Origin of the sequence: Brevundimonas sp. UBA2416, assembly GCF_002343105.1 — a bacterium.
GTDB lineage: Bacteria > Pseudomonadota > Alphaproteobacteria > Caulobacterales > Caulobacteraceae > Brevundimonas.
The window spans coordinates 1-46388 of the sequence record NZ_DDRM01000024.1 but is presented as its reverse complement, the minus strand read 5'-3'; the positions used below and the strand labels follow the sequence as shown (position 1 = coordinate 46388).

Genomic DNA, 46388 nt, shown 5'->3' with positions numbered 1-46388 from the left:
TCTGGAACCTCGTCTTCATGCAGTACGAGCAATTGCCCGGCGGCGAGCGCGTCCCCCTGCCCAAGCCGTCGATCGACACCGGCATGGGGCTGGAGCGGATCGCCTCGGTGCTGCAGGGCAAGAATTCGGTGTTCGACACCGACCTGTTCCAGACCCTGATCGCGGCCTCGGCCGACGCCACCTCGACCGATCCGAACGGCGAAATGGCCGCCAGCCACCGGGTCATCGCCGACCATCTGCGCAGCTCGTCCTTCCTGATTGCCGACGGCGTCACCCCCTCGAACGAAGGCCGCGGCTACGTCCTGCGCCGGATCATGCGCCGCGCCATGCGCCACGCCCACCTGCTCGGCGCCGCCGACCCCCTGATGCACCGGCTGGTGCCGACCCTCGTCTCGGAGATGGGCGAGGCCTTCCCCGAGCTGAAGCGCGCCCAGGCCTTCGTCGAGGACACGCTGAAGCAGGAAGAGATCCGCTTCCGCACCACCCTCGGCCGCGGCATGGGCCTGCTGGAGGACGCCTCGCGCGACCTCGGCGAGGGCGGCGTGCTGTCGGGCCAGACGGCCTTCACCCTCTATGACACCTACGGCTTCCCCCTCGACCTGACCCAGGACGAGGCCCGCCGCCGCGGTTTCACCGTCGACACCGACGCCTTCGACGCCGCCATGAACGAACAGAAGGCCCGCAGCCGCGAGCACTGGACCGGTTCGGGCCAGACCGCCTCGACGGGCGAATGGCTGGCCCTGCGCGACCGTCTCGGCCCCACCGTCTTCACCGGCTATGACGCGGTCGAGGGATCGGGTGAGGTTCTCGCCATCGTGCGCGACGGCGCGTCGGTCGACGACCTGTCTGCCGGCCAGACCGCCGAGGTTCTGTTCGACCAGACCCCCTTCTATGGCGAAGGCGGCGGCCAGGCCGGCGACAAGGGCGAAATCGAATGGACCGACGCCTCGGGCCAGCAGGGTTCGGCCACGGTCCTCGACGTCCAGAAACATGCCGGCGACCTGTTCGCCCACCGTATCGAGGTGACTACAGGCACGCTTGGCATCGGCGCCCGTGCGCAGCTGCGCTCCAGCGCCCAGGCCCGCCTCACCACCCGCGCCAACCACTCGGCCGCCCACCTGCTGCACAAGGCGCTGGCCAATGTCCTCGGTGGCCACGTCGCCCAGAAGGGCCAGATGGTCGACGCCGAGCGGCTCCGCTTCGACTTCAGCCACAACGCCCCCGTCACCGAGGACGAACTGGCCCGGATGGAGGATGAAGTGAATGCCGTCATCCGCCAGAACCTGCCCGCTGAGACGAAGATGATGGGCCCGCAGGAGGCCATCGCCGCCGGCGCTGTCGCCCTGTTCGGCGAGAAATACGGCGACGAGGTCCGGGTACTGACGCTCGGCCGCGATCTGGCCGAGGCGGACAAGCCCTATTCCGTCGAACTGTGCGGTGGCACCCACGTCGCCCGCACCGGCGACATCGCCCTGTTCAAGATCGTCTCCGAAAGCGGCATCGCCGCCGGCGTGCGCCGTATCGAGGCCCTGACCGGCGAGGCCGCGCGCCAGTTCCTGCTGGCCCAGGCCGGGGTGGCGAAATCGCTGGCCCAGTCGTTCAAGGTCCAGGTCGCCGACGTCCCGGCCCGGGTCGAGGCCCTGACCGCCGATCGCCGCGCGCTGGAGAAACAGGTCGCCGAGCTGAAGAAGCAGCTGGCCCTTGGTGGCGGCGGTTCCGCCAATGCCGCGCCGGAAGAGATCAACGGCGTCAAACTGATCGCCCGCGTCCTCGACGGCGTCGACGGCAAGGGTCTGCGCGGCGTGGCCGAGGACTTCCGCAAGCAGGTCGGTTCGGGCGTCGTGGCCCTGATCGGCGTGACCGAAGGCAAGGCCGCCATCACCGTCGCCGTGACCTCGGACATGGCCGGAAAGGTCAATGCAGCCGACCTGGCCCGCGTCGCCGTGATCGCCATGGGCGGACAGGGCGCCGGCGGCAAGCCGGACTTCGCCCAGGGCGGCGCGCCGGATGGGTCGAAGGCGGAAGACGGCCTCGCGGCGGTTCGGGCGGCGCTCGCCGACTAGGCTGCCGGCGACGTCTGCAGGTCCACCGCCGCCAGCTTCCAGTCGAACAGGCCGCGCCGCTCCAGGATCAGGGCCAGGTGGTCGTCCGGCTGGTCCCGGTCGGTCAGGGTGACGGCGAACTCATTCAGACTGCGGTACCCCCAGGCCTGATGGATGTCGTCGCCGTCAGCCTCGTCGCCGGCCGGCTCCGGCGGCGGCCGGCGCGTCGGGTCGGGGGCCTCGGCCGTCGTGACCATCCGGGCGACCACCTCGGGCGTGACCACCGCATCGACCGCCCCGGACAGGATCATCGGCGCCAGCATCATGCCCAGTCCGCCCAGACCACTGTCGGCGACGCGCGGGTCGCGGCTCATGCGCGCCATCAGTTCGGCGTTGAGCTCGGACTTCAGGCTTTCGCGCAACGACGGGAAGTCGACCAGCTGCTCAATCCTGTTCTCATCCCCGGCCTTGGCCGCGCGGATCAGGGCCTGCGCCGCCAGCACGGGCGCGGCGGCCCATGCGATCCCGAACAGGGCTAAGGCCCCGACGGCAATGCCGACGATCAGTGACTTTTTCATGCAACCCTCTGGCGTCGTAACGCCTCCCTACCGCTACGGTTGCCCGAGTCGCGCAGGGTCGCCAAGAGGCGGCGGCGTCAGCCGGCCTTACGCCCGCTCTGCTCGACCTCGGGTGCGGCTTGAGGCGCGGGAGCAGGCGCGACGCCATCGGGCAGGCCGATATGGACCAGCTCCCACGCGAACGGCCCCTTGCGCTCAAAGGTGAAGACCGTCTCGGACCCGCCCTCGTCGGCGACGCTCATCCGGGCCCGGTTCATGCCCCAGTAGACCGGCTGCGGCATCGGACCGCCGGTGTTCGTATTGTCCGGCGACGGCAGGCCGCCCTCAACGCGCTGCGAGGCGTACCGGCCCTCTCCCCGGGTCAGGGCTGCAAGGGCAGCGGGAGTCAGATAGGCGTCGACATCCGGCGTCCGCGGCGCCGTCGCCTGTTCGATCTGGCGGCGCACGGCGCCGATGGGGTCTTCCAGGAAGGTGGGCGCCGGGGCGGAAGCCGCGGGATTGCCGTCAAGCTGCGGCCGCAGCGACTGGCGCACGGCGGGATAGTCGATCAGCCGCTCAAGACCGGCGGCGTCGCTGGCCTCGGCGGCGGAACGGATGCCGAGGAAGGCCACGTACGGCGCAACGACGAAGACGACGGCCGCCATCAGAAGGAGGAACAGGACCAGCTTTCCGAACAGCCCACCGCCCCCGCGCCGCCGCTTCCGGTTGCGGGCCCATACCGGCTGATGGTGCTCGTCGGATGGCGCGTTCAAGATCGTCTTTCCCTCGTGAGGGGACATCAATGCACAGGAAAAGCCGCGCTCCAACGTTCCTTCTCCCCTTGCGGGAGAAGGTGAGCCGCGCAGCGGGCCCATGAGGGGTCGCGCCGGCCTGGCCGACAGGTGTGAAACCCCTCACCCGACCGCACCAGAACGACTGCTTCGCAGTCGTGCGCGGTCTCCCTCTCCCGCAGGGGGAGAGGGCTCGGATCAGGCCTTCATCGCGACGGTCAGGTTCTCGGCCACCTTGTCGAGGAAGCCCTCGGTGGTCAGCCAGCCCTGCTGATCGCCGACCAGCAGCGCCAGGTCCTTGGTCATGTAGCCGGCCTCGACGGTCTCGACGACGACGCGCTCCAGCGTCTCGGCGAAGCGCGCCAGTTCGGCGTTGTCGTCCAGCTTGGCCCGGTGCGAGAAGCCGCGCGTCCAGGCGTAGATCGAGGCGATCGAGTTGGTCGAGGTCGCCTCACCCTTCTGATGCTGGCGATAGTGGCGGGTGACGGTGCCGTGGGCGGCCTCCGACTCCAGGATCTTGCCGTCCGGCGTCATCAGCACCGAGGTCATCAGGCCCAGCGATCCGAAGCCCTGGGCCACCACGTCGGACTGCACGTCGCCGTCGTAGTTCTTGCAGGCCCAGACGAAGCCGCCCGACCATTTGATGGCCGCGGCCACCATGTCGTCGATCAGACGGTGCTCATAGATCAGGCCGGCCGCCTTGAACTGGTCAGCGTATTCCTCGTCGAACACCTTCTGGAAGATGTCCTTGAAGCGCCCGTCATAGGCCTTGAGGATGGTGTTCTTGGTCGAGAGATAGACCGGGAAATTGCGACCCAGACCGAAGGCGAAGCTGGCGCGGGCGAACTCGGTGATCGAGTCATCGAGGTTGTACATTCCCATGGCCACGCCGGCCGACGGGAACTGGAATACCTCATGCTCGATGACCTGACCGTCGTCGCCGGTGAAGGTCATCATCAGCTTGCCGGGGCCGGGAACGAGGAAGTCGGTGGCCTTGTACTGGTCACCGAAGGCGTGACGGCCAACCACGATCGGCTGGGTCCAGCCGGGCACCAGACGGGGCACATTCGAGCAGATGATCGGCTCGCGGAAGACCACGCCGCCCAAGATGTTGCGGATCGTGCCGTTGGGCGACTTCCACATCTTCTTCAGGCCGAACTCGGCCACGCGGGCCTCGTCAGGCGTGATGGTGGCGCATTTCACACCGACGCCGTGCTTCTGGATCGCCCTGGCAGCATCGATCGTCACCTGATCGTCGGTGGCGTCGCGGTGCTCCATGCCCAGGTCGTAGTAGTCGAGTTCGACGTCCAGGAAGGGGAAGACCAGCTTGTCCTTGATCATCTGCCAGATGATGCGGGTCATCTCGTCGCCGTCGATGTCCACGATGGGATTGGCGACCTTGATCCTGGTCATGCGGGTTCGCGCCTCTGATTGGGAATGGGGAGTGTGGCGGGCGGTATAGCGGGGCGCGCGGGCGGGTGCAAAGGGCGGCGTCCCGGAGGTTAACCCTGCCTCGAAAAAGTCTTCCACAGCCAAGGTGAACCGCCCGGCTGCGCGGCGGTTCTGATGACCGGAAGCATGTGTGGGGGCGTCTCTCTTGGATAGCGAAACAAGGGCGCTGGTTCAGCGCTGGATCATCGCATTCTGTGAAGCGCCGGTGCTGATCGACGCCGAGCTCATGCGGCGTGTACTGGACGACACGGAGGCCGCGAAGGGACGCGAACGCCCGCAAGCGGCCCTGACGGATTGCATCCGCGCGGAGGGAAAGTGATCGTGGCTCCCATGAGCGATGAACCCGAAGTCCTGATTGTCGGCTCGGGTCCGGCAGGTCTGACGGCGGCGACCTATCTGGCGCGGTTCAGACGGCGGGTGCTGGTGGCCGACGGCGGAGCGCCGCGGGCCTGCTGGATCCCGGTCAGCCACAACATGCCCGGCTTCCCGCAGGGGATCACCGGCGACGCCATTCTGAAACGGATGACCGAACAGGCCGAGGAATACGGGGCGGTTATCGAGGCGGGGCGGATCGAGCAGCTGACGCGCGACGGCGCCGGCTTCGTGGCCCGTCTGAACGGCCGGGAGATGAGGGTGCGGGCGGTCCTGCTGGCTACCGGGGTGGTCGATCATCACCCTGACCTTCCGGGCGTGGAGCGGGCCATCGAGCGGTCCCTGGTCCGCATCTGTCCGATCTGCGACGGCTTTGAAGCCATCGACAAGGCGGTGGCCGTGATCGGCAATGATGACAAGGGCGTGCGCGAAGCGGCGTTCCTGCGCACCTACTCCGACCGGGTCACCCTGATCCATGTCGGGCCGGACGAAGCTTCGATCGCGACCGATGAGCTGGGGCGGCTGGGGATCGAATTGATCCGCGCGCCAATCGACAATGTCCGGCTGGAAGGCGACCGGGTGACGGCGCTGAGCTGGGGCGGGGCCTTTCGCACCTTTGATCTGGTCTATTCGGCGCTTGGAACATCGCCGAACGCTGGACTGGCCGAGGGGTTGGACGCCCGGACCGGCGAGGACGGCCGACTGATCGTCGATCCGCATCAGGCCACCAGCGTCAAGGGTCTCTACGCTGCCGGGGACGTTGTGCGGGGCCTGAACCAGATCGCTGTCGCCTCGGCCGAAGCGGCGGTGGCGGCTACGGCCATTCACAATGCCCTGCGCGAGGCGGACGGCTGGACCGTCAGTTGAGGATCAGCCGCAGGAAGGCCGCGTCTGACCAGTCCGTGCCGCCGCCGGCCAGCCTCGCCAGAATGCCGTCAGCCTGACGCACGACGACCAGATCGCGATCCGGGATCAGGTACAGTCGCTGATCGCCCGCGCCGGCCGCCATTCTCACAGTCGGCAGACCCGCGAGGGCGGCGGCCGAGGAATCGATGGGGGAGCGCGGGCTGGGCGGAACCAGACCCGGACGGAGCAGCCACCAGGTCAGGCCGTAGCCGGGGTTGGCGGGAGTCGGGCGGAAGCAATCGGCCAGCGCCTGCGCATCAACGATCGCCCGGCCCTCGACGCGGCACCCGCCCTGCACAAAGGCGCCGAAGCGGGCCCAGTTGCGGGCGTTGAACTGAGCGCCGGATGGCAGATTGGCCTGACCGGCCTGACGCCGCCAAGACCCATGCGTCACCCCGGCGGGCCGCAACAACCGCTCGTCGATGAAGGCCAGCACGTCGTCGGGCCGCCCGGCCGCTGACAGCTTGCGGCGGACGATCTCGCCGAACACCTGAAACGGGGTGGGCCCATAGCGGAACACGCCCGGCGCCCCGGCGAAGGGCTGGGCGACCGACGCAGCATAGGTCGAAGGCCGCCCGATGGAGCCGCCGCCCACGCCGGAGGACAGACTCAACAGGGTGCGGATCGTCGCCGAGCGCTTGACCGGGTCGTCGCCCCATTCGGTCAGGGTGTCCGCGCAGGCCTCATCCAGGGTCAGCAGGCCGTCCTGGACCATGGCGGCGGCCAGCACGCCGCTGAAGCTCTTGGTGCCGCTGGCCAGTTCATGCGTGTCGCCGGCGCTCGAGCGAGGATAGTCCTCGAACAGGACGCGACCGCCCTGCATGACAAGGAAGGACACGCCGCGCCTCTGTGCCGAATAGTCGGCGGCTGCTGCATAGTCGCGGCTTTGGGCCCAGCCCTGTTCAGGCGCAATGGCGACAGCCGCTGCACCGAAAAACACGCCGCGTCTGTCGATCTGCATGGCCTGCTCCTGCCGCCGGTCAGGACTGGAACGGTAGGCTTCCAGCGCTTCCGTCGCCAGACATAGCTCGACCCGAACCCCGGGAGCAGGAGACTCCGGAGTTCGGGCCACGACCCCGAGGGGGCCGAAGGTCACGGGCGGGGGAAGGGTGGTCTCCTGCGGCGGACCGGATTCAGGGAACCGTCAGCGGCTCGGCGGCGGCACAATACGGAGCGGCATGCGCAGGAGCTGACGGGTTCGGCTAGTGCGCCAGTCGTGACGATTCCGCGCCCAGTCCCATGCAATTTCCTTATGGGTGCGGTGAACGTCTTCCATCCTGGCTTCCCTCGGCCTGGTTTCGGTATTTTGTCAGGCCGACCAGCCGACGGGCGAGCGCCCACTCCAGGGCGTCACGACCAGTCCGCGCGGCCGCGGCGCTTTGGACCGGCGCTTCATGCTTGCCAATGCTTCGACGATGGCGCTGAGCAATCCCGAGTAATCTTCCTTGTGGGCGGCGTGGACGTTTTCCATCACGGCCTCCTCTGTTGTTGTTGCGATGACGAATATCTAGGCTTGACGAGACGACCCCACAAACCAGATGATCGCGTCAAACCACAAGGATACCTTATGGCTGACCCGCTCGCCGGCATCCCCCTCGCCTCCATTCGGGTGTTCGAGGCAGCCGCCCGTCTGAAGAGCTTCACCCGCGCAGCCGAGGAACTGGGCATGACCCAGGCCGCCGTCAGCTGGCAGATCAAGGCGCTGGAGGGCCGGCTGGGCCAGAGCCTGTTCCGTCGCCTGCCCCGCGAGGTCCAGCCGACCGAGGGCGGCGAACGGTTGTCCCGCGCCGCGACCGAGGCCATGACCCTGCTCCGCCGGGCCGTCAGCGACCTGACCGAGGCCGACGAGCACATCCTGTCGATCACCACCCTCGCCTCACTGGCGGCCCAGTGGCTGGCACCGCGGCTGGGCGGCTTCCAGGTTGCCAATCCGGGTCTGGCGGTGCGGCTGGACACCAACCCCAACCTGCTCGACATCTCCCGCGAAGGGTTTGACGTCGGCATCCGCTCCGGCTCCGGCGACTGGCCCGGGATGGAGAGCCAGCTGCTGATGCCCAGCGTCTTCACCCCGGTGTGCAGCCCGGCGATGGCCGAGCGGCTGAAACTGGTCGAGCCCGCCGATCTGCTGGATGCGCCGCGCATCGGCATGGAGAAGGAATGGGCCGCATGGTTTGCGGCGGCGGGCGTCAGCGGCGGGACGCAGCCCATGAGCCGTCTGACCGCCGACTATCAGGTGCTGGAGGTCGCGGCCGCGCTCGGCGACCAGGGCGTGGCCCTCGCCTCGCCCATCCTGTTCGCGCGCGAGCTTCGCAACGGTCTGCTGGTGCGCCCCTTCAGCCAGACGGTGTCGTTCCACACCGGCTATTATCTGGTCTGGCCCGAGGGTCGACGCCGGTCGCCCAAGATCGCCCGCTTCCGCGACTGGTTGGCGGCCCAAGCCGACGCCGATCCCACCATCGTGGAGGCGCGGGCGATCAGGCCCGCATGAGGCCTTCCAGCACCGCCAGCGGCACGGAACCGTTCAGCAGCACCCGGTCGTGGAAGGCCTTCAGGTCAAAGCCGGGACGTGCCTCCGCCTCGGCCCGCAGGCGCGCGATCACCGTCTGGCCCAGCTTGTAGGAACAGGCCTGGCCGATCGAGACGCAGTAGCGGTCGATCTCCTTCTCGGCCGACTCCGGCGGCTCGCCGCACTCCTCGATCATGTAGCGAATGGCCTGATCGCGGCTCCAGCGCTTGTGGTGCAGGCCGGTATCGACCACCAGCCGGACCGCCCGGAACAGATAGGACTGCAGATATCCCACCCGCCCCAGCGGATTGCCGGCATAGACATCCAGATCATCCGCAGCGACGCGCTCGGCATACAGCGCCCAACCCTCGTTGAAGGCCGAGTTGCCGGCGACGCGGCGATAGATCGGCAGGCTGCCCGCCTCGCGCGCGACCGTGATCTGGAAATGGTGACCCGGCGAGGCCTCGTGGTAGGTCAGGGTCGGCAGACCCCATTTGGGCCAGTTCGCCGTGTTCGACAGGTTGATATAGTAGGCGCCCGGCCGCGTCCCATCCAGCGAGGCGGCCTGGTAGTAGCCGCCCGGCGCGCCCAGCTCGATAGACGGCGGCACGCGACGGATTTCGACCCGTGCGCCGGGCAGGGTGTTGAACACCCGCGGCAGCAACGGCTCCAGCGCCTCCATCTGACGGTTCAGTGACCCGATCAGCTCGATCTTGGCCTCGTCGGTGTTGGGCCAGAGGTGCTGCGGGTCCTCGCTGAGGGTTTTGATCCGGCTGCCGACCGAACCCTCGGTCATACCCATGCCCTTGAGGATCGTATCGATCTCGCCCTGGATGGCGGCGACCTGCTCAAGGCCGATGTCATGGATGTCCTGGGCGCTGTAATCGGTCGTGGTGAAGGCGCGCAGCGCCAGGGCATAGGCCCTGGCGCCCTGCGGCAACTTCCAGGCCCCCGCATCGTCGGTCGCATGCGGGCGCTGGGCCTCGAAGACAGCGATCTGGCGGGTCAGGGCCGGCTTGATCTCGCCGTCGATCACACTGGCGGCCTGGGCGCCCCAGTCGCCCATCATGTTGCGCTCGTCCGTCTTGCGGATCAGCGCCTGCAGCATGGCCATGTCATAGGCCGGCGTGTCGCGCAGGGTCCGCAGCTGGGTCAGGGTCTTGTCCATCAGGAACGACGGCAACATGACGCCGAGCGCGGCGTCGGCTGTGATCCGCTCGCTTTCCTGATCCAGCAGTCGCGCGAAGGCGGACAGCCGCGAAATGAAGGCCTCGGCGTCGGCCTCGGTCTCGAGCCGGTGCTGGTTGGCCATGAAGTCCGGCACCGAGAAATAGGCCCCCGACCGCTGGGTCACGACATAGGGTCCGCCCCCGCCATAGGGGATGTCCGCCGCCAGGGCCGCGCCCTCGGCGGTGAAGCGATAGACGGCCAGCGACACCTTGGCCTGATCCGACAACCCTTCCTCCGACACCGTCCGGATTTCGGCCCAGCGGGCGCGGGCGCGGACGCGGTCGGCTTCGGCGTCGGCGATCCCGGCCTGACGCAGCTGACCCGACAGGGCGGCGCGCGTGCCCCGGTCGAGGCCGAGGTTGGTCGCATACTCGGGCGACAGGTCGACATTCTCCTCGAACCAGCGGGTCAGCATGGCGTCGAGGCGGGCGTCAGCGGGCGACATCACCGGGGCCTGTGCGGCGACCGGCAGGGCCGCCATCAGGCCGAGGCCGGCGGAGGACAGCATCAGGCGGCGGCGGTCGATCATGCTCTGGCTCCGGAGACTGGTCAGGCCATCGCCGCGCGGACACGCCGTTCGAGGATGGTCAGCGGGATGTTGCCGCCGTCGATCACGGCGGCGTGGAAGCGTTTCAGGTCGAAGCCCGGCCGATCCTTCAGACTGCCCCGCAGGGCGGTGATGAAGGTCTCGCCGATCTTGTAGCTGCAGGCCTGCCCCGGGGCGACGCAGTAGCGTTCGACCTCGGACTCGTTCGGATCGCTCACATTCTCGGCGAAATACCGGATGGCCCGCTCGCGGCTCCAGTCCTGGGCGTGCAGGCCGGTGTCGACGACCAGACGGCAGGCGCGGAACAGGAAGCTCTCCAGATAGCCGATGCGGCCGAAGGGGTCCCCGTCATAGACGCCCAGCTCATCGGCCAGCCGCTCGGAATACAGGCCCCAGCCCTCGCCATAGGCGGAGAAGCCCCCGACCCGCCGGTAGATCGGCAGTTCGCCCGCCTCGCGCGCCAGGGCGCCCTGGAACAGGTGGCCGGGCGCCGCCTCGTGATAGGTCAGGGTCTTCAGCGTCCAGCGCGGCCACTCCGCCGTGTCGCGCAGGTTGATGTAGTAGATCCCGGGCCGCGACCCATCCAGACTGCCGCCCTGGGCATAGCCGCCCGGCGCCCCGGCCTCGATCGCCGGCGGGACGCGGCGCACCACAAAGTCGTTGCGCGGAATGCGCGGGAAGACTTCGGGCATGCGGGCGCGGATCGACGCCATCTCGGCGTTCACAAAGGCCAGCAGCTCCTCGCGCCCGGCGTCCGTATTGGCGAAGCGGAAGCGCGCCTCGGTGCGCAGTCCGGCCAGCCGCTCGGCGACGGTCCCCTGCGTATACCCCTCGCCCTTCAGCAGGACGTCGATCTGGCTCTGGAGGTCCGCGACCTGTTCCAGACCGATGCGGTGGATGTCGACGGGCGAGTAGTCGGTGGTGGTGAAATTGCGCAGATTGAGGGCGTAATAGGCCTCGCCGTCCGGTATGCGCAGGACGCCGGCCTGATGGCTGGAACGAAGCCGCAGGGCCTCGACCGCCTCAATCTGGCGGGTCAGTGCATTCCGCACCCGACCGTCGAACAGTCGGGCAGCGCCTTCGCCGAAATTCGGCAGGCCCTTCTCGGTGCTCCGGCGAACCAGCGATCGTACCATGGCCTGATCTTCGCCGGGCTGGTCGCGCAGGGCGATCAGCTGCAGCCGGGTCTTGTCGAGCACGAAGTCGGGCGCGATGACGCCCATCTCCGCATTGGCCAGCATCCGCTCCGTGTCCTGGTCGAGCGCGGTCGGGAAGGCATCGAGTCGGTTCAGGAAGCCCACAACGTCGTCGAGGGTCTCGATCGGATGGGTGCTGTCCAGAAAGTCCGGCACGGCGGCGTAGGCGCCGCCCAGCTGCGACACGCCATAGGGAGTCTGCCGCCAGCCGTCGGGCGTGTGCCAGGGGAAGCGGGCGTAGTCGACGGCCAGTTCCCGCTGGAACAGGGCGACGTCATAGCTCAGCCGCCCTTCAGGCGAGAGGGCCTCGGCGTTGATGCCGCGAAGCCGGTCCAGCCGCTCGCGGTTGCGCGGTGCTTCCGCCTGGAAGGCCGCGACCGAGCGGTTATTCAGCTGGCCCCGCTGCGCCGCGCGCGAGCCGACGTCGAGCCCGAGAGAGGTGGCGCTCTCGGGACTGCGATTCAGCCCGTCCTCGAATTGGACCAGCAACAGGGCATGCAGCCGGGCGTCTTCGCTCGCCGCGGGCGTCTGGGCCATGGCGGGCATGACCGCCGTCAGGCCGAGGCCGGCGGAGGTCAGCATCAGGCGGCGGCGGTCGATCATGGAGACTCCTTTGGCTGCAAGGTCCGGCTCCCCGCTCCGCTCAGGCGGAGCAGGGAGTATCGGCTCCGGCTCAGGTCCGTTGCGACGCGATCCAGTCGGTCATGATCTTGTCCAGTACGGTCAGCGGCACGCCGCCGGCATTCATGCCCGCGTCGTGGAAGGCCCTGATGTCGAACCGGTCGCCGAGAGCCGCCTGGGCCCGGGCGCGCAGCTCGACCCATTTGTTGTGACCGACCTTGTAGCTGGAGGCCTGACCCGGCCAGACGCAGTAGCGTTCGACCTCGGTGGTGACCGCGGTTTCGGAATCGCCGAGGGTCTCGACCATGTAGCGGATGGTCTGTTCGCGGCTCCAACGCTTGTGGTGCAGGCCGGAATCGGCGACCAGCCGGGTGGCGCGGAACAGCAGCGACTGAAGATAGCCGATCTGGCCGATCGGATTGCCCTCATAGACGCCCATCTCGTCGGCCAGCTGTTCCGAATACAGGGCCCAACCTTCCGAATAGGCCGAGAAGCCCAGAACCTGCATCAGCAGAGGCCGACCCGGCTGTTCCTGCTGCAGGGCGATCTGGTGGTGATGGCCCGGTGAGGCTTCGTGATAGGTCAGGGTCGGCAGCTGCATGCGCGGCCATTCCGACGTGTCGCGCAGATTGATGTAGTAGGCGCCCGGCCGCGATCCATCGAGCGCCGGCGAGTTGTAATAGCCGCCCGGCGCGCCCGCCTCGATGAAGGTCGGCACCCGCCGGATCTCGACCGGCGCGACCGGGATGCGGCCGAAATACTCGGGCAGCCGAACGGCCATCTCGGCCATCTGGGCGTTGAGGTCAGCCAGCAGCTGCTCCTTGCCGGCGTCGGTGTTGGGATAGAGCTGGCTGGGGTCCTTGCCGAGGGCGGAGATGCGCTCGCCGACCGTACCCTGGCTCAGCCCCTGGGCCTTCAGCAACACATCGGCGCGGGCCGAAAGCTCGGCCACCTGCTCAAGACCGAGGGCGTGGATCTCGGCGCCCGACAGGGTTGAGGTGGTGTAGCTGCGGATGCCCCAGTCGTAATAGGCCTCGCCGTCCGGCAGCCGCCAGACGCCGGCGTCGTGAGTGGCCCCGGCGCGGCGCGCGCGCATGGCCTCGGCCTGACGGCGCAGGGCCGGATAGACCTCGCCCTCGACGATCCGCTGCGCGCGGGCGCCCCAGTCGCCGGTCAGGTTCTTCTCGCCCGCGCGGCGCACGATGGAGGTGGTCAGGACCGACTGACCCGCCGGGGTGTCATAGAGGTTGGCGAGCTGCAGCAGGGTCTTGTCGATGACGAAGTCAGGCGGCACCGCCCCGGCGGCGAAGTCCGCCTGCATCCGCGCGGTTTCCTGGTCCAGGGCGGTCGGGAAGGCAGCGACGCGCGCCAGATAGGCTTCGGCGTCCTCAGCGGTCTCGATCGCATGCTGGGTGTCGAGGAAGTCCGGAAGGCTCTGATAGGACCCCGTCAGCTGGGAGATGGTGTAGGGTGCGGGGCCGAACCCGCCGCCGCCATAGGGGAACCGCTCACCCATCATCTGGGTCTCGCCGAAGAAGCTCAGGGCGTCGTGGTAGACGCCTTCGGTCGCCGGCAGGGCGGCGCGGTCGATGGCCCGGAGCTGGTCCATCTGGCGACGGAACACGACCCGGTCGGCGTCGATCTTCGCCTGGGAACGGTCGTCGAGGCGCGACTTCATCGCCGCCATCGGCCCCTTGTCCATGCCCAGGGAGGTCAGGGTCTCGGGCGATTCCAGCAGGAAGCTCTGAACGATCCCGTTCATCAGGGCGGTCAGGGCGGCGGAGGCCGAGGCGGCCGCGGCCGGCGTCTGCGCCCGGGCCTGGCCGCAGGCCGCGAGGCCCGCTCCGGCGGCAGCGGTGAACATCAGGCGGCGGCGATCGATCATCATGGCGGCAGGCTCCCTTGGCGCGACGCGGCAGAGGACGCCGCCCGGCAACGAATGGCAAGTTACGGATGCTTCAGCCGGCGTGGAGCTCCTGCTTCACGCGTTCGGCGAGGGTCTTGATGTCCAGCGGCTTGGGCAGGAAGGAGACCCCGACCTCGTCCTGCAACAGGTCCGAGAAGTCGCTTTCGGCATAGCCGGAGATGAAAAGAACCGGGGCGTCGCCGAGGTACTGACGGGCCTTCTTCAGCAGGGCCGGTCCGTCGAGGCCGGGCATGATGACGTCGGAGATCATCATGTCGATGGTCCCGGCGTGTTGCTCCGCCAGTTCCAGCGCCTGTTCCCCGTCCTCGGCCTCGATGACCTCATAGCCGCGCTGGCGCAGCAGGCGGGCGGCGATGCCTCGCACGGCGGCCTCGTCCTCGACGAACAGGATACGGCCGGCGCCCGACAGGTCGCGCGGCGCCTTGGCGACCTTTTCGATCACCGGGGTCTCGGCCAGTTCGGCTTCGGCCGCCTCGGGCAGGAAGATGCGGAAGACCGCCCCACCCTCGGCCGCGTTCGACACATTGATATGGCCGCCGGCCTGTTCGACGATGCCGTAGACAGTGGCGAGGCCCATGCCTGTGCCCTCGTTCACCGCCTTGGTGGTGAAGAAGGGTTCGAAGATCTTGTCGAGCAGTTCAGGCGGCACGCCCGGTCCACTGTCGGCCACCTCGATCAGGGCGACGGCGGCGGTAGGGGCCGCGCTCCAGCCCATCAGTCGCGCCTCGTCGGCGGTCAGGCGTGCGGTGCGGATGGTGACGACGCCCGCCCCCGGTTCGACCACGCCGCGCATGGCGTCGCGCGCGTTGACGGCCAGGTTCATCACCGCCGTCTCCAGCTGGCTCTTGTCGGCCAGCACCACCGGCAGGTCGCGGCCGTAGTCGGTCTCCAGCCGCACGTCCTCGCGCAGCAGGCGGCGTAGCAGGACCGCGAATTCGCCGACCAGTTCGCCGAGGTCCAGCCGTTCGCGACGCACCGTAGACTTGCGCGAGAAGGCCAGCAGCTTGCGAACCAGATCGGCGGCGCGGATGGCGGTCTGGCGGATCTCGTTGAGTCCCTCATACGAAGGATCGCCGACCGGATGGCGTTCCAGCAGGCCCGACAGCTGCAGCTGGATGGCGGTCAGCAGGTTGTTGAAATCGTGCGCCACGCCGCCGGCCAGCTGGCCCACGGCCTGCATCTTCTGGGCCTGCGACAGCTGCAGCTCCATCGACTTCTGGGCCGACACGTCGAACAGCCAGATACGGCGGCGGTCGCCTTCGGGGGCGACATACAGGTGCAGCATGCGGTCCGGATGGGCGCGGGCGACCAATTCGATCGGGCCCGACGAGCCGCCGTCCAGCTTCAGCCGCGCCTCGGCCACGCCTGCCGGATCGAACAGATGGCCGAAGGCGGCGTCGCGGGCGGCGGCGGGGCCGGTCAGAACAGACAAGGCGGCGTTGGGCTCATCCACCTTGCCCGAGAACAGGTCTTCGGCGGCGATCACCGCCGAGCCGAACGGCGCGCCTGCGGCCATGGCCCGGCTTTCGACAGCGTTGGAGGTCGCGGCGTGGCGCGGAGAGACGGCGGCGGCGACCGGCAGCACAGCCTCGGGCGCGGCGCGGACGAGGAACCGCCCCTCCCCGGCCTGGCCGATCAGGACCTCCTGTTCGCGCTCGCCGATGACCACGATGGCGCGGCCCTGTTCGCCGGCCCGGGCCTGGGCGAAGGCCATGTAGAGGGCCGAGGCGGACTTGCCTTTCGGCAGGGCCACGGTCGCGCCGTTGGCCTCGGCCCAGGCGGCGTTGAACGCCAGCACCTGGCCGGTCGACCAGACCAGGGCCGCCGGCTCGGCCATGGCGTCCAGCAGATCGATGGTGGCGTCGCCGATCGGCTTGCGCGTCTCACTGCGGGCGAAGGCGAACAGACCGATCAGGGCCACGGCGCCGACCGTGAAGATCAGCACCAGCCCCGGCGCACTGGTCGGATCGGCGCGGAACGCCGGATAGGCCAGGGCCGCGACGGCGACCACGAAGCCGACCGCCATGACGATCAGCAGCGGATCGAACGGACGGCCCTTGGTCGAGGTCAACGCGGTTGCGGTCATGGCGCCTCAGCCCGAATCAGCACGGGAAGCATGCGCCATAGTGTTCCGTATGCGCCCGGTGCGCGAATCCGGCTGTCAGGCCGCCTTGCGCTGCTCGGCCTTCAGGTCGCGCGCGGCGTTGATGCGGGCCTCGGCGATGGCGTCGGCGATCTGGTGCGTCGGCCGCTTTTCGACCGCCGAACGCTCCAGCACCTCTTCCAGCGTGTCCATCAGGCGTGACAGCTTGGTCTCGACCCAGGCCGGATCATAGGCGCCGCCGCTCTGACGGGCGCGCAGTTCGGAAGCCACATTGATGATGCCGCCGCCGTTGACGACATAGTCGGGCGCGTACAGCACGCCGCGCTCGAACAGGATCTGGCCGATGTCCGGGGTGGCCAGCTGGTTGTTCGCGGCGCCGACCACCGCCTTGACCGTCAGCCGGTCCAGCGTCTGCGGGTTCAGCGTCGCGCCGAGGGCGCAGGGGGCGTAGATGTCGGCCTTGACGTCATAGATGGCGTCGGGGGCCACGATCTCGGCATTGGTGCGGGCGGCGACCTCGGCCAGCAGGGCGGTGTTGACGTCGGTCATGATCAGCTTGGCGCCGGCGGCGTACAGCTTGTCGGCCAGATAGCCGCCGACGTGGCCGATGCCCTGGACCGAGACGGTCAGGCCGGTCAGGTCGTCCTGGTTCCACAGGCGTTTCGCCGCCAGCAGGGTCGAGCGATAGACGCCCTCGGCGGTGACCGGGCTGGGGTCGCCCGAGGCCTCCGGACCGTCGTTCAGGCCCAGCACATAGGGGGTAACCTTGCGGGCTTCGGCGATGTCCTCGACCGAGACGCCGACGTCCTCCGCCGCATAATAGAGGCCGCCGAGCGTATCGACCGCCCGGCCGAAGGCGCGGAACAGTTCGGGCGTCTTCTGGGTGCGGCTGTCGCCGATGATGACCGACTTGCCGCCGCCCATCTCCAGGTCCGCGACGGCGTTCTTGTAGCTCATGCCGCGCGACAGGCGCAGCACGTCCTCCAGGGCCTCGGCGCTCGACGCATAGTTCCACATCCGGGTTCCGCCGCAGGCAGGGCCGCGAGCGGATGAGTGAACAGCGATAATGGCGCGGAGGCCGGTCTTTTCATCAAAAACCGCGTGCACGCCTTCGTGGTTCGCGAAGGACGGGGAATCAAACAGCGTCATGCTCACTTGGGCGTCTCCCGGGGTATTTTTTGTTTGGGCGGCTGATACGCCGGGACGCTTAACAGGGCAAGCATGGCGGTTTCGCGACGTTGGGGCCGAGGGTCGAGGGGCAAAGCTGATCCGCGCTGATCCCGTCTTCCCTAGTCCCTCGCCTCTCGTCCCTCGTCCCTGAGTTCAGGCAGCACAGCCCCCGCCCCCGACGGCAGCGGTGCGGCGGCGTCCCGCAGCCAGGCCTCGACGTCGCGGTACATGACCTCGGCCTGGAGATCGCGGTTCAGGATGTGCCAGCCGTCCGGATAGAAGCCGGTGCGGAAACCGGGCCGGTCTCCCGCCCGCTCAAGCGCGCGGCGCATCGGGTCCGGCCGGATCACATTGTCGTTCGCCCCGTACAGCAGCAGGGTCGGGGCGCGAATGTCGCCGAGTCTCACTGACGCCGTTTCCATCAGATCGACCAGGCCGTACAGGGCGTCGAACCGGGTGGAGATGAGGCTGTTCGGGTCGCGATAGTTGCGGAACAGCTCCATCCGGTTGTCGGACGCCGGAAGCGCCCGGACTGCCCATTCGGGCGCATCGACGGCGCGGTCTCCCATGGCGCGGGCGGCGATCCACAGACCGGCGGAGTTGACCGGTCCCTGCGCCGACCAACCCCAGACGGCGGGGGCCAGAAGAATGACGCGGTCGGCGGCCGGCGGTCGGTCCGAGGCGAAGGCGGCGATCGTCACGGCCCCGCCCATGCTCTCGCCTGCAACGGCGATGACCGCGCGCGGATGGCGGGCGCGGGCCAGGCTGACGGCCGTGCGTACATCCTCGACCATTCGCGCCTCTCCGGCCCAGATGCCGCGCCCCGGCGCCTCGCCGAAGCCGCGCTGGTCGATCACCCAGGTCTCGATGCCGCGCTCGGCCCACCACGGGCCGGCCAGGCGGAATGAGGCCCGCGAGTCGTTCATCCCGTGCAGGGCGACGATAACGGCCCAAGGCTCGCCGCTCTCCGGCGCCCAGCGCGCCAGCGGCAGGCGGGCGCCGTCGTCCATCAGCAGGGCCCGCGCCTCGAGGGCCGGGCCGGCGAAGCCAGCCGGCGGCGTAAGGGGCGGCTGGATCGCGGGCGTGGCGCAGGCGGCGACCGCAAGGACTGTGAACAGAACTGCCAACCAGCGCATCATGGCGTCAGGATGCCATGGGGGCTGATCAGGCGAAGTCGTCATCGTCCTCAACGACGGGCGGCAGGGCCGCCAGCGCTGCGGCCGTCTCGGCCTCGGTCGGCAGGCGCAGGCGGATAACGCCCTTGAAGGCGTTCGGATCGATCGCCTTGCCCTTCTTGGTGATGGTCAGCCTGCCCTGACGCATCAGGGCGAGGGCGCAGTGCCGCACCTTGGGCAGCATCCGCTGCCACTGCTCGGGCTGCAGTTCCTTGGCCACGTCGGCCGGTTCAATGCTCTTGCCGCCGACGCCCTTGGGGTCGGCCTTCGCCAGTTTTTCGAAGATGGCGGTTTCGATGGGGTCGCTCATAGCGCCTGTATGGTGCATTGCGGGAGCAAGAAGAAGGCTGGAGTTTCCCATGGTCGAGAAAGTCACGGTGTCAGAGGGCGAGTTCGCCGGCTGGCAGATGTACGACCTGCACGGCACCTTCGATCAGGTCGTGGGGCCGTTCTACTTCCGGCCGGACCCGGACGGCGGCATGCGCTGCGCCTTCCGCGCCGAGCCCAAGCATATGAACGCGGGCGACCGGATGCACGGCGGCTGCCTGATGACCTTCGCCGACATAGCCCTGTTCCAGACCGCCTATCAGGAGATGGAGGGGGCGTCAGGTGTGACGGTGTCGCTGGATTCGACCTTCATCGACGGCGCCTATGTGGGCGAACTGGTCGAGGCGACGGGCGAGGTGGTGCGGGCAGGCAAGAGCCTGATCTTCGTGCGCGGCCAGATCCATGCCGGCGAACGGGTGCTGATGACGTATTCGGGCGTGATCCGGAAATTTCAGCCGCGCCGCTGAGCCGATACCGCCGCTACCGATGTCAGCCGTCGATGATGCTCTGGAGGATTGAGGCCATCCGGTCGCGCATCCGGTTGCATTCGGCCGAGGTCAGATCGTAGCCGCCGGTGATCTCGCGGCTGACGGTCATACCCATGATGAAGCCTGAAGCGAGGCGGGCGCGGATGGCGGCGTCGGGGCCGCCGACCCACTCCGCGAAGGGGCCGAAGAACCGCTCATTGCCCGCGCGCTGGACCAGTTCCATCGCCTTGGTCGAGCCGATCGAGCGGAGCAGGATCAGCAGGCCGCGCAGCTTGCTCTCGCTCTTGGCCTCAAAGATCGCCTCGTGCGCAATCCGCTGGCCGAAGTCGTGGCGGTCGCCGGTCATCAGGTCCGCGCCGTTTTCACAACTGTCGAGAACCGAGACGAACAGCTCCTCCTTGGAGCCGAAATAGCGGGACACCAGGGCGGCGTCGACGCCGACGTCCCCGGCAACGTCGCGCATGCCGACATCGTCATAGCTCTCGCGCGCGAAGCGCTCGCGGGCGGCGATCAGGATGGCGGCGCGGGTCGCCTCGGCATTCCGGGGCCGAGGCGCGACGTGGCAAAACAATTCGTGATCTCCGCAATAGCCCCAAGAACCCTATGGCTTTGTCATCGCCCGCCGACAAGCGAAAGCGCATCGAACCCGGGCTGGCGACAGGGGCCGAACGCCTCCGGTTTTGCACTGCAACAGGGGGGATTGACGTCGCGGGAAGTGTTCGTCACCGTAACAACACTCATCAAGACCGGCGGAGGGATAGGCCCTTTGATGCCGGGGCAACCTTCCGGGACTTCCCAGTCCCGGAGATGGTGCCAACTCCTGCGAGGCCTCCCCGGAAGCCGCGAGAGATGAGTGAAGCGACGGCCCCCTCACGTCCGGGGACCGGCTGACTTCACGGGTCTGTCACGCATGAATTGGTTCGCCCCACCGGTTTCGCTGAGCGAAAGCGGAGCGGGCCGTGGCGTCCATTGAAACCCCTGAAGAGACCGTCGGACGCGACGTCCACGCGGCCATTCCCGAGGACTTCCGGCTGGAGTCCGGCCAGCGTTTGGCGACGACGGACGTCGTCGGCCGCCTGCATGGCCCCGACCATGCGCCGCTCGTCGTCGTCGCCGGCGGCATCTCCAGCGGCCGGTTCGCGGCGCGCTGGTGGCCCTCGGTGGTCAAGGCCGGCGGCCCGATCAACCTGCACCACCTCCGCGTCCTGGCGTTCGACCTGCTGCCCGGCCGTGGCGCGCCCGGCGTCACCATCACTACCACGGATCAGGCGCGCCTGCTGGCTCTGCTGCTCGACGCCCTCGACGAGCGGCGCATCGACGCCTTCGTGGGCGCGTCGTACGGCGGCTGCATCGGCCTGGCTTTCGCCGCCGTCTTCCCGGATCGGATCGGCGAGCTGGCGGTCATCTCCGCCGCCCACCGCGCCCATCCCGCGGCGACAGCCTGGCGCGGGGTGCAGCGCCGCCTGCTGGCCTTCGCCCGCGACTGCGGCCGCGAAGCCGAGGGGATCGCCCTCGCCCGCCAGCTCGCCATGACCACCTATCGCACCGCCGAAGAGTTCGACCTGCGCTTCAGCCAGACGCCGCCTCCGGCCGCCGGCGACGCCTGGCCCGTCTGCGACTATCTGATCGCCAGGGGCGCCGCCTATGCCGAGGCGACCAGCGCCGACCGCTGGATCAGTCTGTCGGACTCGCTGGACCGGCACAGTGTCGATCCACGCGCGGTCCGCTGCCCCCTGACGGTGGTCGGCTTCTCCTCCGACACCCTGGTTCCGATCGAGGACCTCCGCGACCTGGCCGCCCGCGCCCCGAACCTTCGCCGTCTGATCGAGGCTCCCTCGATCTTCGGCCACGACGCCTTCCTCAAGGAACGCGAGCGGGTCAGCCACGCCCTGCACGACGTCCTGAACACCCTTTCCCTTCCGTCCCGTGAGATCGCCGCATGACCTGTCCGTCCAACCCCCACCCCTGTACGACCGCCGCGCGTCATGGCGTGAACAGCGACCCGGCGCACGGCGCGGTGATGCCGCCGCTCTATATGTCGTCGAACTACAGCTTCGACGGCCTCGACGGAAAACGGCGCTATGATTACACGCGGTCGGGCAATCCGACCCGCGACGTCCTCGGCGAAACCCTCGCCAAACTCGAAGGCGGCGGCGGCGCGGTGGTGACGGCGACCGGCATGGCGGCGGTCGATCTGGCCCTGTTTTCGCTGGAGCCCGGTGACCTGCTGATCGCCCCGCACGACCTCTACGGCGGCACCCACCGCCTGCTCTGCGCCCGCGCGAAGCGCGGCCATTTCGACGTTCAGTTCGTCGATCAGAACGACCGCGCTGCGCTCGACGCTGCCCTTGCCCTGAAGCCGAAACTCATCCTGATCGAGACCCCTTCCAATCCGCTGATGCGGGTGGTGGACGTGGCAGACATCTGCGCCCGGGCGCGGGCTGTCGGCTGCAAGTCTGCGGTGGACAACACCTTCCTGTCGCCGGCCCTGCAGCAGCCGATCGCGCTCGGCGCCGACCTGGTGATCCATTCGACCACCAAATACATCAACGGCCATTCCGACGTGGTCGGCGGCTGTGTGGTGGCGAAGGATCCGGCCGATCTGCAGCAGCTGACCTGGTGGGCCAACTGTCTCGGCGTCACCGGGTCGCCGTTCGACGCCTATTTGACCTTGCGTGGCGTGCGCACCCTGTTCGCCCGTATCGAGCGGCAGCAGGCGACCGCGCACCGGGTGGCCGAATGGCTGGCCGCCCAGCCGTCGGTGAAGGCGATCCACTATCCGGGCCTGGCGTCCCACCCCGGCCATGCCATCGCGGCGCGCCAGCAGGCAGGCTTCGGCGCCATGCTCAGCTTTGAACTCCACGACATCGCCGCCGTCCGCGCCTTCGTGGATCAGCTCGAGGTCTTCACCCTGGCCGAGTCCCTGGGCGGGGTCGAAAGCCTGATCGCCCACCCGGCCCTGATGACCCATGCCGCCATGACGCCCGAGGCGCGGCGGACGGCCGGCATCACCGACGGCCTGCTGCGCCTTTCCATCGGCCTGGAGCATGCCGACGACCTGCTGGCGGATCTGTCGGCGGCGCTCCGCTTCGTGGCGCTCCCGCTCGCCATTCAAGCCGCCTGAGGGACACAGCCATGACCGCCCTGCCCCTTCCCCTGCCCGGCCCCTCCGCCGCGAACCCCGCCGTCGTTCCGCATACCGATGAACCGGTCGCCCTGCTCCAACTGGACAGCTCCAACCCCGCCGAAGCCGCCTCCGCCGTTTATCGCGAGGTCCGGCGCGGTCGCCGGGTCGTCGCCGTCGCCTGTGGCGATGCGGACGCCGCCGGACGCCTGTCCCGAACCCTGGACGCCATCGGCGTCGTCGCAGTCCGACCCGCGTCGGGCGAGGGCGTGCTCGGGGCCGGCGTCACGATCGTAGCCGGACCAGCAACCCTGCCCGGTCGATCGCGGCCTCACCCCGGCCGTGCCCTTCGCGTGGCCCTGGCCGGCTGCGGCGTGGTCGGAGGCGGCGTCCTTCCGCGGCTATTGGCCGATGCCCGGTTCGAGGTCGTCGGCGTCCTGGTGCGCGACCCGGCCAAGACCCGCGACACCGCCATCCCCGCTGATCTCGCCGTATCTGACCCGGCGGCCCTGCTGGCGCGCGAACCGGACATTCTGGTCGAGGCGATCTCGGACGCGTCTACCGGTCTGGCCCTGATCCGGGCCGCGCTGGCGCGCGGGGTGGACGTGGTCAGCGCCAACAAACAGGCGGTCGGCGCCGACCTGCCCGCGCTGATCGATCTGGCGGCGGCGGGCGGAGCGCGCCTGCTCTATTCCGCCAGCGTCGGCGGCGGCGCGCCTCTGATCGAGACCGTTCGAAGAGCCCGCGCCCACGGCGCCGTCGTGCGGATAGAGGCGGTGCTGAACGGCACCTGCAACTTCATCCTCAACCGCCTCGCCGAGGGCCGGCCGTTCGAGGAGGCGCTGACCGCCGCGCGCGAGGCGGGGTTCGCCGAGGCGGACCCGTCCGCCGACCTGGAGGGGCTGGACGCCGCCGCCAAACTTGCCATCCTCGGCCATGAGGCCCTGCGGGGAAGACTGACCGTGGGGGCCGTAGCCCGCCAGCCCCTGGGCCGTGACAGCGTGCTTCCCGCAGGTCGGGTGCGTCAGCTGGCGCGACTGGACGTCCGCACCGGCGAGGTCGGCGTCGCCCTTCGCGCCGTCGATGGCGACCCGTTGTTCGCGGACCTGGCGGATGAGTGGAACGCCTTGCGGGTCACAACCGGGGACGGACGGGTCTTCACCGCACGCGGCCGCGGCGCCGGACGGACGCCGACCGCCGAAAGCGTCTGGGCCGACCTGACGGACCTTGCCGATTTCGGTCCTTCGACCAAAGAAAACGCCGCCGGTTCCTGAGAACCGGCGGCGCTGGAGTCGCCTTGATCAGGAGACGATCAGAAGCGGTAGCGGGCGCCGACGAAATACTGCCGGCCAGTGTGGTGGTAGACGGAGGTGCTCTGGCGCTCGAGGCCGTCGCCAACGAACTGATGGTTGAACTCGTCCGTCAGGTTCAGGGCTTCAAACGTCACCTCGACCTGGTCGCTGATCTGGTACGAGGCGGAGGCGTCGATGTTTAGCGTCTCCTGTTTGCCTTCGATCGAGTTGCCGTTCCGACCGGGCACGTTCTGGGTATAGCTGTCGCGGGCGGCCGCCGAGACGCGCGCCGAGAAGCGGTCGTCTTCATAGTAGAGGGTGGCGTTCCACGAGACCGGCGACAGGTTGACCAGGTCCTCGGTCTGGAAGGCCGTGCACAGGGCATTGGCGCAGTAGTCGATCTCCGATTCCACGAACGTGTAGTTCAGCTGGACCCCGAGGTTGGAGAACGGCCCCGGCAGGAAGCGGAAGGGTTGCTGATAGCTGACCTCAAATCCGCTCAGCGGGCCGCCCTCGGTGTTCACCGCCGCCGTAAGCTGGAAGATGGTGGTCGGCGTACAGACGCCCGTGCAGAAGCCGGGGGCGAAGGCCGAAGGGTTCAGCGTCGTCAGGCTGGCGTAGGGCAGGTCCTGGCGCAGGATCTGGATGTAGCTGTCGATGTCCTTGTAGAAATACGAGAAGGACAACAGGCTTTCCGGCGCGAAATACCACTCGACGCTCATGTCGTAGGTGGTGGCCCGGAACGGCTCCAGCTTCACGTTGCCGATGGTTGCGGTGAAGTTCGGCCCGGTCGCCGCCAGCGAAGTGACGGGCACCAGATAGTTGGTGCCGGCGAAGGTGTTGCCGATCTGGGGCCGCGCCATGACCTTGGCCACGCCGAAGCGCAGGATCAGGTTCTCGACGGGCTCCAGCGCCAGGTTCATGGACGGCAGGGTGTCCATGTATTCGTTTTCACCGGTCACGAGCGTGCCGCCGCCGGTCGAGCTGTAGCCCTGGGCGTTGAGCACGGTCTGGACCTGGCGGACCCCGACGTTGCCGCGGAAAGGCATGTCCCACAGCAGGGTGTTGAAATCAGCCTGCAGATAGACCGCGAAGTCTTCCTCATTGATGACGCGGTTGCTGCCGCGGGCGTTGCCGTTGGTGATGCCCGTCAGGCGGAAGTCGCCCCCCGGAACGCCGGTGTCGCAGTTACAATAGATGTTGAACAGCGAGGCGATGGCGTCGAGGTCCGGCCGCACCCAGTTGGTCGGCGTGCCGGTCGGAACCAGATTCACGCCGAAGCCGGTCAGCAAGTTCGAAATGTTGGCCACGGTCGTGCCGCCCGGCAGGGCGGGAACGACCGTCTCGTCGGTCCGGCGCATTTCGGCTGAGCGGGAATCGTAGCTCTTCCAGTTGATGCCGGCCTTGAAGGTCAGCCAGTCCGAGGCGTCGTATTCGATATCGCCCTGAACGGACTCGAACAGGGTGTCGACGCTATTGGGCCGGAGGCGGACTTCCGACCTCGGCACAGCCAGGCCCGTCTGGCGCCACTGCCACTGGGTCGGATCGGCGACGTCGAAGCCGTAGCTGAGAACCGGGGCGTTGGGGTTGCCCCGGAAGTCCCAGGAATAGCCGGCGACGTTCGAGCGATCGAGCGTGACCGTGGTCTGGATCGGGTTGTCGAAATTCGACTCCGCCCGGCCGTAGTACCAGCTGCCGCGCAGACGATCGCTGAAGTCATGCTCGGCCGTCAGGCTCCATTGCAGGAACTCGGTCGACAGGACGTCGAAGCGGCTTTCCGAACGGATGTCGACGTTGTCGAACAGGCCGTAGACCAGCATGCCGTTCTGGACCTCGGCCTCGCGGACGTGGATCTGGGTCTGGCCGCCGGCCGCCGCGTTGCGGCTGAACGACAGGGACTCAAGGAAGTCTTCCGCACGGGTCGCGTCCAGTTTGGAATAGAGCACGTCGACCGAGAACAGGGTGCTGTCCGCGGGCCGCCACTGGAAGGCGCCGGTGACACCCAGACGTTCCTGGGTGTGGCTCAGCCGGCCGTAGCGCGGCAGGCGAGGAATGAACACGTTGGCCTGGTTCGCGGTGTTGTAGGCGGCGACGTTGGCGGCGGTGTTGGCCGGGCGCGCCACGCCGGTGGCGCAGTTGGCGGCGGTTGAGCCGTTGGCTCCGCTATTGCCGGGGTTCTGGGGTGCGACACCGACGGGGGAGCAGAAGCCGCCGCTGTTGGTGGCGCCCGGAGCTGCGGCAGGGGCCCAGCGCACCGAACTGAAGCCTTCTTCGAGCGAGTCACGCTCGCTGTAGGCCACCGAGAACAGGGCGCCGAACTGATCGTTCTCGCCGAACCGGTCGCTGATCAGGAACGCCGTGCGCGGGCTCCAGGCTTCGGACAGGTCGTTGTATCCGGCCTGGAACGAGGCGGCCATGGTGAAGCCGTCGTAGTCGAACGGCCGGGTCGCCTGCAGATCGACCGTGGCGCCCAGCGACCCTTCTTCGGTCTCGGCGGCGGCGGTCTTGCGCACCGTGATGCGGCTGAACAGTTCCGAGGCGAAAACGTTGAAGTCGAAGCCGCGACCGCGGTTGGCGCCGCCCGACGAATCGGTGCCGCCGGCGGTGGCCTGGGCCTCCATGCCGTTGATACGGGTGCGGGTGAAGTCCGAGCCGAGACCGCGGACGGTGATCGAACGGCCCTCGCCGGCGTCACGGTCGATGGCGACGCCGGGGACGCGCTGGATCGACTCGGCCAGGTTCAGGTCGGGGAAGTCGGCGATGTCCTCGGCGACGATGACGTCGATGACGTTGGTGTCGCGCCGCTTGGCGTCGAGGCCGGCGGTCAGGCTGGCGCGGAAACCCGTGACGATGATTTCGTCGATCTCGGTCGGATCGTCCTGGGGCGGGGCGGTCTGGGCCGCAGCGGCCCCGGCTCCCAGGCCAAGCGACAGGGCGACGGCCAGGCCGGATGCTCCGGCGAACAGGCTACGACGAAGAGTGCGGGTCATCCCCGGCTGAATGGCTTGCATCATATGCTCCCTCCCAATGGGCATACAGAACGCCGAGGTAGCCCCGGTCTATGTGTTTTTGCGACCTGGCGTCTTTGGCCCAATCGTTTGACACCGGTGTCATCTTGGCGTGGAATGGTCTCTGACACCGGTATCAATCATGAGCCTAACCCGATGATCCCTGTTTTCGCAACCCTGCTTCGACGCCTCCTTGTCATGAGCTTTGCGGGAACCGTGATTTCCGTGTCGTCGGGGGCACACCTCGCATCGGCACAGATCCCGGATGGGATCATCGCCTTTCCGGGCGCGGAGGGCGCGGGCCGGTTCGCGCTCGGCGGCCGCGGCGGGCGGGTTCTACGCGTGACCCATCTGGGGGACTCAGGCCCCGGCAGCCTGCGCGCGGCGGTCGAGGCCGACGGCCCGCGCACGGTGATCTTCGACATCGGCGGCGTGATCCGCCTGACCTCGCCCCTGACCGTCCGCCGCGGGCGTATCACGATCGCCGGCCAGACCGCGCCCGGCGGCGGAATCACCCTGCGCGACTATCCGCTTGTCGTGGCCGCGGACGACGTCGTGATCCGGCATATCCGCTCACGCCTCGGCGACGAGAGCGGGATTGAGGCCGACGCCGTATCGGTCGAACGCGGCCGCCGGATCATCCTCGATCACATATCCGCCTCGTGGTCCGTCGATGAAACCCTGTCGGTCGGCAGCCGCTACGCCCCGCCCGAGCGGGGCATCTATGACGTCACCGTGCAGTGGTCCCTGATTGCGGAATCGCTGAACGCTTCCGGCCATGCCAAGGGGGACCACGGCTACGGGACGCTGGCGCGCGGCGGACACGGCGCGCGCATGACCTTCCACCACAATCTGTGGGCCACGCACCGGGCGCGCATGCCTCGCCCGGGCAACTACAATCCGCCGTCGGTCGATCCGGAGGGTCCGCGCTTCGAGTTCCGGTCCAATGTCTTCTACGACTGGGGCGGTGGGCACGCCGGCTACAACGCCGACACCGAAAGCCTGTCCGTCTACGCCTTCATCGGCAACGCCTACATCCCCGGCCCGGACTCGGTCGGGCGATGGGCGTTTGAGGAATCCAGTCCGCTGGCCCGCGCCTGGTTCGACGGCAATGCGATGGACGGAGTCATCCCTGCCGACCCCTGGAGCCTGGTGAAGGATTCGAGCCGCCCGGACTACCGGCTGGCGACCCGACCGGACTGGGCGGACGCCGCCAACGAAACGGCGACGGATGCCGAGGCGCGCGTTCTGGCCCAGGTCGGCGCGGGCCGGACCCGCGACGCCGTCGACGCCCGCATCATCGAGGGTGTCCGCGCCCGCACCGGCCGCATCATCGACAGCCAGTCCGAAGTCGGAGGGTGGCCTGAACTCGAGCCGGGATCCCCGTGGACCGACAGTGACAACGACGGCATGCCGGACGAATGGGAAGCGATGCATGGGCTCAATCCGGCCAATGCGGCCGATGGCGTGGCAGACGGTAACGGAGACGGGTTCACCAATCTCGAGGACTGGCTGAACAGCCTCTGATCAGCGTGCCAGCCAGCCGCCGTCGACGGCCAGCACCGTGCCGTGGACATAGGCCGCCGCGTCCGAGGCCAGGAACACCGCCGCGCCGCTGATGTCGGACGGATCGCCCCACCGGCCTGCGGGGATGCGGGCGAGAATGTCACGGTTGCGGGTCTCGTCGGCGCGCAGGGCCTCGGTGTTGTTGGTCGAGAAATAGCCCGGCGCGATGGCGTTGACGTTGATGCCCTTAGACGCCCACTCGCAGGCCAGCAACTTTGTCAGCCCGGCCAGGCCGCTCTTGGACGCGGTGTAGGACGGCACCCGGATGCCGCCCTGGAAGCTCAACATCGAACAGATGTTGATGATCTTCCCGCCCCGCCCCGTATCCGCCCAGGTCCGGGCCACGGCCTGGCTGAGGAAGAAGGCGGTCTTCAGATTGGTGTCCATCACCGCGTCCCAGTCCTCTTCCGTGAAGTCGAGGCTGTCGTTGCGGCGGATGATGCCCGCGTTGTTGACCAGAATATCGATGGCTCCGACCGCGGCGACGGCCTGCGCCACGACGTCAGCAATCGGCGCAACCGAGGACAGGTCGGCGGGGATGGCGTGCAGCGCCCGCCCCGTCTCCGCCACCATGGCCGCCGTTTCGGTCGGCGCCGACCGCCCCACGGCGATGATGTCGGCCCCGGCCTGGGCCAGTCCGACCGCGATCGCCTGGCCAAGGCCGGTGTTGGCGCCGGTGACCATGGCCGTCTTGCCCGTCAGGTCGAAAGAGACGCTCATTTCAGCTTGCCTGTATTCTGCGGGTTTGGAGCGGATTGTGTGGATAGGTAACCGGTGTCATAAGCTTATGCAAACATCGGCCGGCGGCCCGCCTCACCATCAAGCCTCGAGAAAAACCCATGAAAATCGCCCTCATCATCGAGAACAGCCAGGCCGCCAAGAGCGAGACCGTCCACGCCGCCTTGACCGCAGTCGCCGGACCCCTCGGCCATCAGGTCTTCCACTACGGCATGTACACGCCCGAGGATAAGGCGTCGCTGACCTATGTGATGAACGGCCTGCTGACGGGGATCCTGATCAACTCGGGCGCCGCCGATTTCGTGGTCACCGGATGCGGCACCGGCACGGGCTCCATGCTGGCCGCCAACGCCATGCCGGGCGTGTTCTGCGGCCTGATCATCGACCCCACGGACGCCTTCCTGTTCGGCCAGATCAATGACGGCAACGCCATCGCCATGCCCTACGCCAAGGGCTTCGGCTGGGCGGCCGAGCTGAACCTGCAGGACGTCTATCGCAAGCTGTTCGAGGGCGAGCGCGGTCTGGGCTATCCCAGGGAACGCGCCGAGATCATGCGCAGGAACCGCGGCATCCTGAAGGATCTGAAGGCCGTCACCTGCCACGACATGCTGACCGTCCTGAAGACCGTGGACCAGGACCTGCTGAAGGCCGCCGTCGCCGGCGAACGCTTCCAGGAATACTTCTTCGCCAACGCCACGGATGAAGCGATCCGCGACCATGTGAAGGGCCTCGTCAGCCACTGATGCCCGCGATCCGCCTGCGGAGCTGTGGTCCGCTGCGACGTCCCGTCGCCGGCCGGACCGACCGACCGTCAGACAGTCGCCGGAGCCAGCGCCTTGCGGACCGCCATGCCGAGTTCTGACAACCGGAAGGGTTTGCGCAGCACGCTTTCCATCGGCATCACCCGGTCCACCGCCTCCATATCGGCATAGCCCGTCGCCAGGAGGATCGGCACGCCGGGAGCCACCACCCGCGCTTTCAGGACCACATCAACCCCGGTCATGCCGGGCATGGCGTAGTCCACGATCAGCAGGTCGGGCCGGGATCCCTGCAGGACGCGCAGCCCCGCCTCCCCGTCGGCGGCCTCATCGACGCTGTAGCCGAGAGACTGCAGACACTCGACGATGAAGCGCCGTACGGCGTCGTCGTCGTCGACGACCAGAATGCGCTGGTGCGGCCCCTCGGCGTCGGCCTCTGCGCGGAAGACGTCCTCGGGCGCCGAGACCACGGCGGCCGCCGTCGGCAGCCAGATCTCCACGGTCGTGCCGCGCCCTTCGACGCTGGACAGACGCACCGTGCCGCCGGACTGCTGAGCGATGCCGTAGACTTGGCTCAGGCCGAGCCCCGTGCCCTTACCGATCGGCTTGGTCGTGAAGAAGGGATCGAACACCTTGGCCATCAGTTCGGGCGGTATGCCGGAGCCGGTATCCGTAACGCTGATCACCGCATAGTCGCCGGGAGCCAGATCACTGCCCTGCGCCATCTGACGTGTGCTCGAGATTGTCAGGACGCCGCCCTCGGTCATGGAATCCCGGGCATTGATCGACAGGTTCAGAATCGCCAGTTCGAGCTGGTTGGCGTCGGCCAGCGCCCAGGGCTCAGCGGCGTCCAGGACCATCTCGATCCGCACCATCGGACCGATGGTGCGGTCCAGAAGGTCATGCATCCCTGTCACCAGCCCATTCAGGTCGACCGCCTTCAAGGTCAGGTTCTGGGTCCGCGAGAACGCCAGCAACTGATGGGTCAACTTGGCCGCGCGCTCCGCCGCCTGGCGAGCGAAGTCGGCCAGTTTCGCCGTCTTTTCATCCTCGGTCCGGCGCTGGATGAGTTCGAGGTTCCCGAAGATGACGGTCAGCAGATTGTTGAAGTCATGGGCGATGCCGCCTGTCAGCTGGCCCACCGCCTCCATCTTCTGGGACTGCGCCAGCGCCGCCTGGGCGCGCTCGCGCACAGCGACTTCCTGCATCAGCTGGTTGTTGGCCGACGACAGTTCCTCGGTCCGCTCGGCGATTCTGGCTTCGAGTGAGCCGTTCAGATTGGTCAGCCGGCCCTCGGCCAGTTGAAGCTCTTCCAGGCGACGACGCGCCTCGTACTGTCGGCTTCGACCGCGCATCGCCGAGTTGACCGCACTGGCGAGGGTGTCGCTGTGCACTGGCCGTTCAAGCACGACAACGTTGCCGAGTTGCTCAAGCATCCTCAGCGCATCGCGCGGGCGCCGCCCGGCGCGCTTTGTGGCGAGCAAGACGAACGGAAAGTCCGACCAGGAGGGCTGGTCGTCCAACCATGCGCCGAGGCCGCTCAGATCAGCATCCAGCAGGGACTCCTCGGTCACCACCGCGATCGCCGCACCACGTCGCGCTTCACGGGCGAGGGCCTCGCCGCTTTCGCAGATCACACTCTCATGCCCGACACGTGTGAGTAGTTGATCGATCACGTCAGCGTCGCGGCCCTTTATGGCCAGCAACAGGATACGCTGCTCCACCCGCCTATCCTTCGCCGACGGCGGGCTCGGCCGACATCAGGGGCGTGGAGCCGCGATAGTTGGGCAACCCCGTCAGGACACCCTCGAAATCCTTCAGCGGATCGCCGATCTGGATGCCGCCGCGTGCGAGGCGGAACTCGCGGATGCTGGACTGGTGCTCGGTGGTGCGACTCTTGGCGACCGAGACGGCCTTCAGGACATTGCCGCGCGACTCGAAATACCGGAACAGGACGATGGTGTCGGACAGATAGCTCAGGTCGATCTCGGACCGCACGTCGCCCACGATGCCGTGCTGGCCGAGGATCAGCACCGTTATGACCCCCTGCTGGTTCAGGTAGCTGAGCATTTCGTGCATCTGCAGCAGCAGATATTTTTCGCCCGGCATGGCCTGCAGGAAGGCGTTGAGACTGTCGATGGCGATGAAGCCCACGCCGTCCTGCTCAACCGCCCGCCGGATCCAGCTGGCGAACTCGCCCGGAGTCAGTTCCGCCGGGTCAATCTGGAAAACCTGCAGCATGCCGCTGTCGATGTGTGGCTGGAGGTCCATGCCCATGGCCCTGGAGCGCGCCAGCATGGTCGTGACGCCCTCATCGAACAGGTAGTAGGCGGCCTTCTCGCCCCGCTGTATCGCTTCAAGGCCGCAGCACACCGCCGTGGTGGTCTTGCCCACGCCCGACGGGCCGTTCAGCAGGGTGTTGGTTCCGGGCGAGAGACCGCCGCCGAGCATTTCGTCCAGATGATCAATTCCGGTCGAGACCAGCGCGTCGGAGAACTCGGCATGATGATCCGCCGCGACCAGGCGCGGGAACACCGCGACGCCGCCCGTCTCGATGGCGAAGTCGTGGAAGCCGCCGCGATATTTGACGCCCCGCATCTTCACCACCCGCAAACGCCGGCGCTCCGAGCCGTACTCCTGCGCCGCCTGTTCGAGGGTAATCACGCCGTGGGCGATGCTGTGGAGCTGCAGGTCGCCGGGGTCTGAGCTGCGGTCGTCAAGCAGCAGGACGGTGCACTGGCGGGTCGAGAAATACTGCTTCAAGGCCAGTATCTGACGCCGGTAGCGGAGCGAATTCTGTGCGAGGAGGCGCATCTCCGACAGGCTGTCGAACACGACCCGCGCTGGCCTCAGGCGATCGACGCACTCCATCACGCCGGCAATCGTTTCGCCAAGCTCTACCTCGGACGGATCCAGGATCGACTGTTCGCTTTCAGGGTGCAGCCCGTCCTCGCTGACGAGTTCGAAAAGCTCGATCCCGTCCAGCGCCCAGCCATGACTGCGGCCCACTTCGCGCAACTCCGCCGCCGTCTCGGACAGGGTTATATACAGCCCCGGCTCTCCGGCCCGCACACCCTCCAGCAGAAACTGCAGCGCAATCGTCGTCTTGCCGCTGCCGGGGGTGCCCTCAAGCAGATACGAACGGTTGGCCGTCAGTCCTCCTCCGAGGATGGTGTCCAGCTCAGGAACGCCCGTCGAAACTCGAGGCGAGGCGGAATTGGACGTGGCGGGCATTGGCCTTCTCGGCAATCGCTCGGGATTGTGAGCCGGGAAGGAACGAGCTTAGCCGGGAAAGGCTCCCTGAAATGCGTGTTTCAGGGCCGGTACGGGCCTGTATCAGCGGTTCGGCGGCGCCGTCGAATCCCTGACCACGAGAGACGGATCGACCTCCGGCTGGACGAGGGTCGCGGGATCGAGGCCGCGCAGACCGGCGGTCAGTTTCTCCGCCGCCATCCGGCCCATGTCGCGGATCGGCAAGCGGACTGTGGTCAGGTTGGGCCAGACGCGCGACGCCATCGGCAGGTCGTCAAAACCGACGATCGACAGGTCGCGGGGTACATCCAGACCGGCGTCGCGGGCGGCCTTCATCACCCCGATCGCCATCTCATCATTGCCGGCGAAGATCGCCGTCGGGCGCTGCGGCAGGGCCAGCAGTTCCGTCGCGGCCTCGACGCCGGATTCGAACGTATAGGCCGCGCGGCGGACGTAGGCGGGATCCAGCACCAGCCCGTGCTCGGCCAGCCCCTCGGCGAATCCCCTGCCCCGCTCGTGCGACGAACGGAAGGTGTCCGGACCCGAAATGAACGCGATCCGCTGATGCCCCAGTTCAGCCAGATGCCGCGCCGCCTGGGCCGCGCCCCGGCTGTCGTGCGTCACCACCATACAGGCCGGTTCGTCCAGCGAGACCGAGGCGATCCGCACATAGGGACAGTCCGCCTCCTTCAGAATGGCCACCACCCGGTCGTCCTCTGACACCGACGGCGGCATGACCACGCCGAACAGCTTCTGCCGCACGATGAAGTTCCGCACGTCGCCCAGAAAGGCGTCACTCGCCCTGTTGCAGGGATGGACGACCAGTTCCAGGCCGGAACCCCGCACGGCGTCGAGCACGCCCTGCTGCATGTTGACGACATAGTTCGGGCTTGGGTTGTCATAGATCATCCCGACCAGGAACGACCGCCGGAAAGCCAGCCCCCGGGCCTGGGGGTCGGGGGTGAAGCCATGTTCGGCGATGACCGCCTCGACCCGCTTGCGTGTCTCTTCCTTGACGAAGGGCGAGTTGTTGATGACCCGTGAGACGGTCTTCTTCGACACCTCGGCGAGCCGGGCGATGTCATTGATGGTGGCGGGCTTGCCGCCGGTCCGTCTGGGCTCGTTCACTGAGGGATTCTCTCTGGCCGAACGGTGTCCTTAGACCTTGCCGCGCGCCCTGTCAGCGGTCACGTCCCGCGGCGGGTCGCGGGGCGATCCAGCACATCGTCACGCAGCGGAGTCATGAAGCGCAGGTCCCAGTCGTCGGGGTTGAACGGCTTGCGCGTCGCTTCGACCACAGCCGGATAGCCGCCGACCTCGCGCTCGTGGTCGATGATCTCCCCGCGGCCCTCCGCGACCTCGGCGATCAGCAGCACGTCCCGCATGTCGCGGTCCCAGGGTCGGGCGCCGACCTGCGACAGGACCGCCCGCTGCACGTCCACGGCGGGCATCGGCGTCAGCCCTTCCCACCAGACCGGCGGACGACGCGTCTGGATGATCCGGGCAGGACTGGTGGTGTAGCGGCCGAACATGCGGATGGGCTCGCCGACCTGATCCACGGCGATGTTGTCCCGGCCATAGTATTCCACGTCTCCCGCCCCGCCGATCATCATGAAGGCGAGTTGGTCGACCGGCGTCGACGGGCCCGCGCGCAACACGTTTCCGATCACGGTCATCTTGCCGACCTCGAACGGGACGGTCCCCCACTCCTCCGGCGCGAGGTTGTAGTGGATGGCGCGCGGACCCGGATTGTAGATCAGGTTGTTGACGATCACCCCGTGAACCCCGCCCTTGAACAGGGGGCTGCGCTCATAGTTGTGGGCATAGAGATTGCCGACGATCAGCAGGCCGGTGACATTGTCGTGGATCAGCGAGCCCTTGGAATGCTCGCCCTTGGAATGGGTCGAATAGGCCAGGCTCTCGCCGTTCAGATTGTTCGAGAAGGTGATGTTGTGGCTGGTGCCACGGCGCCATTCCTCAGGCGTCGAGCCGGTGAAGCGCGGGCCCGAGGCCGACAGGTTCTCGTCGGTCGCCCAGGTCAGACTGCAGTGATCGACGATGACATTGTATGCGCCGACGGTGGCGATGCCGTCCTCGTCCCAGCCGCTCATCCACTCGCCACCGGCCGAGCCGGGCCGGATCCGGATGTGCTGGACGATAACGTCGTGCCCGCGGATGTCGATGCCGCCGCGGATCAGGGTGATGCCCGGCGACGGCGCGGTCTGGCCGGCGATGGTGATGAAGGGATTCCGGAGCACCAGGGTCTGTTTGCCCAGGTCGATGACCCCGCCGACCTCGAACACCACGATGCGCGGCCCCTCGGCCTCGATGGCGGCGCGCAGCGAGCCAGGGCCCGAGGCGTCCAGATTGGTGACCCGGATGATCTGGCCACCCCGCCCGCCCGGCGTCTGGGCCGCCCAGCCCAGTGCCCCCGGGAACGCCGGTAGCGGCGCTTCGGCAGCGATCGGCGCCGGCTGCTGTGCAGCGGCAGGCGAGGCAAGGCTGGCCGGAAGGATGAGGGCGGCCACGAGGGCGGCGAGGCGGAGCAGGGTCATGATTCCATCCTATTGCACGGTCGCTGTGGTCGCGACCTTGAGCCGGGGCGGCGCCGGAAAGGCTTCGCCGGATTCAAATTGACACCGGTTTCCTTCCTGCGCAATGTCTGCCGCAACAGGGAGGCGGCGTGAGCCACGCACACGATAATTCAGCGGTTTCACCGGTCGCGCGGGCCTTTGTCGGCGCGCGTCGCGGCGGCTGTGCGCTCGAAGCCTATCCGGGCCTGCAGCCCGAATCGCTTGAGGCCGCCTACGCCATCCAGGATGAGGCGATCGCCGCCTGGCCGGATCGTATCGCCGGCTGGAAGCTGGGCCGGATCAACGCCCCGCACGATGCGCGCTTCGGCGCCGGGCGGCTGGCGGGGCCGATCTTCTCGCGGAACGTCTGGACGGCGGCCCACACGCCAACCCGCTTCGGCGTGATCGAGGGCGGCTTCGCGGCGGTCGAGGCGGAATATGTGCTTGAGATGGGCGAGACCGCGCCGGACCGGGCCGACTGGACCGTCGATTCGGTCGCGCCGCTGGTGTCCCGCGTCTTCATCGGGGTCGAGATCGCCGGCAGCCCCTTCGCGGGCATCAACGAACATGGGCCGGCTGTCACGGCCTCGGATTTCGGCAACAACGCCGGTCTGATCCTTGGCTCCGAGGTCGCCGGCTGGCGCGAACGCCTGTCGGACCTGACCTGCACCGTGGCCATCAACGACATCGTCATCGGGCGCGGCGGCGCATCATCGATCCCGGGCGGACCGCTCGATTCACTCGCCTTCCTCCTGAACCTCCTTCACCGGCGCGGCCGGCGGCTCGAAGTGGGCCAACTGGTCTCGACGGGCGCCGCCACCGGCGTGCACGATATCTTCGCTGGCCAGTCCGCCTCCGCCGACTTCGGGCCCGATGGCCGCATCGACTGTGTCGCGGTCCCGGCGACAGGAGCCATCGCATGAGCCTGACCCGTCGCACCCTCGGCCTCGCCGGCCTGTCCGGTCTCGGCCTCGCCTCCTGCGCCCCGCGGGCGACCGCCAATGGGCAGACCATCTTCAACGCCGTCGATGTCCACCCCGGCGACTTCCCCACGGTGACCGCCGTCAAATGGATGGGCGAGGAACTCGGCCGGCTGACGGACGGCCGACTCGGCATCCGCCAGTTCCCCTCGGGCCAGTTGGGCAATGAAGACGATTCGATCGGTCTGACGCGTTTCAAGGCGGTCGATATGTGCCGCGTCGCGGTCGCGGCCCTCAACAACGCCTTCCCCGAGACCCGCCTGCTGGCCTTGCCCTATGTCTTCCGTTCGGTGTCGCATGTCCGCGCCGTGGTCGACGGCGGGATCGGCACCGAACTGCTCAATGTGTTCGAGGGCCGCGGTCTTGTCGGGCTGGCCTATTACGACGCCGCACCGCGCTGCTTCTACAATGTGCGCCACCCGGTCACCGAGCCGGGCCAGCTGCGCGGCCTGAAGATGCGCGCGCCGCAGTCGGACATCTTCCTCGACTCCATCCGCGCCATGGGCGCCAATCCGACGCCCCTGACCTTCGGCGCGGTCTTCTCCTCGCTGCAGACTCATCTGATCGACGGGGCCGAGAACAACTGGCCGGCCTATCAGTCCAGCCGCCAGTACGAGGTCGCGCAATACTGGAGCCAGACCGAACACTCGTTCTCGCCTGACGCCCTGCTGATGTCGAAAGACAGCTTCGACGCCCTGACGCCGGCGGACCAGGAACTGATCCGCGACGTGGCGCGCCGGTCGGTGCAGGTCATGAGGGTCGACTGGGACAGGAGCGAGGCCGACGCCCGCGCCGCCGTCATCGCCGCCGGCGTCCAGGTCGCCGAGGTCGACAAGGAAGCTTTCGCCGCCACCGTCCGGCCCGTGCTGGACAAATACCTGGCCGAGCCGCGCCTGCGCGCGCTCCACGAACGGATCGCAGCGGTCGCCTGAACGGCCGCGCAAACTCACGGCGCTCAGGGAGGGCGTTGCATGTCTGAACCTCGACGCGGAAGCGCACGCGCGCTCGACGGCCTCGACCACCTGGCCATGGGACTGGCGGGCTTTGCCCTCGTGGCCATGGCCCTGATCCAGGCCTGGCAGGTCTTCGCCCGCTATGTGCTCAACGACAGCCCCGGCTGGACCGAGCCGCTCGCCCTGCTGCTGATGAGTTTCGCCGTGATGTTCGGCGCCGCCGTCGCGGTGCGGCGCGAGACCCATTTCGCCTTCCAGTCCTTCCGGGATGCGGCGCCGGGTCCGCTGCAATGGCTGCTCAAGTCGATTTCCCGCCTGATCGCCGCCGCCGCCGGCGCCGGCCTGATGGTCCTCGGCGGAACGCTGATGATCGATGAATGGCCGGTCGCCCTGGCTGGAGCGCCCCTGCCCTCGGGTCTGAAGTTCGCCGGCCTCTGTGTCGGCGGCGCCCTGATCCTGCTGTTCTCGATCGAGCGCCTGCTGACCGGCGACTACCGCGCGCCGGATGTCGCCGAAAAGGCGGAGGACTGAGCATGGAATACATCATCCTCTTCGGCCTTCTGGCCATCCTTCTGGCCATCGGCGTGCCGGTCGCCTTCTCCCTGCTGGCCGCGACCCTGGCGACGGTCCTCTATCTGGCCCTGCCGCCGATCGTCGTGTTCCAGCAGATGGGGTCCGACATCACCTCGGTGGCCCTTCTGGCCATCCCGCTGTTCATCTTCACCGGCGAACTGATGATGAAGGGCGGCCTGTCCGACCGGATGATCGCCCTCGCCTCCTCCATGGTCGGCCATGTGCGCGGCGGCCTGGGCCAGGTCACCGTCGTGGGCTCGACCCTGTTCGGCGGCGTCTCGGGCAGCGCCATCGCCGACGTCTCGGCCGTCGGCGGCACCATGATCCCGCAGATGCAGAAGCGCGGTTATGACGCCGACTACGCCGTCAACGTCACCATCTCGGCGGCGCTCGTGGCCCTGCTGGTGCCGCCCTCGCACAATATGATCCTTTATTCGGCCGCGGCCGGCGGCGGGGTCTCGATCTCGGACCTGTTCGCCGCGGGCATCATCCCCGCCCTGCTTCTCGCCGCGACCCTGATGGTCACCGCCTATGTCGTCGCCCGCAAGCGCGGCTATGCAGCCGAGGTCTTCCCCGGCTTCCGCACCATCGCCGTGCGGCTGGTCGCCGCCATCCCCGGCCTGCTGCTGGTCGGCATTATCTTCACCGGCATCCGGATGGGCGTCTTCACCGCCGTGGAGAGCGCCTCGATCGCCGTGGTCTACGCCACCGTGGTCACCGGCCTGATCTACCGCCACATGACCTGGAGCGCCTTCAAGGCCGCCTGCCTCGGCGCGGCGCGAACCTCGGGCATGGTACTGTTCATCATCGGCTGCGCGGGCGCCTTCGGCTGGCTGATGGCTTACATGCAGGTGCCGACCATGATGGTCGACCTGCTGCAGACCCTGACCGACAATCCGATCCTGATCCTTCTGCTGATCAACGTCATCCTGCTGATCCTCGGCACCTTCATGGACATGGCGCCGCTGATCATCATCTGCACCCCGATCTTCCTGCCGGTGGCCAAGGCCTTCGACGTCGATCCAGTCCAGTTCGGCGTCATCCTGCTGCTCAACTGCGGCATCGGCCTGATCACCCCGCCGGTCGGGTCAGTTCTTTTCGTCGGCAGTGCCATCGCCGGCATTCCCATGACCCGGGCGTTGAAGACCATCTGGCCGTTCTGGCTCTCTTGCGTCGCCGTGCTGATGCTGGTCACCTTCATCCCGGCGCTTTCGCTGTGGCTGCCCTCGCTGATGAAATGACCGACCTGCTGGCCGTTCGACCGGCCGAAGACTGCCGCTGGGACTGCGTCGCCCTGGGCGAAGTCATGCTGCGCCTCGATCCGGGCGAGGGCCGCATCCGCACGGCGCGGTCCTTCCAGGTCTGGGAGGGCGGCGGCGAGTACAATGTCGCGCGAGGCCTGCGAAAGACGTTCGGGATGCGGACTGCGGTCGTCACCGCCCTGCCGCGCAACGAGATGGGCGCCCTCGCCGAGGATCTGATCCTCCAGGGCGGCGTCGACACGTCCCACATCCTGTGGCGTGAGGCCGACGGCATCGGCCGCAATACCCGGATGGGTCTGAATTTCACCGAGCGCGGCTTCGGCGTGCGCGGCGCGCTGGGCGCCTCGGACCGTGCCAACACCGCCGCCTCGCAGATGCAGCCGGATGAGGTCGACTGGGACGCTCTCTTTGGCGGCGAAGGCGTGCGCTGGCTCCACACCGGCGGCATTTTTGCAGCCCTGTCCGAGAGCACCGCCGCGACCACCCTGGCCGCCATCCGGGCCGCCAAACGCCATGGCGTCATCGTCAGCTACGACCTCAACTACCGCGCCAGTCTGTGGTCCAGCCATCCCGATCCGGACGCCGCTCAACGGGTCAACCGCGAGATCGCCGGCCTGGCCGACGTCCTGATCGGCGACGAATACGCCTGGGAATCCTGCCTCGGCGTCGGCGGCCACGCGGCCCGCGCGGACCAGGCCGACGCCGCGCCGTTCGACGCCCTCGTCGCCCGCTCTTCCGGCGACCTGCCCAACGTCAGGATTTTCGCCGCCACCCTGCGCGACCCGGTCTCGGCCTCGGTCAACCGCTGGGGCGCGGTGCTGTGGGCCAGTGGAAAGCGCTATACCACGCCGGTGCGCGAGATCGCGGTTCTGGACCGCGTCGGCGGCGGCGATGGTTTCGTCTCGGGGATGGCGTATGCCTTCCTGAACGGCCTCGGGCCGCAGATCGCCGTCGATTACGGCGCGGCCCACGGGGCACTGGCCATGACCACCCCGGGCGACAACGCCATGACCTCTCTGCATGAGGTGAAAGCTGTGGCCGGCGGACGCGGGGCGGCGGCGATCCGCTAGTCTTGACGACCTGCAGTTGTGGACGCGAGCCTTGCAAGCCTGTGTTCTGAACGTCACAGATACGTCCATATGAGCGGGGCGCGATCTCAATCGGTGCGCCAGATCGTGGACAGATTGAAAGGCGGGGCTGGCCATTCACATTTCTGTATGCAACCTCGGCTATGCAGACGCATTAACTGCTACCCAACCCGGAGACTGACTGATGAAAAAAACCATTGCAGCCATCACAGCCGGCCTCCTGCTTGTCGCAGGTCAGGCCGTCGCCCAGAACAACAGCGCGACCGTCCGTGTCGGCGACCGTGTCGGCGCCCAGGCCGGTGACTCGAGCGAATTCGCGGGCGTGCCGATCGCTGTCCTGCTGCTCGGCGGCGCCGCCCTGATCACCCTGATCGTCGTGGCCACCGACGACGACAGCGAGAGCGACTAAGCTTTCCGGCCATTCCGGCCTCAGGAATCGCCCCCGTCGCGCAAGCGGCGGGGGCTTTTTCCTGTGCCCGCCCCGCGCTCCTCCGTCTTCAGGCCCGCTCTTCCTCCGCGCCGCAGAGCGCGCACTGGAAGCGGGCGACCTTCGATTTCGAGGGCATGGGCCTGAGGACCGAGGTCCGGCCGAACTCGAACCGGCACCGCCTGCATTCGTCGTCCTGGGGCGCACGGGCCGCGAGGACGCTCGCTATGGCCGCATCCTTCTCGGCCACCTTCGCGCGCGCCCGCGCCTCGTCCGCCTGGGCCCGGACGATGTCGTCCTGCGCCGCGCGCTTCTCGCGCTCCAAGCGCTCGACCAGCTGGCGTCGGTAAAGGTCGTGGTCGGTCATTTCGTCCCCCTCTCTGGCCGGCAGCGAGGCGCAGATAAACCACGGAGTCAACGGCAGCGCCCTGCTCCGGCCAGCCCCCGGAGACGGTTGCACAGGGCCGATGCGCTTTCAGCCGTCCCGGTCTAGGCTCCCGGCAAACGAGTCCGGGGGAGAGACCATATGACCGACTGCGCCGCCGCCGGGGACCCTGCCGTCGACCGCGACGACCGGCTGGTCATTCTCGCCTCCTCAGTCGGAACGGTGATCGAGTGGTACGACTTCTATCTGTACGGCTCGCTGGCGGCGATCATCACCGTCCAGTTCTTCTCCGGCGTCAACGAGACCACCGGCTATATCTTCGCCCTGATGGCCTTCGCCGCCGGCTTCGCGGTCCGACCGTTCGGAGCCATCTTCTTCGGCCGGCTGGGCGATCTCTGGGGGCGCAAGAACACCTTTCTCGTCACCATGCTGCTCATGGGGCTGTCGACCTTCGTCGTCGGCCTGCTGCCCTCCTACGCCGCCATCGGCATTGCAGCGCCCGCCATCCTCATCGCCATGCGGCTGCTGCAGGGCCTGGCCCTGGGCGGGGAGTACGGCGGCGCAGCCACCTATGTCGCCGAACACGCGCCGCCCGGAAAGCGCGGCTTCTACACCTCCTTCATCCAGATCACGGCGACCGCCGGCCTGATGCTGAGCCTGCTGGTCATACTCGGCGTGCGCACCGCCGTCGGCGAGGAGGCCTTCAAGGACTGGGGCTGGCGGATTCCCTTCCTCGTCTCGATCCTGTTGCTCGGCGTGTCGCTGTGGATCCGCCTCAGACTGGCCGAGAGCCCGGCCTTCGCCCGCATGAAAGCGGAGGGCAAGGGCTCGAAGACGCCGCTCAAGGACAGTTTCGGGAAGTGGCCGAACCTCAAACTGGTGCTGCTGGCCCTCGTCGGCCTGACCGCGGGTCAGGCCGTGGTCTGGTATACGGGCCAGTTCTACGCCCTGTTCTTCCTCGAGAAGACGCTGAAGGTGGATGGCCCACTGGCCAACATCCTCATCGCGATCTCCCTGCTGCTCGCCACGCCCTTCTTCGTCTTCTGGGGCTGGCTGTCAGACAAGGTCGGCCGCAAGCCGATTATCCTCGTCGGCTGTCTGCTGGCGGCCCTGACCTATTTCCCGCTGTTCCACGCCCTGACCGGGGCGGCCAATCCGCAGCTGGCCGCAGCCACCGCCAGCGCCCCGGTCAGCGTGCACGCCGACCCGGCCGACTGCGCCCTGCAGTTCGATCCGGTGGGCAAGACGGTGTTCGACAGCTCCTGCGACCTGGCCAAGTCGTATCTGGCCAAGGCCGGCGTCACCTACGCCAATATCGCCGCCCCGGCGGGATCGACGGCCGAGGTCCGCATCGGCCATGTGGTCGTGACCAGTTTCGACGGCGCGGCCCTGCCCCGCCCCGACTTCGCCGCGCGCAAGGCCGAATGGGAAGCCGGACTCGGCGCCGCCCTGGCCGCCGCCGGCTATCCTGCCAGGGCTGACAGCGCCCTGGTCAACAAGCCGCTCGTCGTCGCCATCCTGTTCGTGCTCGTGATCTATGTGACCATGGTCTACGGCCCGATCGCGGCGGCCCTGGTCGAAATGTTCCCCACCAACATCCGCTACACCTCCATGTCCCTGCCCTATCACATCGGCAACGGCTGGTTCGGCGGCTTCCTGCCCACCACAGCCTTCGCGATGGTCGCCGCGACGGGCAATATCTACTACGGCCTCTGGTATCCGGTGGTGGTGGCGCTGGTGACGGTGGTGGTCGGCTATCTGTTCATCCGTGATCGGAAGGATGTGGACCTGGGCGGCTAGTTGTTCGGTCCCGAAGTGAGGTGGATTGAATCGTATCGGAAGCGGTCTGGTTCGTCAGCCCACGCCTTGCAGATGGCTTCGTAGGGCGTGAGACCTTGTAAGGTCTTGGGCCGCTTGGCGAAGTTGTAGGCGTCCAGGATGGCGACGAGGTGCTGCCTGAGCTGTCGGTGGCTGTCGTAGTGATAGCGGCGGCCGGTGGCTTCCTTCAGCATCCGGTTCATCCGCTCGACCTGGCTCTTGGTTCAAGGACGATTGCGCTTGGTGAAGCGGTGCTCGGCGCAGTGTTCGAGGCAGACGCGGTCGAACTTGTGGACCCGCTAGCGAGCTGCGGGGCCGGAGCGTTGCTGGGGCATGTCCCCGAACTGCACGCCGTTGTCGGTCATCACCGTATGGATCTGTAGGGCACGGCTTCGATCACCGCCTTGAGGAAGTCGGCGGCGGCCTGGACGTTGGCGGCGGGGTGTAGCTGGGCGAAGGCGAACTTGGATGTCCGGTCCACGGCGACGAACAGGTGCAGCTTGCCCTCGTCGGTCCTGACCTCGGCGATGTCGATGTGGAAGTAGCCGATCGGATAGCGCTTGAACGGCTGTTTGGTGGGCTTGTCGCCGGCGATCTCGGGCAGGCAGCTGATGCCGTGGCGCTTCAGACAGCGGTGATGCGACGACCGGGTCAGGTTCGGCAGCGTCGCCTGGAACGCGTAAGGGCCGTCGTCCAGCGGCAACAGGGTATGCCTGCGGAGGCGAAGACGATGGCTTCTTCCTCAGGCGTCAGAACCGTCGATCAAACCGTCTTGGGGCCCATCGGCGCGTCATGAACGAAGGCTCGCTTGCGCCGTTTGGCGACGGTCTTGTGGTTGAACCCGTGCCGCGGCGCTAGCTCTTTGAGCGGAGCTTTCGATCGCTGTATCGCAGCTCGGACTGCGTGCGTGGTCGTGGCGCTGCCGAGGAGTATCTGGCCCATAGTGTCGCTCGGAATGAAGGGTCAGCTCGACTGATTCCCCCACACTCCGGGACAGGACACCTAGGGCTTCCCGTGCCGCGCCGCGGCTTCGCGGGTGCCAATCGATAGCTAGAATCCCACGCCGGTCGCGAGCGTGGGTCTCGCAGGGTTTGCGGGCTTTGCTACCGTACGGCCTCCACATAGACGCTCATCTGCGGATGAGTGTTGTCGAAATACAGGGTGTTCCTGAGTGGGGCGCAGGCCGATTGCCCGTAGCCAGATCGATAAGGTTCGGCGAAGCCCGCGTTGCGCATGAATGCCGCGATTTTGTCGTGGCTCCACCACGAGACATGATTGCCGGGTCTGTCGCCTCGCCATTCGGTCAACCCGGTAAAGTAGTCGAGCGCACCGATCTTGCCCTTTTCGGCGATTATGCGGCGAATCTCAACGGCATCAAATTTGTGAACCGAAGGCGAAAGGTCGTTTGGCGCCAGCATGGTCGCGACGTGATGCAGCCACCGCTCTTCCAAGGGCACTGAAGTGGCCGGCGCGTGGAGCATGGTCTCAAAGGTTCCTGGCCGATCATAAGCCTTGTCCCAATAGAACCAGTCCTCATCGGAGCGCTGCATGGCCGCAAAGTCGGTGTCAGCGTCGGGTCCCGTGGTCACGCGCAAAAATCCGCCCGGCTTCAGGGCGCGATATGACTCGCGGAACAACCGGTCCACCGCGTCATCCTTGACGTGTTCGATGGTGTGGCTTGTGTATATGACATCGGCTGACGCATCGGGGATCGGCAGAGGATCATCCGACATGAGATCGCAATGAATGACGTTCTTTTGATCGTCCCTGTACCAATCGGAAACATAGTCCAGATTGATCCACCGAGGATGGAAAAACGAGCCTGCGCCAACGTTGTAGAAACGACCGTGAGGATAGAGTCGGTCGTAGAGCGCCGTATCGTCCGGCACGACCCGCCTGAGATCGACGCCAAATCGCTGGGCCGTCGTTCGTATCCGATGCTTCAACTTGCCCAACGCCATTTAGCTCCGAGTTCACCTTTAGATGGACGTTTATCCCAAGGCTGAGGGACCGGCCATACCTGACGACAAACGCCGCGCAAATTTGCCAAAGATCATGGCCGATGATGGTCCTGTCTGTTCCCCTCCACGGCCCCGACCCGCCGACATCGGCGCGTTGTGAACCCTCTGTAGGTCGTCCACCCGATCCGGCCCGGGAAAGCTTGAGTCAGCCTTTTCCCGAGAATGACGCAGGATGGGAAGCTATTGAGTCCACGTCCGGGTCGGCGCAATCAGCCTCAGACCCGCGGCGACTCATCGCGATATCCGGTCCCTTGAACCTCGGATTTGCCAGAGCGCGCATCAAGCGAATCCTTGGTACACGCTAGCCGCGACCTGAGACAGGACACGGTGCGCCAGAGACAGCCAGCCTTGGAGACGGTTTAATGGTAGAACATCCCTCATCACTGCCTGTTGCACCCCGATGGGCGACTTGCGCCCGGATAGGACTTGTCGAATATGAGTTGGCGCGCAACTCGGCCCGTGAAACGCCGGACGCCTTCTGGGGCGAACAGGCGCGCCGCCTCGACTGGACGACTCCGCCCACCCGCATCAAGGACGTGTCGTTCGACAGGGCCGATTTCCGCATCCGCTGGTTCGGCGACGGTGTGCTGAACGTGGCCTACAACTGCCTTGATCGGCACCTGGAGACCCGCGGCGACGAGACCGCGATCATCTGGGAGGGCGACGAGCCGACCCAGTCCGGCGGCCTGACCTATCGCGAGCTGCACGCCGAAGTCTGCCGCATGGCCAATGTGCTCAAGGGCCTTGGCGTGGTGAAGGGCGACCGCGTCACCCTCTATCTGCCGATGATCCCGGCGGCGGCCGTGGCCATGCTGGCCTGCGCCCGCATCGGCGCGGTGCATTCCGTCGTTTTCGGCGGCTTCTCGCCCGACAGCCTGGCGGGCCGGATCGAGGACTGCGGTTCGAAGGTCGTCATCACCGCCGACGAGGGCCTGCGCGGCGGTAAACGGGTGCCCCTGAAAGCCAATGTCGATGCGGCGCTGGAACGGCCGGGCGCGAGCGTTGTCGAGACGGTGCTGATCGTCTCCCACACCAATGCCGACATCCCGATCGTCGAGGGCCGCGACGTCCGATACGGCGAGGCCAAATGCGGCATCAGCGCCGACTGTCCGTGCGAGCCCATGAATGCCGAAGATCCGCTGTTCATCCTCTACACCTC

38 protein-coding genes, 1 pseudogene and 1 riboswitch are annotated in these 46388 nt (G+C 67.6%); of the genes and pseudogenes, 17 read left to right on the top strand and 22 right to left on the bottom strand.

Annotated features, from left to right (window positions below; all coding sequences use genetic code 11):
• On the top strand, window positions 1-2063 hold a 2063-nt coding region (gene alaS / locus B3E43_RS08545; RefSeq protein ID WP_292028450.1), incomplete at its 5' end, for an alanine--tRNA ligase.
• Here alaS and B3E43_RS08540 read toward each other — a convergent pair.
• The 3 genes from B3E43_RS08540 to B3E43_RS08530 all read right to left on the bottom strand — a co-directional run bounded on the left by B3E43_RS08540 (window position 2060) and on the right by B3E43_RS08530 (window position 4803).
• Complete coding sequence (locus B3E43_RS08540; protein ID WP_292028447.1) at window positions 2060-2620, bottom strand: DUF2939 domain-containing protein; 561 nt, start codon at window positions 2618-2620, stop codon at window positions 2060-2062. The two genes, alaS and B3E43_RS08540, sit on opposite strands and share 4 nt — an antisense overlap.
• A gap of 77 nt (window positions 2621-2697) precedes the next feature.
• A complete protein-coding gene (locus B3E43_RS08535; protein ID WP_292028445.1) occupies window positions 2698-3372 on the bottom strand; it encodes a DUF2939 domain-containing protein in 675 nt (224 codons plus the stop codon).
• 216 nt (window positions 3373-3588) lie between these two features.
• Window positions 3589-4803 (bottom strand): NADP-dependent isocitrate dehydrogenase, encoded by a 1215-nt coding sequence (locus B3E43_RS08530; protein WP_292028443.1) that lies wholly within the window; start codon window positions 4801-4803, stop codon window positions 3589-3591.
• Window positions 4804-5172: 369 nt separating this feature from the next.
• Between B3E43_RS08530 and B3E43_RS08525 the strand changes: the two genes are divergently transcribed.
• Window positions 5173-6081, top strand: a complete 909-nt coding sequence (locus B3E43_RS08525) for an NAD(P)/FAD-dependent oxidoreductase (RefSeq protein ID WP_292028441.1) — start codon at window positions 5173-5175, stop codon at window positions 6079-6081.
• On the opposite strand, the gene B3E43_RS08520 is transcribed toward B3E43_RS08525, so the two are convergent.
• Window positions 6074-7081, bottom strand: a complete 1008-nt coding sequence (locus tag B3E43_RS08520) for a serine hydrolase domain-containing protein (RefSeq protein WP_292028440.1) — start codon at window positions 7079-7081, stop codon at window positions 6074-6076. The two genes, B3E43_RS08525 and B3E43_RS08520, sit on opposite strands and share 8 nt — an antisense overlap.
• A 348-nt stretch (window positions 7082-7429) precedes the next feature.
• Window positions 7430-7591, bottom strand: a complete 162-nt coding sequence (locus B3E43_RS08515; protein WP_292028439.1) for a hypothetical protein — start codon at window positions 7589-7591, stop codon at window positions 7430-7432.
• Window positions 7592-7687: 96 nt separating this feature from the next.
• On the opposite strand from B3E43_RS08515, the gene B3E43_RS08510 reads away from it, so the two are divergent.
• A complete protein-coding gene (locus B3E43_RS08510; RefSeq protein WP_292028438.1) occupies window positions 7688-8608 on the top strand; it encodes a LysR substrate-binding domain-containing protein in 921 nt (306 codons plus the stop codon).
• On the opposite strand, the gene B3E43_RS08505 is transcribed toward B3E43_RS08510, so the two are convergent.
• The 7 genes from B3E43_RS08505 to B3E43_RS08475 form a co-directional block, all read right to left on the bottom strand.
• Complete coding sequence (locus B3E43_RS08505) at window positions 8595-10385, bottom strand: DUF885 domain-containing protein (RefSeq protein WP_292028436.1); 1791 nt, start codon at window positions 10383-10385, stop codon at window positions 8595-8597. The genes B3E43_RS08510 and B3E43_RS08505 overlap by 14 nt on opposite strands.
• Window positions 10386-10405: 20 nt before the next feature.
• Window positions 10406-12202: a DUF885 domain-containing protein gene (locus tag B3E43_RS08500; protein WP_292028433.1), complete on the bottom strand. Its 1797-nt coding sequence runs from the start codon at window positions 12200-12202 to the stop codon at window positions 10406-10408.
• A gap of 70 nt (window positions 12203-12272) precedes the next feature.
• A complete protein-coding gene (locus B3E43_RS08495) occupies window positions 12273-14105 on the bottom strand; it encodes a DUF885 domain-containing protein (RefSeq protein WP_292028455.1) in 1833 nt (610 codons plus the stop codon).
• Window positions 14106-14178: 73 nt separating this feature from the next.
• Window positions 14179-16233 (bottom strand): cell cycle histidine kinase CckA, encoded by a 2055-nt coding sequence (cckA, locus tag B3E43_RS08490; protein WP_292028431.1) that lies wholly within the window; start codon window positions 16231-16233, stop codon window positions 14179-14181.
• A gap of 75 nt (window positions 16234-16308) precedes the next feature.
• Complete coding sequence (locus B3E43_RS08485) at window positions 16309-17400, bottom strand: Glu/Leu/Phe/Val family dehydrogenase (protein WP_292028454.1); 1092 nt, start codon at window positions 17398-17400, stop codon at window positions 16309-16311.
• Between the two features lie 140 nt (window positions 17401-17540).
• On the bottom strand, window positions 17541-18557 hold the full coding sequence (locus B3E43_RS08480; RefSeq protein WP_292028429.1) for an alpha/beta fold hydrolase: 1017 nt from the start codon (window positions 18555-18557) through the stop codon (window positions 17541-17543).
• Window positions 18558-18585: 28 nt separating this feature from the next.
• The gene (locus B3E43_RS08475) at window positions 18586-18906 is read right to left on the bottom strand and encodes a DUF3253 domain-containing protein (RefSeq protein WP_292028427.1); all 321 of its coding nucleotides are present in this window, start codon (window positions 18904-18906) and stop codon (window positions 18586-18588) included.
• 49 nt (window positions 18907-18955) lie between these two features.
• Between B3E43_RS08475 and B3E43_RS08470 the strand changes: the two genes are divergently transcribed.
• Window positions 18956-19390 (top strand): PaaI family thioesterase, encoded by a 435-nt coding sequence (locus tag B3E43_RS08470; RefSeq protein WP_292028426.1) that lies wholly within the window; start codon window positions 18956-18958, stop codon window positions 19388-19390.
• Between the two features lie 22 nt (window positions 19391-19412).
• Here the strand turns inward: B3E43_RS08470 and B3E43_RS08465 are convergent, their stop codons facing one another.
• The gene (locus B3E43_RS08465) at window positions 19413-19982 is read right to left on the bottom strand and encodes a TetR/AcrR family transcriptional regulator (RefSeq protein ID WP_292028424.1); all 570 of its coding nucleotides are present in this window, start codon (window positions 19980-19982) and stop codon (window positions 19413-19415) included.
• A gap of 163 nt (window positions 19983-20145) precedes the next feature.
• Window positions 20146-20267: riboswitch (SAM riboswitch) on the top strand.
• A 103-nt stretch (window positions 20268-20370) separates the two neighbouring features.
• Here B3E43_RS08465 and metX point away from each other — a divergent pair.
• The 3 genes from metX to B3E43_RS08450 are packed head-to-tail and all read left to right on the top strand — an operon-like array spanning window position 20371 to window position 23809.
• Entirely contained in the window at window positions 20371-21354 is a 984-nt protein-coding gene (metX, locus tag B3E43_RS08460) for a homoserine O-succinyltransferase MetX (protein WP_292028423.1), read from the top strand.
• Window positions 21351-22535: a cystathionine gamma-synthase gene (gene metB / locus B3E43_RS08455; RefSeq protein WP_292028421.1), complete on the top strand. Its 1185-nt coding sequence runs from the start codon at window positions 21351-21353 to the stop codon at window positions 22533-22535. Before metX ends, metB begins: the two co-directional genes overlap by 4 nt.
• 11 nt (window positions 22536-22546) lie before the next feature.
• Entirely contained in the window at window positions 22547-23809 is a 1263-nt protein-coding gene (locus B3E43_RS08450; protein WP_292028419.1) for a homoserine dehydrogenase, read from the top strand.
• A 38-nt stretch (window positions 23810-23847) separates the two neighbouring features.
• Here B3E43_RS08450 and B3E43_RS08445 read toward each other — a convergent pair whose 3' ends face one another.
• Entirely contained in the window at window positions 23848-26841 is a 2994-nt protein-coding gene (locus B3E43_RS08445) for a TonB-dependent receptor (RefSeq protein ID WP_292028416.1), read from the bottom strand.
• Between the two features lie 150 nt (window positions 26842-26991).
• Between B3E43_RS08445 and B3E43_RS08440 the strand changes: the two genes are divergently transcribed.
• Window positions 26992-28362, top strand: a complete 1371-nt coding sequence (locus tag B3E43_RS08440) for a pectate lyase family protein (protein WP_292028415.1) — start codon at window positions 26992-26994, stop codon at window positions 28360-28362.
• On the opposite strand, the gene kduD is transcribed toward B3E43_RS08440, so the two are convergent.
• Window positions 28363-29121 (bottom strand): 2-dehydro-3-deoxy-D-gluconate 5-dehydrogenase KduD, encoded by a 759-nt coding sequence (gene kduD / locus B3E43_RS08435; RefSeq protein ID WP_292028413.1) that lies wholly within the window; start codon window positions 29119-29121, stop codon window positions 28363-28365.
• Window positions 29122-29240: 119 nt separating this feature from the next.
• Here kduD and B3E43_RS08430 point away from each other — a divergent pair, with 119 nt between their 5' ends.
• A complete protein-coding gene (locus tag B3E43_RS08430; protein WP_292028409.1) occupies window positions 29241-29882 on the top strand; it encodes an RpiB/LacA/LacB family sugar-phosphate isomerase in 642 nt (213 codons plus the stop codon).
• Between the two features lie 68 nt (window positions 29883-29950).
• Here B3E43_RS08430 and B3E43_RS08425 read toward each other — a convergent pair whose 3' ends face one another.
• From B3E43_RS08425 to B3E43_RS08410, 4 genes are all read right to left on the bottom strand, one after another.
• Window positions 29951-31621, bottom strand: coding sequence for an ATP-binding protein (locus B3E43_RS08425; protein WP_292028407.1), 1671 nt, complete (start codon window positions 31619-31621; stop codon window positions 29951-29953).
• A gap of 4 nt (window positions 31622-31625) precedes the next feature.
• Window positions 31626-33131, bottom strand: coding sequence for an ATPase domain-containing protein (locus B3E43_RS08420; protein ID WP_292028406.1), 1506 nt, complete (start codon window positions 33129-33131; stop codon window positions 31626-31628).
• A 102-nt stretch (window positions 33132-33233) separates the two neighbouring features.
• The gene (locus B3E43_RS08415) at window positions 33234-34277 is read right to left on the bottom strand and encodes a LacI family DNA-binding transcriptional regulator (protein ID WP_292028404.1); all 1044 of its coding nucleotides are present in this window, start codon (window positions 34275-34277) and stop codon (window positions 33234-33236) included.
• Window positions 34278-34336: 59 nt separating this feature from the next.
• Window positions 34337-35704: a pectate lyase family protein gene (locus B3E43_RS08410; RefSeq protein WP_292028402.1), complete on the bottom strand. Its 1368-nt coding sequence runs from the start codon at window positions 35702-35704 to the stop codon at window positions 34337-34339.
• A 128-nt stretch (window positions 35705-35832) separates the two neighbouring features.
• On the opposite strand from B3E43_RS08410, the gene B3E43_RS08405 reads away from it, so the two are divergent.
• The 6 genes from B3E43_RS08405 to B3E43_RS08380 all read left to right on the top strand — a co-directional run bounded on the left by B3E43_RS08405 (window position 35833) and on the right by B3E43_RS08380 (window position 40987).
• On the top strand, window positions 35833-36645 hold the full coding sequence (locus tag B3E43_RS08405) for a 2-keto-4-pentenoate hydratase (RefSeq protein WP_292028400.1): 813 nt from the start codon (window positions 35833-35835) through the stop codon (window positions 36643-36645).
• Window positions 36642-37634: a TRAP transporter substrate-binding protein gene (locus B3E43_RS08400; RefSeq protein ID WP_292028398.1), complete on the top strand. Its 993-nt coding sequence runs from the start codon at window positions 36642-36644 to the stop codon at window positions 37632-37634. Before B3E43_RS08405 ends, B3E43_RS08400 begins: the two co-directional genes overlap by 4 nt.
• 39 nt (window positions 37635-37673) lie before the next feature.
• On the top strand, window positions 37674-38186 hold the full coding sequence (locus B3E43_RS08395) for a TRAP transporter small permease (protein ID WP_292028396.1): 513 nt from the start codon (window positions 37674-37676) through the stop codon (window positions 38184-38186).
• Window positions 38187-38188: 2 nt separating this feature from the next.
• Window positions 38189-39469 (top strand): TRAP transporter large permease, encoded by a 1281-nt coding sequence (locus B3E43_RS08390; protein ID WP_292028394.1) that lies wholly within the window; start codon window positions 38189-38191, stop codon window positions 39467-39469.
• Entirely contained in the window at window positions 39466-40560 is a 1095-nt protein-coding gene (locus B3E43_RS08385; RefSeq protein ID WP_292028392.1) for a sugar kinase, read from the top strand. Before B3E43_RS08390 ends, B3E43_RS08385 begins: the two co-directional genes overlap by 4 nt.
• 202 nt (window positions 40561-40762) lie before the next feature.
• On the top strand, window positions 40763-40987 hold the full coding sequence (locus B3E43_RS08380) for a hypothetical protein (protein WP_292028390.1): 225 nt from the start codon (window positions 40763-40765) through the stop codon (window positions 40985-40987).
• An 88-nt stretch (window positions 40988-41075) separates the two neighbouring features.
• Here B3E43_RS08380 and B3E43_RS08375 read toward each other — a convergent pair whose 3' ends face one another.
• Window positions 41076-41372: a hypothetical protein gene (locus B3E43_RS08375; RefSeq protein WP_292028388.1), complete on the bottom strand. Its 297-nt coding sequence runs from the start codon at window positions 41370-41372 to the stop codon at window positions 41076-41078.
• Window positions 41373-41531: 159 nt separating this feature from the next.
• On the opposite strand from B3E43_RS08375, the gene B3E43_RS08370 reads away from it, so the two are divergent.
• Window positions 41532-43190, top strand: a complete 1659-nt coding sequence (locus tag B3E43_RS08370) for an MFS transporter (protein ID WP_292028386.1) — start codon at window positions 41532-41534, stop codon at window positions 43188-43190.
• On the opposite strand, the pseudogene B3E43_RS08365 reads toward B3E43_RS08370, so the two are convergent.
• A pseudogene (locus B3E43_RS08365) lies at window positions 43187-44150 on the bottom strand (DDE-type integrase/transposase/recombinase). The gene B3E43_RS08370 and the pseudogene B3E43_RS08365 sit on opposite strands and share 4 nt — an antisense overlap.
• Window positions 44151-44311: 161 nt before the next feature.
• Window positions 44312-45169, bottom strand: coding sequence for a class I SAM-dependent methyltransferase (locus B3E43_RS08360; protein WP_292028384.1), 858 nt, complete (start codon window positions 45167-45169; stop codon window positions 44312-44314).
• 422 nt (window positions 45170-45591) lie between these two features.
• Here B3E43_RS08360 and B3E43_RS08355 point away from each other — a divergent pair.
• Window positions 45592-46388, top strand: a 797-nt coding sequence (locus B3E43_RS08355) for an AMP-binding protein (protein ID WP_414631346.1), incomplete at its 3' end; no start/stop codon positions are given.

Bases quoted from the DNA above. Each gene is read 5' to 3' on its own strand.
- B3E43_RS08400 (WP_292028398.1), top strand. From the start codon at position 36,642: ATGAGCCTGACCCGTCGCACCCTCGGCCTCGCCGGCCTGTCCGGTCTC.
- B3E43_RS08430 (WP_292028409.1), top strand. From the start codon at position 29,241: ATGAAAATCGCCCTCATCATCGAGAACAGCCAGGCCGCCAAGAGCGAG.
- B3E43_RS08475 (WP_292028427.1), bottom strand. From the start codon at position 18,906: ATGAGCGACCCCATCGAAACCGCCATCTTCGAAAAACTGGCGAAGGCC.
- kduD (WP_292028413.1), bottom strand. From the start codon at position 29,121: ATGAGCGTCTCTTTCGACCTGACGGGCAAGACGGCCATGGTCACCGGC.
- B3E43_RS08390 (WP_292028394.1), top strand. From the start codon at position 38,189: ATGGAATACATCATCCTCTTCGGCCTTCTGGCCATCCTTCTGGCCATC.
- B3E43_RS08520 (WP_292028440.1), bottom strand. From the start codon at position 7,081: ATGCAGATCGACAGACGCGGCGTGTTTTTCGGTGCAGCGGCTGTCGCC.
- B3E43_RS08395 (WP_292028396.1), top strand. From the start codon at position 37,674: ATGTCTGAACCTCGACGCGGAAGCGCACGCGCGCTCGACGGCCTCGAC.
- B3E43_RS08470 (WP_292028426.1), top strand. From the start codon at position 18,956: ATGGTCGAGAAAGTCACGGTGTCAGAGGGCGAGTTCGCCGGCTGGCAG.
- B3E43_RS08495 (WP_292028455.1), bottom strand. From the start codon at position 14,105: ATGATCGATCGCCGCCGCCTGATGTTCACCGCTGCCGCCGGAGCGGGC.
- B3E43_RS08450 (WP_292028419.1), top strand. From the start codon at position 22,547: ATGACCGCCCTGCCCCTTCCCCTGCCCGGCCCCTCCGCCGCGAACCCC.
- B3E43_RS08515 (WP_292028439.1), bottom strand. From the start codon at position 7,591: ATGGAAAACGTCCACGCCGCCCACAAGGAAGATTACTCGGGATTGCTC.
- B3E43_RS08510 (WP_292028438.1), top strand. From the start codon at position 7,688: ATGGCTGACCCGCTCGCCGGCATCCCCCTCGCCTCCATTCGGGTGTTC.
- B3E43_RS08375 (WP_292028388.1), bottom strand. From the start codon at position 41,372: ATGACCGACCACGACCTTTACCGACGCCAGCTGGTCGAGCGCTTGGAG.
- B3E43_RS08440 (WP_292028415.1), top strand. From the start codon at position 26,992: ATGATCCCTGTTTTCGCAACCCTGCTTCGACGCCTCCTTGTCATGAGC.
- B3E43_RS08410 (WP_292028402.1), bottom strand. From the start codon at position 35,704: ATGACCCTGCTCCGCCTCGCCGCCCTCGTGGCCGCCCTCATCCTTCCG.
- B3E43_RS08370 (WP_292028386.1), top strand. From the start codon at position 41,532: ATGACCGACTGCGCCGCCGCCGGGGACCCTGCCGTCGACCGCGACGAC.
- B3E43_RS08525 (WP_292028441.1), top strand. From the start codon at position 5,173: ATGAGCGATGAACCCGAAGTCCTGATTGTCGGCTCGGGTCCGGCAGGT.
- B3E43_RS08360 (WP_292028384.1), bottom strand. From the start codon at position 45,169: ATGGCGTTGGGCAAGTTGAAGCATCGGATACGAACGACGGCCCAGCGA.
- B3E43_RS08505 (WP_292028436.1), bottom strand. From the start codon at position 10,385: ATGATCGACCGCCGCCGCCTGATGCTGTCCTCCGCCGGCCTCGGCCTG.
- B3E43_RS08500 (WP_292028433.1), bottom strand. From the start codon at position 12,202: ATGATCGACCGCCGCCGCCTGATGCTGACCTCCGCCGGCCTCGGCCTG.
- B3E43_RS08385 (WP_292028392.1), top strand. From the start codon at position 39,466: ATGACCGACCTGCTGGCCGTTCGACCGGCCGAAGACTGCCGCTGGGAC.
- B3E43_RS08420 (WP_292028406.1), bottom strand. From the start codon at position 33,131: ATGCCCGCCACGTCCAATTCCGCCTCGCCTCGAGTTTCGACGGGCGTT.
- cckA (WP_292028431.1), bottom strand. From the start codon at position 16,233: ATGACCGCAACCGCGTTGACCTCGACCAAGGGCCGTCCGTTCGATCCG.
- B3E43_RS08485 (WP_292028454.1), bottom strand. From the start codon at position 17,400: ATGACGCTGTTTGATTCCCCGTCCTTCGCGAACCACGAAGGCGTGCAC.
- B3E43_RS08480 (WP_292028429.1), bottom strand. From the start codon at position 18,557: ATGCGCTGGTTGGCAGTTCTGTTCACAGTCCTTGCGGTCGCCGCCTGC.
- metB (WP_292028421.1), top strand. From the start codon at position 21,351: ATGACCTGTCCGTCCAACCCCCACCCCTGTACGACCGCCGCGCGTCAT.
- B3E43_RS08540 (WP_292028447.1), bottom strand. From the start codon at position 2,620: ATGAAAAAGTCACTGATCGTCGGCATTGCCGTCGGGGCCTTAGCCCTG.
- B3E43_RS08530 (WP_292028443.1), bottom strand. From the start codon at position 4,803: ATGACCAGGATCAAGGTCGCCAATCCCATCGTGGACATCGACGGCGAC.
- B3E43_RS08445 (WP_292028416.1), bottom strand. From the start codon at position 26,841: ATGATGCAAGCCATTCAGCCGGGGATGACCCGCACTCTTCGTCGTAGC.
- B3E43_RS08380 (WP_292028390.1), top strand. From the start codon at position 40,763: ATGAAAAAAACCATTGCAGCCATCACAGCCGGCCTCCTGCTTGTCGCA.